Annotated in this window: 49 protein-coding genes, 4 pseudogenes and 1 riboswitch (1 of these 54 running past the window's edge); of the genes and pseudogenes, 17 read left to right on the top strand and 36 right to left on the bottom strand. The window is 71.2% G+C overall.

All coding sequences use genetic code 11. From position 1 onward, the window contains the following. The 8 genes in view from ACZ4MF_RS32470 to ACZ4MF_RS32435 are tightly spaced (each overlapping or abutting the next) and all read right to left on the bottom strand, a layout consistent with a single transcriptional unit that may run on beyond the window. Nucleotides 1-1,942 carry the 5' portion of an NADH-quinone oxidoreductase subunit 5 family protein gene (locus ACZ4MF_RS32470; protein ID WP_467495776.1) on the bottom strand. Its footprint begins 80 nt before the window's first position, so 1,942 of the gene's 2,022 nt are visible here — the first part of the coding sequence; it begins with the start codon at nt 1,940-1,942; its stop codon lies off the left edge, out of view. Continuing rightward, nucleotides 1,939-2,328: an NADH-quinone oxidoreductase subunit NuoK gene (gene nuoK, locus ACZ4MF_RS32465; RefSeq protein ID WP_467495775.1), complete on the bottom strand. Its 390-nt coding sequence runs from the start codon at nt 2,326-2,328 to the stop codon at nt 1,939-1,941. The genes ACZ4MF_RS32470 and nuoK (ACZ4MF_RS32465) overlap by 4 nt, the downstream gene beginning before the upstream one ends. Continuing rightward, nucleotides 2,328-2,996, bottom strand: coding sequence for an NADH-quinone oxidoreductase subunit J family protein (locus ACZ4MF_RS32460; RefSeq protein WP_467495774.1), 669 nt, complete (start codon nt 2,994-2,996; stop codon nt 2,328-2,330). The genes nuoK (ACZ4MF_RS32465) and ACZ4MF_RS32460 overlap by 1 nt, the downstream gene beginning before the upstream one ends. After that, nucleotides 2,993-3,544 carry a NuoI/complex I 23 kDa subunit family protein gene (locus tag ACZ4MF_RS32455; RefSeq protein WP_467495773.1) on the bottom strand — a complete coding sequence of 184 codons (552 nt, stop codon included), beginning with the start codon at nt 3,542-3,544 and terminating at the stop codon, nt 2,993-2,995. The genes ACZ4MF_RS32460 and ACZ4MF_RS32455 overlap by 4 nt, the downstream gene beginning before the upstream one ends. Further along, the gene (locus tag ACZ4MF_RS32450) at nt 3,544-4,512 is read right to left on the bottom strand and encodes a complex I subunit 1/NuoH family protein (protein WP_356027495.1); all 969 of its coding nucleotides are present in this window, start codon (nt 4,510-4,512) and stop codon (nt 3,544-3,546) included. Before ACZ4MF_RS32450 ends, ACZ4MF_RS32455 begins: the two co-directional genes overlap by 1 nt. Next, nucleotides 4,509-5,888 (bottom strand): NADH-quinone oxidoreductase subunit C, encoded by a 1,380-nt coding sequence (locus ACZ4MF_RS32445; RefSeq protein ID WP_467495772.1) that lies wholly within the window; start codon nt 5,886-5,888, stop codon nt 4,509-4,511. Before ACZ4MF_RS32445 ends, ACZ4MF_RS32450 begins: the two co-directional genes overlap by 4 nt. Next, nucleotides 5,888-6,526: an NADH-quinone oxidoreductase subunit B gene (locus ACZ4MF_RS32440; protein ID WP_356027500.1), complete on the bottom strand. Its 639-nt coding sequence runs from the start codon at nt 6,524-6,526 to the stop codon at nt 5,888-5,890. The genes ACZ4MF_RS32445 and ACZ4MF_RS32440 overlap by 1 nt, the downstream gene beginning before the upstream one ends. Next, on the bottom strand, nt 6,517-6,936 hold the full coding sequence (locus ACZ4MF_RS32435; RefSeq protein ID WP_356027503.1) for an NADH-quinone oxidoreductase subunit A: 420 nt from the start codon (nt 6,934-6,936) through the stop codon (nt 6,517-6,519). Before ACZ4MF_RS32435 ends, ACZ4MF_RS32440 begins: the two co-directional genes overlap by 10 nt. Before the next feature lie 243 nt (nt 6,937-7,179). Between ACZ4MF_RS32435 and ACZ4MF_RS32430 the strand changes: the two genes are divergently transcribed. From ACZ4MF_RS32430 to ACZ4MF_RS32410, 5 genes are all read left to right on the top strand, one after another. Next, nucleotides 7,180-8,361, top strand: a complete 1,182-nt coding sequence (locus ACZ4MF_RS32430; protein WP_467495770.1) for a sensor histidine kinase — start codon at nt 7,180-7,182, stop codon at nt 8,359-8,361. Nucleotides 8,362-8,553: 192 nt separating this feature from the next. Then, complete coding sequence (locus ACZ4MF_RS32425) at nt 8,554-9,891, top strand: sensor histidine kinase (RefSeq protein ID WP_467495769.1); 1,338 nt, start codon at nt 8,554-8,556, stop codon at nt 9,889-9,891. Between the two features lie 145 nt (nt 9,892-10,036). Further along, on the top strand, nt 10,037-10,726 hold the full coding sequence (locus ACZ4MF_RS32420; protein ID WP_356027510.1) for a response regulator transcription factor: 690 nt from the start codon (nt 10,037-10,039) through the stop codon (nt 10,724-10,726). A 288-nt stretch (nt 10,727-11,014) separates the two neighbouring features. Further along, nucleotides 11,015-12,943 carry a 2-oxoacid:acceptor oxidoreductase subunit alpha gene (locus tag ACZ4MF_RS32415; protein ID WP_467495768.1) on the top strand — a complete coding sequence of 643 codons (1,929 nt, stop codon included), beginning with the start codon at nt 11,015-11,017 and terminating at the stop codon, nt 12,941-12,943. After that, nucleotides 12,936-13,997, top strand: coding sequence for a 2-oxoacid:ferredoxin oxidoreductase subunit beta (locus tag ACZ4MF_RS32410; RefSeq protein ID WP_467495766.1), 1,062 nt, complete (start codon nt 12,936-12,938; stop codon nt 13,995-13,997). The genes ACZ4MF_RS32415 and ACZ4MF_RS32410 overlap by 8 nt, the downstream gene beginning before the upstream one ends. A 28-nt stretch (nt 13,998-14,025) precedes the next feature. Here ACZ4MF_RS32410 and ACZ4MF_RS32405 read toward each other — a convergent pair whose 3' ends face one another. After that, nucleotides 14,026-14,415, bottom strand: a complete 390-nt coding sequence (locus ACZ4MF_RS32405) for a winged helix-turn-helix transcriptional regulator (protein WP_362822965.1) — start codon at nt 14,413-14,415, stop codon at nt 14,026-14,028. 92 nt (nt 14,416-14,507) lie between these two features. Between ACZ4MF_RS32405 and ACZ4MF_RS32400 the strand changes: the two genes are divergently transcribed. The 3 genes from ACZ4MF_RS32400 to ACZ4MF_RS32390 all read left to right on the top strand — a co-directional run bounded on the left by ACZ4MF_RS32400 (nt 14,508) and on the right by ACZ4MF_RS32390 (nt 17,016). After that, nucleotides 14,508-15,362 carry an SDR family oxidoreductase gene (locus ACZ4MF_RS32400; protein ID WP_467495764.1) on the top strand — a complete coding sequence of 285 codons (855 nt, stop codon included), beginning with the start codon at nt 14,508-14,510 and terminating at the stop codon, nt 15,360-15,362. Nucleotides 15,363-15,502: 140 nt separating this feature from the next. Next, nucleotides 15,503-16,462, top strand: a complete 960-nt coding sequence (rarD, locus tag ACZ4MF_RS32395) for an EamA family transporter RarD (RefSeq protein WP_467495834.1) — start codon at nt 15,503-15,505, stop codon at nt 16,460-16,462. An 86-nt stretch (nt 16,463-16,548) separates the two neighbouring features. Then, nucleotides 16,549-17,016: a VOC family protein gene (locus tag ACZ4MF_RS32390; RefSeq protein WP_467495763.1), complete on the top strand. Its 468-nt coding sequence runs from the start codon at nt 16,549-16,551 to the stop codon at nt 17,014-17,016. Nucleotides 17,017-17,068: 52 nt separating this feature from the next. On the opposite strand, the gene ACZ4MF_RS32385 is transcribed toward ACZ4MF_RS32390, so the two are convergent. The 5 genes from ACZ4MF_RS32385 to ACZ4MF_RS32365 all read right to left on the bottom strand — a co-directional run bounded on the left by ACZ4MF_RS32385 (nt 17,069) and on the right by ACZ4MF_RS32365 (nt 22,928). Further along, the gene (locus tag ACZ4MF_RS32385; protein ID WP_467495762.1) at nt 17,069-18,241 is read right to left on the bottom strand and encodes a hypothetical protein; all 1,173 of its coding nucleotides are present in this window, start codon (nt 18,239-18,241) and stop codon (nt 17,069-17,071) included. 176 nt (nt 18,242-18,417) lie between these two features. Beyond that, nucleotides 18,418-19,335 (bottom strand): ABC transporter permease, encoded by a 918-nt coding sequence (locus ACZ4MF_RS32380; RefSeq protein ID WP_467495761.1) that lies wholly within the window; start codon nt 19,333-19,335, stop codon nt 18,418-18,420. Then, the gene (locus ACZ4MF_RS32375; RefSeq protein WP_362822969.1) at nt 19,322-20,320 is read right to left on the bottom strand and encodes an ABC transporter ATP-binding protein; all 999 of its coding nucleotides are present in this window, start codon (nt 20,318-20,320) and stop codon (nt 19,322-19,324) included. Before ACZ4MF_RS32375 ends, ACZ4MF_RS32380 begins: the two co-directional genes overlap by 14 nt. Before the next feature lie 70 nt (nt 20,321-20,390). Further along, nucleotides 20,391-21,599, bottom strand: a complete 1,209-nt coding sequence (locus ACZ4MF_RS32370) for a LolA family protein (protein ID WP_467495759.1) — start codon at nt 21,597-21,599, stop codon at nt 20,391-20,393. Nucleotides 21,600-21,917: 318 nt separating this feature from the next. Next, nucleotides 21,918-22,928, bottom strand: coding sequence for a polyprenyl synthetase family protein (locus ACZ4MF_RS32365; protein WP_356027538.1), 1,011 nt, complete (start codon nt 22,926-22,928; stop codon nt 21,918-21,920). Between the two features lie 626 nt (nt 22,929-23,554). Continuing rightward, nucleotides 23,555-23,735: riboswitch (cyclic di-AMP (ydaO/yuaA leader) on the top strand. A 4-nt stretch (nt 23,736-23,739) separates the two neighbouring features. On the opposite strand from ACZ4MF_RS32365, the gene ACZ4MF_RS32360 reads away from it, so the two are divergent. Beyond that, a complete protein-coding gene (locus ACZ4MF_RS32360) occupies nt 23,740-24,243 on the top strand; it encodes a transglycosylase SLT domain-containing protein (RefSeq protein ID WP_467495757.1) in 504 nt (167 codons plus the stop codon). A 16-nt stretch (nt 24,244-24,259) separates the two neighbouring features. Here the strand turns inward: ACZ4MF_RS32360 and ACZ4MF_RS32355 are convergent, their stop codons facing one another. The 3 genes and pseudogenes from ACZ4MF_RS32355 to ACZ4MF_RS32345 form a co-directional block, all read right to left on the bottom strand. Beyond that, nucleotides 24,260-25,066: an HAD family hydrolase gene (locus tag ACZ4MF_RS32355; RefSeq protein ID WP_467495756.1), complete on the bottom strand. Its 807-nt coding sequence runs from the start codon at nt 25,064-25,066 to the stop codon at nt 24,260-24,262. Between the two features lie 154 nt (nt 25,067-25,220). Then, nucleotides 25,221-26,457 (bottom strand): annotated as a pseudogene (locus ACZ4MF_RS32350) (FAD-dependent oxidoreductase). 54 nt (nt 26,458-26,511) lie between these two features. Then, nucleotides 26,512-27,756: a carboxylate--amine ligase gene (locus ACZ4MF_RS32345; protein ID WP_467495833.1), complete on the bottom strand. Its 1,245-nt coding sequence runs from the start codon at nt 27,754-27,756 to the stop codon at nt 26,512-26,514. Nucleotides 27,757-28,061: 305 nt separating this feature from the next. Between ACZ4MF_RS32345 and fahA the strand changes: the two genes are divergently transcribed. From fahA to ACZ4MF_RS32325, 4 genes and pseudogenes are all read left to right on the top strand, one after another. Continuing rightward, nucleotides 28,062-29,279 carry a fumarylacetoacetase gene (fahA, locus tag ACZ4MF_RS32340; RefSeq protein WP_467495755.1) on the top strand — a complete coding sequence of 406 codons (1,218 nt, stop codon included), beginning with the start codon at nt 28,062-28,064 and terminating at the stop codon, nt 29,277-29,279. A 689-nt stretch (nt 29,280-29,968) separates the two neighbouring features. Next, on the top strand, nt 29,969-30,907 hold the full coding sequence (locus ACZ4MF_RS32335; RefSeq protein WP_467495754.1) for a M56 family metallopeptidase: 939 nt from the start codon (nt 29,969-29,971) through the stop codon (nt 30,905-30,907). 132 nt (nt 30,908-31,039) lie between these two features. Further along, a pseudogene (locus ACZ4MF_RS32330) lies at nt 31,040-31,449 on the top strand (GntR family transcriptional regulator); the annotation flags it as partial. Then, nucleotides 31,447-31,623, top strand: a pseudogene (locus ACZ4MF_RS32325) (HEAT repeat domain-containing protein); the annotation flags it as partial. The pseudogenes ACZ4MF_RS32330 and ACZ4MF_RS32325, both read left to right, overlap by 3 nt. Before the next feature lie 48 nt (nt 31,624-31,671). On the opposite strand, the gene recQ reads toward ACZ4MF_RS32325, so the two are convergent. The 15 genes from recQ to ACZ4MF_RS32250 all read right to left on the bottom strand — a co-directional run bounded on the left by recQ (nt 31,672) and on the right by ACZ4MF_RS32250 (nt 49,998). After that, nucleotides 31,672-33,687: a DNA helicase RecQ gene (gene recQ / locus ACZ4MF_RS32320; protein ID WP_467495752.1), complete on the bottom strand. Its 2,016-nt coding sequence runs from the start codon at nt 33,685-33,687 to the stop codon at nt 31,672-31,674. Nucleotides 33,688-34,068: 381 nt separating this feature from the next. After that, nucleotides 34,069-35,718, bottom strand: a complete 1,650-nt coding sequence (gene nuoN, locus ACZ4MF_RS32315; protein WP_467495751.1) for an NADH-quinone oxidoreductase subunit NuoN — start codon at nt 35,716-35,718, stop codon at nt 34,069-34,071. Next, the gene (locus ACZ4MF_RS32310; RefSeq protein WP_356027565.1) at nt 35,715-37,286 is read right to left on the bottom strand and encodes an NADH-quinone oxidoreductase subunit M; all 1,572 of its coding nucleotides are present in this window, start codon (nt 37,284-37,286) and stop codon (nt 35,715-35,717) included. The genes nuoN and ACZ4MF_RS32310 overlap by 4 nt, the downstream gene beginning before the upstream one ends. 5 nt (nt 37,287-37,291) lie before the next feature. Further along, nucleotides 37,292-39,187: an NADH-quinone oxidoreductase subunit L gene (gene nuoL / locus ACZ4MF_RS32305; RefSeq protein ID WP_467495750.1), complete on the bottom strand. Its 1,896-nt coding sequence runs from the start codon at nt 39,185-39,187 to the stop codon at nt 37,292-37,294. Nucleotides 39,188-39,202: 15 nt separating this feature from the next. Next, a complete protein-coding gene (gene nuoK, locus ACZ4MF_RS32300; protein ID WP_071384283.1) occupies nt 39,203-39,502 on the bottom strand; it encodes an NADH-quinone oxidoreductase subunit NuoK in 300 nt (99 codons plus the stop codon). Continuing rightward, nucleotides 39,499-40,341 carry an NADH-quinone oxidoreductase subunit J gene (locus tag ACZ4MF_RS32295; protein WP_356027570.1) on the bottom strand — a complete coding sequence of 281 codons (843 nt, stop codon included), beginning with the start codon at nt 40,339-40,341 and terminating at the stop codon, nt 39,499-39,501. The genes nuoK (ACZ4MF_RS32300) and ACZ4MF_RS32295 overlap by 4 nt, the downstream gene beginning before the upstream one ends. Further along, entirely contained in the window at nt 40,338-40,976 is a 639-nt protein-coding gene (gene nuoI / locus ACZ4MF_RS32290) for an NADH-quinone oxidoreductase subunit NuoI (RefSeq protein ID WP_362822980.1), read from the bottom strand. Before nuoI ends, ACZ4MF_RS32295 begins: the two co-directional genes overlap by 4 nt. After that, complete coding sequence (gene nuoH / locus ACZ4MF_RS32285) at nt 40,969-42,333, bottom strand: NADH-quinone oxidoreductase subunit NuoH (protein WP_467495747.1); 1,365 nt, start codon at nt 42,331-42,333, stop codon at nt 40,969-40,971. The genes nuoI and nuoH overlap by 8 nt, the downstream gene beginning before the upstream one ends. Continuing rightward, nucleotides 42,330-44,834 carry an NADH-quinone oxidoreductase subunit G gene (locus ACZ4MF_RS32280; RefSeq protein ID WP_467495745.1) on the bottom strand — a complete coding sequence of 835 codons (2,505 nt, stop codon included), beginning with the start codon at nt 44,832-44,834 and terminating at the stop codon, nt 42,330-42,332. The genes nuoH and ACZ4MF_RS32280 overlap by 4 nt, the downstream gene beginning before the upstream one ends. Next, nucleotides 44,831-46,180 (bottom strand): NADH-quinone oxidoreductase subunit NuoF, encoded by a 1,350-nt coding sequence (gene nuoF, locus ACZ4MF_RS32275; protein WP_467495743.1) that lies wholly within the window; start codon nt 46,178-46,180, stop codon nt 44,831-44,833. Before nuoF ends, ACZ4MF_RS32280 begins: the two co-directional genes overlap by 4 nt. Next, nucleotides 46,177-46,968 carry an NADH-quinone oxidoreductase subunit NuoE gene (gene nuoE / locus ACZ4MF_RS32270; protein ID WP_467495741.1) on the bottom strand — a complete coding sequence of 264 codons (792 nt, stop codon included), beginning with the start codon at nt 46,966-46,968 and terminating at the stop codon, nt 46,177-46,179. The genes nuoF and nuoE overlap by 4 nt, the downstream gene beginning before the upstream one ends. Beyond that, on the bottom strand, nt 46,965-48,305 hold the full coding sequence (locus ACZ4MF_RS32265; protein ID WP_467495739.1) for an NADH-quinone oxidoreductase subunit D: 1,341 nt from the start codon (nt 48,303-48,305) through the stop codon (nt 46,965-46,967). Before ACZ4MF_RS32265 ends, nuoE begins: the two co-directional genes overlap by 4 nt. After that, entirely contained in the window at nt 48,302-49,072 is a 771-nt protein-coding gene (locus ACZ4MF_RS32260) for an NADH-quinone oxidoreductase subunit C (RefSeq protein WP_356027587.1), read from the bottom strand. Before ACZ4MF_RS32260 ends, ACZ4MF_RS32265 begins: the two co-directional genes overlap by 4 nt. After that, nucleotides 49,069-49,623, bottom strand: a complete 555-nt coding sequence (locus ACZ4MF_RS32255; RefSeq protein WP_003998928.1) for a NuoB/complex I 20 kDa subunit family protein — start codon at nt 49,621-49,623, stop codon at nt 49,069-49,071. The genes ACZ4MF_RS32260 and ACZ4MF_RS32255 overlap by 4 nt, the downstream gene beginning before the upstream one ends. A gap of 15 nt (nt 49,624-49,638) precedes the next feature. Next, nucleotides 49,639-49,998, bottom strand: a complete 360-nt coding sequence (locus ACZ4MF_RS32250; RefSeq protein ID WP_003992243.1) for an NADH-quinone oxidoreductase subunit A — start codon at nt 49,996-49,998, stop codon at nt 49,639-49,641. 731 nt (nt 49,999-50,729) lie between these two features. On the opposite strand from ACZ4MF_RS32250, the gene ACZ4MF_RS32245 reads away from it, so the two are divergent. Together ACZ4MF_RS32245 and def are read left to right on the top strand one after the other, a co-directional pair. Continuing rightward, nucleotides 50,730-51,542: a C40 family peptidase gene (locus ACZ4MF_RS32245; protein ID WP_356027590.1), complete on the top strand. Its 813-nt coding sequence runs from the start codon at nt 50,730-50,732 to the stop codon at nt 51,540-51,542. Between the two features lie 149 nt (nt 51,543-51,691). Then, nucleotides 51,692-52,360 carry a peptide deformylase gene (gene def, locus ACZ4MF_RS32240; RefSeq protein WP_467495734.1) on the top strand — a complete coding sequence of 223 codons (669 nt, stop codon included), beginning with the start codon at nt 51,692-51,694 and terminating at the stop codon, nt 52,358-52,360. On the opposite strand, the gene ACZ4MF_RS32235 is transcribed toward def, so the two are convergent. After that, entirely contained in the window at nt 52,326-53,618 is a 1,293-nt protein-coding gene (locus tag ACZ4MF_RS32235) for a geranylgeranyl reductase family protein (RefSeq protein WP_467495732.1), read from the bottom strand. The genes def and ACZ4MF_RS32235 overlap by 35 nt on opposite strands. 97 nt (nt 53,619-53,715) lie before the next feature. Here ACZ4MF_RS32235 and ACZ4MF_RS32230 point away from each other — a divergent pair, with 97 nt between their 5' ends. Both ACZ4MF_RS32230 and ACZ4MF_RS32225 read left to right on the top strand, forming a co-directional pair. Then, nucleotides 53,716-54,294: a GNAT family N-acetyltransferase gene (locus ACZ4MF_RS32230; RefSeq protein WP_467495730.1), complete on the top strand. Its 579-nt coding sequence runs from the start codon at nt 53,716-53,718 to the stop codon at nt 54,292-54,294. A gap of 82 nt (nt 54,295-54,376) precedes the next feature. Then, entirely contained in the window at nt 54,377-54,712 is a 336-nt protein-coding gene (locus ACZ4MF_RS32225) for a PASTA domain-containing protein (protein ID WP_467495728.1), read from the top strand. Between the two features lie 15 nt (nt 54,713-54,727). Here ACZ4MF_RS32225 and ACZ4MF_RS32220 read toward each other — a convergent pair whose 3' ends face one another. The 3 genes and pseudogenes from ACZ4MF_RS32220 to ACZ4MF_RS32210 form a co-directional block, all read right to left on the bottom strand. Next, entirely contained in the window at nt 54,728-55,423 is a 696-nt protein-coding gene (locus tag ACZ4MF_RS32220; protein ID WP_356027602.1) for a demethylmenaquinone methyltransferase, read from the bottom strand. 121 nt (nt 55,424-55,544) lie between these two features. Then, a complete protein-coding gene (locus ACZ4MF_RS32215; RefSeq protein WP_467495725.1) occupies nt 55,545-56,207 on the bottom strand; it encodes an imidazolonepropionase-like domain-containing protein in 663 nt (220 codons plus the stop codon). 7 nt (nt 56,208-56,214) lie between these two features. Further along, nucleotides 56,215-56,558, bottom strand: a pseudogene (locus tag ACZ4MF_RS32210) (dehypoxanthine futalosine cyclase); the annotation flags it as partial.

Here is a 56,558-nt window from a genome sequence, read left to right as displayed (position 1 = left end):
CATTGCCGGTCTGCGCCCGTCGCACGGCGGCCCCGAGCACGCGGGGCAGGGCGGCCGCGCCGCGTACGTAGGTGTCGACGACCTCGCGGTCGAGGAATCGCACGAGGCTCGCCCCGGCCCGGACCGGGCGGACGAACAGGACCGTGTACACGGCGTCCAGGTGGAAGCCGGCGGCCGCGTGCCGGTACAGCGGGCCGAGCAGCAGCTGCCCGGGGTCCGGGGCGTGGGCGAGGTCGCGGTCGGCCGGGCCCTGGCTGGCGAGGGCGTGGGCCTCGACGAGGCTCGCATCGCCCTCCGGATGCGCGGCGGCCTCGCCCTGGAGGTGCTCCCACTCGAAGGAGGGCGCGGGCGCCGCCGGGGTACGGGCGGCGATCGCACTGGTGCGCTGCCAGGCGCCGTAGGTGAGAAGGCCGCCGACCAGGGCGAGGCCGGTGCCGAGGATCGAGGTGAGGAGGGTGGGGGTCAGGTCGCGGCCGTCGAACCAGCCGGGCAGCGCGCGGTAGGCGAGCCCGCCGAAGGCCAGGGACGGCACGGCCAGGACCCACAGCACCGCGTTCATCGTCAGCGGCTGGCGGCCGTGGTCGGGCGCCTCGGTACCCCGGCCGCGGAAGGCCAGCAGCCACAGGCGGGTCGCGTAGGCGGCGGTGAGCAGGGCCGTGAGCAGACCGGCGACGAGGACGATCCAGCCCGCCGCTCCGGGAGCGTGGCCGGTGTTCCCGGTGGCCACGTGCTCGGCGGCGCCGAGCACGGACTCCTTGGAGAAGAAGCCGCTGAACGGCGGGATCGCGGCGAGCGCGAGCAGCGCCACGGTCATCGTCCAGTAGGCGTCCGGGACGCGCTCGCGCAGGCCGTGCATGCGGGACGTGGCCGCCAGCGAGTTGGTGCCGGCGGCGTGGATGATCACGCCGGCCGCGAGGAACAGCAGCGCCTTGAAGGCGCCGTGGGACAGGAGGTGGAAGACGGCGGCACCGCGGTCGCCGACGGCGAGGGCGCCGGTCATGTAGCCGAGCTGGCCGATCGTCGAGTAGGCGAGGACGCGCTTGATGTCGTCCTGGGCGAGCGCGGCGAGCGCCGAGCCGGCCATCGTGACGGCGGCCATGACGGCGAGGACGACCATCGCGGTCCGGGAGGCCTCGAACACCGGGAGGAGACGGGCGATGAAGTAGACACCGGCGGCGACCATCGTCGCGGCGTGGATCAGTGCCGAGACGGGTGTGGGGCCCGCCATCGCGTCCGGGAGCCACGTGTGCAGCGGGAACTGCGCCGACTTGCCGGCCACGCCCGCGAGGAGCAGCAGGGCGGTCACGGTCGGGTGGTCGAGACCGCCGCTCGTCACCGCGCCGAGGATCCGGGTGATGCGGAACGACCCGGCGTCGGTGCCGAGGGCGAACAGGCCGATGAGGAACGGCACGTCGCCGAGCTTGGTGACCAGGAAGGCCTTCAGGGAGGCGGCGCGGGCCTCGGGGGTCTCCCAGTAGTGGCCGACCAGGAAGTAGGAGCAGATGCCCATGACTTCCCAGCCGACCAGCAGCACGATCAGGTCGCCGGAGTAGACGACCAGGAGCATCGCGGAGGTGAACAGGCAGACGAGAGCGGCGTAGGACGGGTAGCGCGGGTCGTCGCGCAGATAGCCGGTCGAGTAGATCTGCACGCAGGACGCGACGAACGCAACCAGGATCGCGACGAGTGCGGCGAAGCCGTCGATGTGCAGGGCCAGCTCGATCGGGACCGAGCCGGTGGGTGTCAGTTCTGTGTGGGCGTCGACGGCCCGGCCGCCGCCCTGGTCGGCGGCGACCAGCGCGGCGAGGACGAGCGAGACCAGCGGCGGCAGCACGGCGAGCGGGCGGACGAACCCGGGTGCGGTGCGGCCGAGCAGCAGGCCGGCCACGGCACCCAGGAACGGCAGGAGGGGGACGAGGACGGCGAGGTGGATCGTGGTCACGCGGTGGCCTCAGCCTTCTCGACCGCGGAGGTGCCGGGGCCCTCGGTGCCGGGGCCGCCGGCCTCGGGGCCCTCGGCGGTGTCGCGGAGCTTGTCGATGTCGGAGGTGCCGCGGTTGCGGTAGACGGCGAGCACGATCGCCAGGCCGATGCCGATCTCGGCGGCGGCGATGGCGATGGTGAACAGGGTCAGCGCCTGGCCGGAGTGCAGGGTGTCCCTGGCGGCCCGGCTGAGCCAGACGTCGAAGGCGACCAGGTTGAGGTTGACGGCGTTGAGCATCAGCTCGACCGACATGAGGACCAGGATCGCGTTGCGGCGGGCCAGGACGCCGTACAGGCCGGTGCAGAACAGGAGGGCGGAGAGGACGGCGGGATAGGCGAGATGCATCAGTGGGCGCCTTCCGGCTCGGCCGGGTGAATTCCGGAATCCGTGCCCGAATCCGTGACGGACGGGGAACTCTCGGTGACCGCTCGGGAGTTCACAGGGGGAGGGCCCGGCTCCGCCTTCGCCTTGCGGGACAGGACGATCGCGCCGACCAGGGCCGCGAGGAGGAGGACGGACAGGGCCTCGAAGGGCAGCACCCAGTGCCGGAACAGGCTCTCGCCGGTGACACGGGTGGTGCCGGCGGCGGGGCCGGTCAGGTCGATCCACGTGGTGCGGAAGGCGTCGACCACCACCCACACCAGAGCCGCGGCGGCGACGGCCGCGACGGCGAGGGCGACCCAGCGGTTGCCGGAGTCGGCGTCCGGGGACCGGCCGATCGGCGCCTTGGTGAGCATCAGACCGAACAGGAGGAGGACGACGACGGAACCGACGTAGATGAGGACCTGCACCCAGGCGATGAACTCGGCGGTGAGCAGGAGGTACTCGACGGCGAGGCCACCGAGCGCGACCACCAGCCACAGGGCGGCGTGCACCAGTTGACGGGTGGTGACCGTGATCAGGGCCGCGCCAAAGGTGGCGAGGCCGACGAGCAGGAAGGCGATCTCGACGCCGGTCGGGGACAGGAACCCGTGCGGGGCTGCCGCCAGGCTCACGGCTGCGGCGGGGCTCACGACTGGCCCTCCCCCGGTTCGTCCTGCGCGGCCGCCAGCTTCTCGGCGGTCTTGCGGGCGGCGGCGATCTCCTTCGGCTCCTCGGCGCAGGGGTCGAGGGCGGGCGGGGCCGGGACGGTCCACATCCACTCGCGGAGCTTGTCCCGCTCGTGGGTGAGGTCGTGGATGTCGGTCTCGGCGTACTCGAACTCCGGGGACCAGAACAGCGCGTCGAAAGGACAGACCTCGATGCAGATGCCGCAGTACATGCACAGGGAGAAGTCGATCGCGAACCGGTCGAGGACGTTGCGGCTGCGCTCGCGGCCGCCGGGCGCGGCGGGCGGGACGGTCTCCTTGTGGGAGTCGATGTAGATGCACCAGTCCGGGCACTCGCGGGCGCAGAGCATGCAGACCGTGCAGTTCTCCTCGAACAGGCCGATCACGCCACGGGTGCGCGGCGGCAGTTCGGGCTGGGCGTCCGGGTACTGCTCGGTGACGGACTTGCGCGTCATCGTGCGGAGGGTGACGGCCAGGCCCTTGGCGAGGCCGCTGCCAGGAATGGGGGCCATCAGCTGATCACCACCTTGACGATGCCGGTGAGGGCGATCTGGGCGAGGGAGAGGGGGACGAGGAGGGTCCAGGAGAGCTTCTGGAGCTGGTCCTCGCGCAGGCGGGGATAGGTGACGCGGAGCCAGATGACGACGAAGGCGAGGATCGCCGTCTTCAACAGGGTCCACAGCCAGCCCAGGCCGGCGGCGCCCCAGGGGCCGTGCCAGCCACCCAGGAAGAGGACGGTGGTCAGACCGCACAGGACGACGATGCCGGCGTACTCGGCGAGGAGGAACAGTGCGAAACGCAGTCCGGTGTACTCGGTGTACGCGCCGAAGATGATCTCCGAGTCGGCGACCGGCATGTCGAACGGCGGGCGTTGCAGCTCGGCGAGGCCGGCCACGAAGAAGACGAGCGCGCCGACGATCTGCCAGGGCACCCACCACCAATGGAAGGCGTGCAGGATGCCGGGCAGGGAGACCGTGCCCGCGGCCATCGCGACCGAGGCGGCGGCCAGGAGCATCGGCAGTTCGTAGGCGAGGAGCTGCGCGGCGGTGCGCAGGCCGCCGAGGAGGGAGAACTTGTTCGCGCTGGCCCAGCCGGCCATCAGCGAGCCGAGCACGCCGACGCCCATCACCGCGAGCACGAAGAAGACGCCCGCGTCGACGACCTGGCCGACCGCGCCCTCGCTCGGGCCGATCGGGACGGCGAGCAGCACCAGGAGGTACGGCAGCAGGGCGACGGCGGGGGCGAGCTGGAAGACGCGGCGGTCGGCGCCGGCCGGGACCACGTCCTCCTTCTGCGCGAACTTCACGCCGTCCGCGATGAGCTGGGCCCAGCCGTGAAAGCCGCCCGCGTACATCGGGCCGAGGCGGCCCTGCATGTGGGCCATCACCTTGTGCTCGGTCTGGCCGACGATCAGCGGGAAGGTGAGGAAGACGACGAACACGACCAGGAGTCGCAGGGCGACGTCCAGCGTGTCGTTCACTGCGGGCCTCCTGTGGGGTCGTCGCCGGGGGTGCGGTCGGGAGTGCTGGGGGGTTCGGGGTGCTCGGGGGGTTCGGCGGTTGCGGAGCCGGCCGGCCGGTCGGCTCGCCCGCTCTCCGGCTCGCGTTCCGGCTCGCTCTCGGGTTCGGTCTCGGGTTCGCGGTCCGGTTCGCGCTCCGGCTCGGGCCGGGACGTCGGCCCGGACGCCGCCTCCGGCTCGTCGAAGGCCGGGCGGGCGTGATGCCAGGGGGCGTCCGAGCTGTGCGGGGCCGTGCTGCGCCGGGCCGGGCGGGACGCGCCCTCCGGTTCCGCCGGTGCCTGCTCCTGGCCCGGAGCCCGGCCTTGCTCCTGCTGCTGCGCCTGCTCCGGCGTCGGTGCGTCGGCCCGCTGGGAGGCGGAGCCCTGGGAAGCGCTGCGCGAGCGGCGTGGGCCGGTCGGTGTCGCAGCAGCCGACGGCTCCGCCGAGGCGGCCTCGCCGGCCCCGGCCTCCGGCACCGGCCGACCCGTCTCGCCTTCGCCCTCGGCCGGGGCCGGCGTCTGGCTCGCCGAGCCCTGGCTCGCGCTCCGTATCCGGCGCGGCCGGGCACCCGCACCGGTATCGGCAGCCGGAGCTCCCTCCACGGTCTCGGCGGCCTCCGTCGCGGCGCCGGAGGTCTGGCTCGCGGAGCCCTGGGCGGCTGTGCGGGTGCGCCGTACCGGGCGGTCCCCGGCGGCGGGCGCGCCCGCGCGGGCCGGGCGGTCGCCCGCCGCGCGGCCTGCCGCCGCGCCGCGTGCCGGGCGGGCCGGAGCCGGGGGGAGCTGGCCCTTCAGCGGGCCCCATTCGTTGGGGTCGGGGACTCCCGGGGGCAGCATCTGGCGGCGCTTGGGCCCGGCGTGTGCCGCACCCGCCGCAGGTTCCCCCGGCTCCTTCGCGCCCGGCCAGGCCTTGGCCACGCGGGCGGCGAGGACGAAGTCCTTGCGCAGGGGGTGGCCCTCGAAGGTCTCGGGGAGGAGGAGGTGGTCGAGCCCCGGGTGACCCGTGAAGCGGACGCCGAACATCTCATGGGTCTCGCGCTCGTGCCAGGCGGCGCCCGCGTACACGCCGACGGCGGTCGGCAGTTCCGGCGCCTCGTGCGGGAGTGTCGTACGGACGAGGAGGCGGCGGACCGGGCCGAGGGCGACGACGTGGGCCGAGACACGGAAACCCGTGCCCGGTTCGTCGACGGCGCTCAGCCAGTCGAAGTAGGTGCAGCCCAGGGTCGTACGGGCCGTCTCCAGGGCGGTGAGCCAGGCGGACGGCGGTACGTCCACGGTCAGGACGTCATACGACTCCTCGGCCGTGGCGTCCGTGCCGAAGAGGTCCTCGACCGGGGCGGGCAGCCAGCCGACCGTGCTCATCACGCGCCCCCCTCGGCAGCGGGCGCCGGCGGCTTCACCAGGTCGCTGGTCAGGGCGGCAACCGACGGCCGGGCGGACCCGGTGCCGTAGCGCTCCTCCAGCGACTCGCGGGCGATCTTCTCCTGGAGCTTGAGGATGCCCTGGAGCAGCGCCTCGGGGCGCGGCGGGCAGCCGGGGACGTAGACATCCACGGGGATGATCTGGTCGACGCCCTTGGTGACGGAGTAGGAGTCCCAGTAGGGGCCGCCGCAGTTGGAGCAGGCGCCGAAGGAGATGACGTACTTCGGCTCGGGCATCTGCTCGTAAAGGCGCTTGACCGCCGGGGCCATCTTGTCCGTGACCGTGCCCGACACCACCATCAGGTCGGCCTGGCGGGGGCCCGGCGCGAAGGGGATGACGCCGAGGCGGATGAAGTCGTGCCGGGCCATCGACGCGGCGATGAACTCGATCGCGCAGCAGGCGAGGCCGAAGTTGAAGACCCACAGCGAGTAGCGGCGGCCCCAGTTCAGGATCACCTTCATCGGCTCGGGGGCCAGCCGGGCCAGCGCGCCCAGACGCTTCGGTTCCGGCAGCAGCACGGGCTCGGAGACGGACTCGGTCGCCGACGGGTTCCCGTCCACCGAGTGGTTCACGTCCATGTCAGGACGCCCTTCTTGTATGCGTACAGCAGGCCCACGGCGAGGAAGCCCAGGAAGACGAACATCTCCACGAGGGTGGTCGCGCCGTAGCCGGGGGCGGCGAAGACCGTCGCCCAGGGGAACAGGAAGATCGAGTCGACCGCGAAGATCACGTACAGGAAAGCGTAGACGTAGTAGCGGACCTGGGTGTGGGCCCAGCCCTCGCCGACGGGATCGACGCCGCACTCGTAGGTCAGGAGCTTCTCGGGGGTGGGGACGACGGGGCGCAGCAGGCGGCCCGCGCCGAAGGCGACGGCGACGAACAGCACGCCGACGAGCGCGAGCAGGCCCACCACCGAGTAGGACCGGAAGTAGCCGGCCGCGATGACGTGCGCCGTGGCGACCCCACCGTCCCCCAACGTCTCCCGCACCGTCCGTCCCTCATTCCCTGACGTCGTGGCCTGCATGACCCGAGTGAATTCGGTGATCCCATGTGATTCGAGGATCTGTACGCACGGGAGTCTAGGCCCTGATAAAGAGACGGTAAGCAGCCCGTCATCGGGTGAGACGGGTGGCGGCGGGCCGGGGTTCGGCGGGGGTGGGGTTTTCCCCCGCGAGCGGAGGGCGGCGTACCGCATGGCGCCGGGGGCGACGCGCACGGCAGGCTGGCTGCTATGACCGCTCCCAGCTCAGCCGCCGACCGGGCCGACGGCATCGACCGCCTGCCGCCGCCGCGGCCGGCCTACGACGCGCACACCTGGAAGGAGATCGCGTATCTCCTGCTGAACCTGCCGCTGGCGGTGTTCGGCTTCGTGTACGCGCTCACCGCGCTGTCCGTCGGCGGGTCGCTCTCGATCACGGTGATCGGCCTGCCGCTGCTGGCGCTGAGCCTGCTGGGTTCCCGGCAGCTGGGGAAGCTGCAGCGGGCCCGCGCCCGCCGGCTGCTCGGGGTGCGGGTGGAGGAGCCGACCCCGCTGCCGCTCGCCAGGGCCGGGAGCCTGACACAGCGGCTGTGGCTGGCGCTGAAGGACCCGGTGGGCTGGCGGACGATGCTGTACGACCTGGTCCGGCTGCCCTGGGGCGTCCTCACCTTCTGCGCCACGCTGATCTCGTTGATCGCGCTGTGGCCGGTGCTGCCGTATGTGGCCCGGGGCCTCGCGAACGTGGACCGGGCGCTGGTGCGCGGGCTGCTGTCGCCCTCGGACGAGCTGGAGCGCCGTATCGCCGAGCTGGAGTCGGACCGGGGGATCGTGGTCGACACGGCCGCCGCCGACCTGCGCCGCATCGAGCGCGACCTGCACGACGGGGCGCAGGCCCGGCTGGTGAACCTGGCCATGGGGCTCGGCCTGGCCAAGGAGAAGCTGCTGGAGGACCCCGACTCGGCGGCGGCGATGGTGGAGGAGGCGCACGGCGAGGTGAAGCTGGCCCTTCAGGAGCTGCGCGACCTCGCCCGCGGCATCCACCCGGCCGTCCTGACCGACCGCGGCCTGGACGCGGCCCTGTCGGCGGTGGCCACGCGCTGCACGGTGCCGGTGAAGGTCACCGTGGACCTGGCCACCCGCCCGGCGCCCGCCATCGAGGGCATCGCCTACTTCACGGTCTCCGAACTGCTCCAGAACATCAGCAAGCACAGCGGCGCCCGGGGCGCCTCCGTCGACGTCTGGCGCGCCGAGGAGCGGCTGCTGATCCAGGTCCGTGACGACGGCCGGGGCGGCGCGCGCCTGGACGGCGGCACGGGGATGCGGGGGCTCGCCGAGCGGCTGGGCGCGGTGGACGGCCTGTTCGTCCTCGACTCCCCGGCCGGCGGTCCGACGGTGGTCACGGCGGAACTGCCCTGGCGGGACCGGACCGAGTAGCCACGCCCACGCCCGTGCGCAGACGCGCCCCCGTGCGGTGCGGGGGTGGGGAAAACCCCCGGGTGGAGACGCCGACGGACTCCATGGCCCGCGGAGCCGCGACGCACGACCGTAGAAGCACAGCCTCACAGGACAGCCGCAGAGGCGCGGCCCGCAGGCACGGCCGACACGACGAGAACGGAACGAGAATCGATGGCCATGGAGTACGGACACGGGTATGAGCGGGGGCGGGGGCGGCCCGCCGGAACCGGCCACCGGCTGCCCGCCGGACTGCGGGCGCCGTTCGAGGCGCGCAGCTGGCGTGAGTTCGCGTACGTCCTGCTGAGCCTGCCGGTCTCGACCGTGCTGTTCGCCTGGACGGTGACGATGGTGTCGCTCGGGGCCGGCCTGCTCGTCACCTTCCTCGGGGTCCCGGTGCTCGCGGCGGCGCTCGCCGGCTGCCGGGGCTTCGGCGCGCTGGAGCGGGCGCGGGCGCGGGCGCTGCTCGGGCTGGAGGTGGCCGCGCCGGAGCCGCTGCGGGTGCGCAAGCCGGGCGTGCCGGCCTGGGTGGGCGCGGTCCTCAAGAGCGGCGCCTCCTGGCGGAGCACGCTGTACGCGCTGGTGCAGTTCCCCTGGGCGGTGTTCTCGTTCGTGGTGGCGGTGACCTTGTGGCCCCTGGGCTGGTCGCTGCTGACCTACCCCCTGTGGTTCTGGGTCTTCCCGGCCTACGTCGGCCAGGGCGGCCTTCAGCTGTACGGCGACGAGCACCACAGCGTGTACCTGGACAACCCGTTCGAGATCACCGTGACCGCGCTGGTCGGGCTGGTGGTCACGCTGGCCACGCCGTGGATCGTGCGGGCCCTGACGACGGTCGACGGGCTGCTGGTGCGCGGGCTGCTGGGGCCGTCGCCGCTGTCGGCGCGCGTGGTGGAGCTGGAGTCGGACCGGGGCGTGGTGGTCGACACGGCCGCCGCCGACCTGCGGCGCATCGAGCGCGACCTGCACGACGGGGCGCAGGCCCGGCTGGTGAGTCTGGCGATGGACCTGGGCCTGGCGAAGGAGAAGCTCCAGGAGGACCCGAAGGCCGCGGCGCAGATGGTGGAGGAGGCGCACGGCGAGGTGAAGACCGCGCTCCAGGAGCTGCGCGACCTCGCCCGCGGCATCCACCCGGCCGTCCTGACCGACCGCGGCCTGGACGCGGCCCTGTCGGCGGTCGCCTCGCGCTGCACGGTGCCGGTGCGGGTCGAGGTCGACCTGCCGGGCCGCCCGGCGGCCGCCATCGAGGGCATCGCCTACTTCACGGTCTCCGAACTGCTCCAGAACGTCAGCAAGCACAGCCGGGCCCGGTCCGCGTCGGTGGACGTGTGGCGGGCGGAGGACCGGCTGATGCTCCAGGTGATCGACGACGGGGTCGGCGGCGCGGACGTCTCGCGCGGCTCGGGTCTGGCCGGCCTCGCCGGACGCCTGGACGCGGTGGACGGCGTCCTCGTGGTGGACTCCCCCGCGGGCGGCCCCACCCGGGTCATCGCGGAACTGCCCTGGCGGGCCTGAGGCACGCCCCCGCCCCGGCCCCGCACTCCCCTGGAACCCCCTTCTCCGAGGGCGGGGTTCCCAGGTGGGGCGGCGGGCCGGGGCGATTGCTGGAATGCTTGACCTCCGTACGGACCGTAGGGACGAACACCGTCGGAGAGCGGGCATGGGGGGCCGGGAGATCGTGGAGAACAGGGTGCGGGTGGTCATCGCCGAGGACTCGGTGCTGCTCAGAGAGGGCCTGACCCGGCTGCTGACCGACCGCGGGCACGATGTCGTGGCCGGTGTCGGGGACGCGGAGGCGCTGGTGAAGACCATCGCCGACCTCGACGGACAGGGCGCGCTGCCCGACGTGGTGGTGGCGGACGTACGGATGCCGCCGACGCACACCGACGAGGGCGTGCGCGCGGCCGTGCGGCTGCGCAAGACGTATCCGCGGCTCGGGGTGCTGGTGCTGTCGCAGTACGTGGAGGAGCGTTACGCCACCGAGCTGCTGGCCGGTTCCAGCCGGGGCGTGGGCTATCTCCTCAAGGACCGGGTCGCCGAGGTGCGCGAGTTCGTGGACGCGGTGGTGCGGGTCGCCGAGGGCGGTACGGCGCTGGACCCGGAGGTGGTCGCGCAGTTGCTCGGCCGCAGCCGCAAGCAGGACGTGCTGGCGGGGCTGACCCCGCGCGAGCGCGAGGTGCTCGGGCTGATGGCCGAGGGCCGTACGAACTCGGCGATCGCCCGGCAGCTGGTGGTCAGCGACGGCGCCGTGGAGAAGCACGTCAGCAACATCTTCCTGAAGCTCGGCCTGGCGCCGAGCGACGGCGACCACCGGCGGGTGCTGGCCGTTCTGACGTATCTGAACTCCTGACGGCCGCCTTCACCGTGCCCGCCCCGTCAGCTCCGCGTCAGACCGTCCGGCTTCTGTGGGAGGCGGGCGGCGAACCGTGGAACGTGCGGGGAGCGCCTTGACCGGTGCTCGAGCACGGCGGGACATCATGGAAGCCAGCTAGCCAAGCCAGCGCGACAGGCCGTCTCGAAATGTCGTCCAATCGGTGGATGGCCTCGGGAAGGCGACCCTAACCGACGTAGGGTTGATCTGGGATGGTCCGTGGGACGGCCAACCCCCGGACAGCCGCCTCGAAGGAGGTCCAGTTCAGTGACCAGCCAGGTCAGCAGCCCAGCGGAGCAGGCCGACGGAAACGTCGTGGGAGAGCAGCGCGATCCGGGCGACGCGAAGGACGTGCGGCGTCTGGACCGGGTGATCATCCGGTTCGCGGGGGACTCGGGTGACGGCATGCAGCTCACCGGTGACCGTTTCACCTCGGAAACCGCTTCCTTCGGCAACGACCTCTCCACCCTCCCCAACTTCCCCGCCGAGATCCGCGCCCCCGCCGGCACCCTGCCCGGCGTCTCCAGCTTCCAGCTGCACTTCGCGGACCACGACATCCTCACCCCGGGGGACGCGCCCAACGTGCTCGTCGCGATGAACCCGGCCGCGCTGAAGGCGAACATCGGCGACCTGCCGCGCGGTGCCGAGGTCATCGTCAACACGGACGAGTTCACCAAGCGCGCCCTGCAGAAGGTCGGCTACGGCGCCTCCCCGCTGGACGACGGCTCGCTGGACGGCTACAACCTGCACCCGGTGCCGCTGACCACGCTCACGGTGGAGGCCCTGAAGGAGTTCGACCTCTCCCGCAAGGAGGCCGAACGCAGCAAGAACATGTTCGCGCTGGGCCTGCTGTCGTGGATGTACCACCGGCCGACCGAGGGCACCGAGAAGTTCCTGAAGTCGAAGTTCGCGAAGAAGCCCGAGATCATGGCGGCGAACATCGCGGCGTTCCGCGCGGGCTGGAACTTCGGCGAGACGACGGAGGACTTCGCGGTCTCCTACGAGGTCGCCCCCGCCGCCAAGGCCTTCCCCGTCGGCACCTACCGCAACATCTCCGGCAACCTCGCCCTCGCCTACGGCCTGATCGCGGCCTCCCGCCAGGCCGACCTGCCGCTGTTCCTGGGCTCGTACCCGATCACCCCGGCCTCCGACATCCTGCACGAACTGTCGAAGCACAAGAACTTCGGCGTACGCACCTTCCAGGCCGAGGACGAGATCGCGGGCATCGGCGCGGCGCTCGGCGCGGCGTTCGGCGGCTCGCTCGCGGTGACCACGACGTCCGGCCCGGGTGTGGCGCTCAAGAGCGAGACGATCGCCCTGGCCGTCTCCCTGGAACTGCCCCTGCTGGTGGTCGACATCCAGCGCGGCGGCCCGTCGACGGGTCTGCCGACCAAGACCGAGCAGGCGGACCTGCTCCAGGCGATGTACGGCCGCAACGGCGAGGCACCGGTGCCGATCGTCGCCCCGAAGACCCCGGCGGACTGCTTCGACGCGGCCCTGGAGGCGGCCCGGATCGCGCTGACGTACCGCACGCCGGTGATGCTGCTCTCCGACGGCTACCTGGCCAACGGCTCGGAACCCTGGCGGATCCCCGACCTGGACGAACTGCCGGACCTCACCGTCCAGTTCGCGCAGGGCCCGAACCACACCCTGGCCGACGGCACCGAGGTCTTCTGGCCCTACAAGCGGGATCCGCACACCCTGGCCCGGCCGTGGGCGATCCCGGGGACGCCGGGTCTGGAGCACCGCATCGGCGGCATCGAGAAGCAGGACGGCACGGGCAACATCTCCTACGACCCGGCCAACCACGACTTCATGGTCCGCACCCGCCAGGCCAAGATCGACGGCATCACCGTGCCGGACATCGAGGTCGACGACCCGGACACCGCGCGGACGCTGGTGCTGGGCTGGGGCTCGACGTACGGACCGATCACGGCGGCGGTACGGCGCCTGCGCCGCTCCGGCGAGTCGATCGCACAGGCGCACCTGCGTCACCTCAACCCCTTCCCGCGGAATCTCGGTGAGGTGCTGCGGCGTTACGACAAGGTGGTGATCCCCGAGATGAACCTCGGGCAGCTCGCCACGCTGATCCGGGCGAAGTACCTGGTCGACGCCCACTCCTACAACCAGGTCAACGGCATGCCGTTCAAGGCGGAACAGCTCGCCACGGCGCTGAAGGAGGCCATCCATGACTGACGCCGGCAACGGGCTGCTCCAGCTGGTCCCCAAGGCCGAGGCCAAGCAGTCGATGAAGGACTTCAAGTCGGACCAGGAGGTGCGCTGGTGCCCGGGCTGCGGTGACTACGCGATCCTGGCCGCCGTCCAGGGCTTCATGCCCGAGCTGGGCCTGGCGAAGGAGAACATCGTCTTCGTCTCCGGCATCGGCTGCTCCTCCCGCTTCCCGTACTACATGAACACCTACGGGATGCACTCCATCCACGGGCGCGCCCCCGCGATCGCGACCGGGCTCGCCACCAGCAGGCGGGACCTGAGCGTGTGGGTGGTCACCGGTGACGGCGACGCGCTGTCCATCGGCGGCAACCACCTGATCCACGCCCTGCGGCGCAACGTGAACCTGAAGATCCTGCTGTTCAACAACCGGATCTACGGCCTGACCAAGGGCCAGTACAGCCCGACCTCCGAGGTCGGCAAGATCACCAAGTCGACCCCGATGGGCTCCCTGGACGCCCCGTTCAACCCGGTGTCGCTGGCCATCGGCGCCGAGGCGTCCTTCGTGGCCCGCACGATCGACTCCGACCGCAAGCACCTGACCGAGGTGCTGCGCCAGGCCGCCGACCACCCGGGCACGGCCCTGATCGAGATCTACCAGAACTGCAACATCTTCAACGACGGCGCCTTCGACGCCCTGAAGGATAAGCAACGGGCCCAGGAAGCACTGATCCGCCTGGAGCACGGGCAGCCGATCCGCTTCGGCGCCGACGGCGCGCGCGGTGTCGTACGCGACCGGGCCACCGGCGACCTCGAAGTCGTCACCGTGACCGCGGAGAACGAGGCCGACATCCTGGTCCACGACGCGCGCTCCGCGTCCCCGACCACCGCCTTCGCCCTCTCCCGCCTCGCCGACCCCGACACCCTGCACCACACCCCGATCGGCGTCTTCCGCAACGTGGAACGCCCGGTCTACGACACCGCGATGGCCGACCAGCTGGACACCGCCGTCGAGCAGAAGGGCAAGGGCGACCTCGCCGCGCTGCTGGCCGGGGGCGACACCTGGACGGTCGTCGGCTGAAGCGTCAGCTCTCGTCTCTCTCGCTCGGCTACGAGGCCCGGGACTGGATTTCCCGGGCCTCGTCGTATGCCCGCCGGGCGCCGAGCACGTCGTCCATGCGCCGCGCGGTCCACTGCGCCAGCGCCCGCACCTGCTCCGCCGCCTCGCGGCCGAGGTCGGTGAGGGAGTAGTCGACACGGGGCGGGATGACGGGCTTGGCGTCCCGGTGGACGAGGCCGTCGCGCTCCAGGGTCTGGAGGGTCTGCGTGAGCATCTTCTCGCTGACCCGGCCGATCGCGCGGCGCAGTTCGCTGAAGCGATACGGGCGGTCGAGCAGCTGGATCAGCACCAGCACACCCCAACGGCTGGTGACATGCTCCAGGACCAGGCGCTGGGGGCACATCGCCTCGCCGCCACCCTTCCACTCACTTACCGACATGCGGGTACCTTACTTCAAAGTGGGTACTTTCCAACAGTTAGCGCCACTCCTAGGGTTAGCGAAGGACGCACCCGAGAAGGAGATCGCACATCATGAGCATCGTCGTCACCGGAGCCACCGGACACCTCGGCCGCCACGTCGTGGAGCAGCTGCTGGAGAAGGTTCCGGCGGAGCAGATCACCGCCGTCGTGCGCGACGAGCAGAAGGCCGCCGACCTCGCGGCCCGCGGCGTACGGCTCGCCGTCGCCGACTACAACGCGCCCGAGACCTTCGGCAGCCTCTTCGCCGCCGGCGACAAGGTCCTGCTGATCTCGGGCAACGAGTTCGACAAGGGCCGGGTGCGGCAGCACCAGGTCGTCATCGACGCCGCCAAGGCCGCGGGCGTCGCGCTGCTCGCCTACACCAGCGCCCCGGGCACCCTGAAGGCCGACCTCGCGGACGACCACCGCGCGACCGAGGAGGTGCTGCTCGCCTCCGGCCTGCCGTACACGCTGCTGCGCAACGGCTGGTACTTCGAGAACTACACCGAGAACCTCGCGCCGGTGCTGGAGCACGGCGCCGTCGTCCAGGCCGCCGGCGCCGGCCGGATCTCCGCCGCCTCCCGCGCCGACTACGCCGCCGCCGCGGTCGCGGTGCTGACCGGCGAGGGCCACGAGAACAAGACCTATGAGCTGGGCGGCGACGAGCCCTTCGGCTTCGCCGAGTACGCGGCCGAGCTGAGCCGGCAGACCGGCAAGGAGATCGCCTACACCCCGGTCACCCCCGAGGTGCTGACCGGCATCCTGACCGGTGCCGGGCTGCCCGGTCCGCTGGCCGAGATCCTGGCCGGCGTGGACGCCTCCATCGAGAAGGGCGAGCTGGTCGTCACCACCGGCGACCTCACCCGTCTGACCGGCCGCCCGGCGCAGTCGCTTGCGGAGGCGGTCACCGCGGCCGTCAAGGGCTGACCCTCCGCCTCCACCGGGTTTCCACCGGCTGTCATGACCGTATACCGATACGGGCATGACAGCCGGGGGTGCTCGGCACTACCTTCGTTCTCGCGCGCGCGTGTGCCGATGCACCACGAGAAGGAGGGGCCGTGAGCGGGATGTCCAAGAACTCCGGGAGCTCCGGGAGCGAGGACCGGATAGGCCTGCTGAACGGCTTCGCCGCCTATGGCATGTGGGGGCTGGTCCCCCTCTTCTGGCCGCTGCTGAAACCCGCCGGCGCGGTGGAGATCCTCGCCCACCGCATGGTCTGGTCCCTGGTCGTCGTCGCCGCCGCGCTGCTGTTCGTGCGGCGCTGGGCCTGGGCCGGCGAGCTGCTGCGCCAGCCGCGCCGGCTCGCGCTCGTCGCCGTGGCCGCGACCGTCATCAGCGTGAACTGGGGCGTCTACATCTGGGCCGTGAACGCCGGCCATGTGGTCGAGGCCTCGCTCGGGTACTTCATCAACCCCCTGGTGACCATCGCGCTGGGCGTGCTGCTGCTCAAGGAACGGCTGCGGCCGGTGCAGTGGGCGGCGGTCGCGACCGGCCTCGCCGCCGTCGTCGTGCTGGCCATCGGCTACGGCCGCCCGCCCTGGATCTCGCTCGTCCTCGCCTTCTCCTTCGGCACCTACGGCCTGGTGAAGAAGAAGGTCGACCTCGGCGGCGTCGAGTCACTGGCCGCCGAGACCGCGATCCAGTTCCTGCCCGCTCTCGGCTATCTCCTCTGGCTCGTCGCCCACGGCGAGTCCAGCTTCGTGAACGACGGCTCCGGGCACGCCGCCCTGCTCGCCTCCACCGGCCTGGTCACCGCGCTGCCGCTGGTCTGCTTCGGCGCGGCGGCGATCCGCGTGCCGCTGTCCACGCTGGGCCTGCTCCAGTACCTCGCCCCCGTCTTCCAGTTCCTGCTCGGCATCCTGTACTTCCACGAGGCCATGCCGATGGAGCGGTGGGCCGGCTTCGCGCTGGTCTGGCTGGCGCTGATCCTGCTCACGGGCGACGCGCTGCGCTCCGCGCGCCGCACGCGGCGGTCGCTGGTGGTGGCGCGCGGCGGCCAGGCCGAGTCCGCCGCGGTGGACGCCTGACGGCCGTTCCACGGCCACGGCCGTCGTGGCGGGACGCTGTCGTGTCCGACGGCCGCTGTCAGTGGCGCGCGCTATAAGTGACAGCCATGTCGACACAGACGCCCGCACCCCTGCACTGGAAGCTCGTCATCGACGCGGCCGACCCGCACGCCCAGGCCGACTTCTGGGCCGCGGCGCTGCACTACACGGCCGAGGACAACAGCGCCCTGATCGAACGGCTGCTGCCCGCCGGCGCGCTGCCCGGCGAGGCCACGGTCGAGTACCACGGCCGGCCCGCCTTCCGCGACCTGATCGCCGTACGGCACCCCGACGACCCGTACGACCCCGCAACCGGCACCGGGCTGGGCCGGCGCCTGCTCTTCCAGCGTGTCCCGGAGCCGAAGACGGCCAAGAACCGGCTCCACCTCGACCTGCACGCCGGCCCGGAGCGGCGCGCGCAGGAGGTGGCCCGGCTGGAGGCGCTGGGCGCGCGCGTGGTGCGCGAGGTGACGGAGCCCGCCGGGCAGTGGGTGGTGCTGACGGACCCCGAGGGCAACGAGTTCTGCGTGCAGTGAGCCGCGGGGCGAGCCCCGTGGGACCTCGCTCACGGCTGTACGGCGGCCGGGCTCACGACTGTGCGGCGCGGGCCGCCCGGTCGGTCAGGCGGCCCATGCGGGCGCGGGCGGACTCCAGGGGGTGCATGTCGTCGGCGGCGGGCCCCGGCTCGGCGCTGAGGTCCGTCCACAGCTCGATCAGGTCGCGGCCCAGCCGCAGGCCCTCCTCGGGGTCACGCACCGCACGCCAGGCGGTCGCCGCGCTGCGGACGTTGCCGTAGGCGGCCTCCGCGTCCCGCGCCTGCCGGCGCAGCCGGGCGAGGTCCAGGGACTGCTCGAAGGCGCGGACCGGTTCGCCGCCCAAGTAGGCGATGTAAGCGGACAGTTCACGCAGGTGCAGCACCTCGGCATGGCCGGGGCCCAGCACGGTGGAGGCCTCGGCGACCGTACGGTCGGTGAGCTCCGCCGCCGCCTCGATCCGGCCCGCGCGCACGGCCTCGTTGATCCGCGTCATCGGCTCGGTCAGCAACTCGGCCCCCTCCGCCGTCTCCGTCAGCGGCCCGTCCCCGAGCACCTCCTCGGCGACGGCGTCGAACCCCCGGGCCGGCGTGTGGGCCGCGACCGGCGCCTCCGGCTCGGCGTACAGGGGGAGAGAAACCGAGAGGGAGGGAGAGAGGGAAGGGGTGGAGGCGGCGGGAGCAGGGATGTGGTCGGGGGCGGGGAGGCGTGCGGCTTCGGGCGCGGGGGCGACGGAAGCGGGAGTGGAGAGGGCGCAGGGAGCGGCGGCCGTGGTGGTGGTTGCGGTGGCGGCGGCCGTCACCGGCGCGTCCATGACCGGCGGGGGGCCGAACTGCCCCGCCGGCACCCGCGCCGTCCCGGCCGGCACGGCCTCCGGCTCCGGGCACGACCCGGCCTGCTCCGCCGGCTGCGCCTTCCCCGCCTCGCGCGGCGGAGCCGTCCGCACCGGCTCCCCCATGACGCGGCTGGAGCCGTCCGCCGAGACCTCCAGGGGAACCATGAGGCCCACCCGGTCGTCCTGGATCGTGGCACGTATCGGGGCGCCGAGGCTGATGGCGAGGCGCTGGAGGCGGTTCAGGACCGTCTGGTGGATCTCCTCGCCCGGCACGGCCGCCACCGACGTCCCGCCCACCGACGCGCCACCCGCGCCGAACACCCGGACCGGCACCACCGCCGGGTGCTCCGCAGGCCGCTGCGCCCGCTTCTTCTCGAAGCTCAGTCGAGACATCGGTTTTCCCTCACTCCCCCGGCGTCGCGATTCCGGTCGTACGCGTCCTGCCCACCAGTGTCTCCGCTCCCCTCGGCTTCCGGGTCACCGCACCGTCACAGCCTCGCACCAGCCGCCTCCCGGGAGCATGCTCAGCGGCGGCGCGAAGACGCTCTTCGCGCGGGCCCGGCGGGGGATCAGGCGCTGATGTCCTTCGTCGTGAACCTCGCCCAGGCCGCCGTGCCGAACACGGCCGCGTACAGCGCCTGGAGGCCGAGGTTCTTCTCCAGTCCGTCCCAGTAGACGGGGTCGCGGATCAGGTCGGCGAAGGACAGCCAGTAGTGCGAGAAGAAGTACGGCTGCAGGGCGTGCAGCTGGGGTATCTGGTCGAGGATCTGGACGGTGATGAGCAGCCCGACGGTGGTCGCCATCGCCGCGATGCCGCTGTTCGTGAGCGTCGAGACGAACAGGCCGACGGCGGCCACACCGATCAGCGAGAGGGCGACGACCAGGGCGATCAGCAGGGCTCGGCCGAGGCCCTCGGCGAAGCTGATCTGCGTGCCGGAAATCGTCGTGAGGTCGCCCAGCGGGAAGAGCAGCACGCCGACGATCAGTGCCGAGACGGCGACGACCAGGGTGGCCAGCAGGCAGAAGGCCATCACCGTCGCGTACTTGGTGAGCAGCAGCCGGCTGCGGCCGGCCGGGGCGACCAGCAGATAGCGCAGGGTGCCCGCGCCCGCCTCGCCCGCTATCGCGTCCCCCGCGACGACGCCGACGGCCATCGGCAGGAAGAACGGCAAGGTCGCGGCGAGTGCCGTGAACACCAGGAACAGGCCGTTGTTGGTGATCTGCGAGATGAACGCCGGGCCCTGGCCGCCGTGGTCCGCCGACCCGCCGCCGCGCGTCTCGATCTTCACCGCGATCCCGACCAGCACCGGCACCGCGGCCAGCACCCCGAGCAGGGCGAGCGTGCGCCAGCGTCGGACGGTCGTGACCAGCTCGCTGCGCAGCAGCCCGAACGTCCACAGCGGGCTCGGCCGGCGCACGGCGGAGACGAGGGCCGCGTCGGACCCGGAAGCCCTCTCGGACAGGGGATCCGTCTCAGCCCGCGACATCGAAGCCCTCCCCCGTCAGTGCCACGAACGCGTCCTCCAGCGAGGCCCGTTCGAGCGCGAGGCCCCGCACCCGCACGCCCGCCATGACCAGCGCGGCGTTCACCTCGGCGAGGTCCCGCGCGGGCGGTTCGCCGGTGACCCGGTCGCCGTCGGCGGTGACGTCCGCGACGCCCTGTTCCTTCAGCACCCGGGCGGCCTCGGCCGGATCCGGGGTGGTGACCACCAGCCGGCCGCGCGCCCCGGCCGCCAGGTCGGCCACCGCGCCCTGCGTGACCAGCCGGCCCTGCGCCATGACCGCCGCGTGCGTGCACACCTGCTCGATCTCGTCGAGGAGGTGGGAGGAGAGGAAGACCGTCGTGCCGTCGGCGGCCAGCTCTCTGATCAGGGTGCGGATCTCCCGCATGCCCTGCGGGTCGAGGCCGTTGGTGGGCTCGTCCAGGACGAGCAGCCGGCGCGGCTGGAGCAGGGCGGCCGCGAGGCCCAGGCGCTGCTTCATGCCCAGCGAGTACGCTCGCGCCTTCTTTCCGGCGGCCGCCGCGAGGCCCACCCGGTCCAGGGCGGCGGCGACGCGGGCGCGCCGGGTGCGCGGGTCGGCGGTCGGGTCGGCGGCGTCGTAACGCAGCAGGTTGTCCCGGCCGGAGAGGAAGCCGTACAGCGCGGGGCCCTCGATGAGCGCGCCGACCTCGGGCAGTACGGAGCGGGCCGCCCGGGGCATCGGGCGGCCCAGTACCCGGGCCGTGCCTGCGGTCGGCTCGATCAGGCCCATCAGCATGCGGATGGTCGTGGTCTTGCCCGAGCCGTTCGGACCGAGGAAGCCGAAGACGCTGCCGGCCGGGACGGTCAGATCCAGACCGTCCACGGCGAGCTGTCCGCCGCGGTAGCGCTTGGTGAGGCCGCGCGTGGCGATGACGCTCGCCTCGGCCTGCCCGGGGGCATGCCGCTCGGCGTCCCCCGCCTCCCGCTCCGTGGCGGACGGTCCGTCCATCGGCTCCCCCTCGGTTCGTGCTTCCGTAAAGGGTCAACGCACGATCACGGTCCGTAGTGCCCGGACAGGGTCACTTTCCTTCGTTCGCCGCCTTCACCAGGGCGTCCTTCGTCACCGCGCCGGCGTAGACCTTGCCGTCGTCGGTCATCAGGACGTTGACCAGGCGGGTGGAGAAGACCGTGCCCTTGCCGAACTTGCCCGAGACCTTGTCGCCGAGCGAGCCGAGGAAGCCGCTGAGGTCGCCGGCCTTGGAACCGCCGCTCGGCAGGCCGCCCTTGGCGCCCGTGTCGAACGTGGCGACGGACGTCCAGCCCTTGCCGATGACGGTGCCCTTGTCGTGGCCCTGGGCGAAGCCCCCGCCGGGCTTGAACCCGTCGTGCTCCCGGGCCGTGGCGCCCTTCTTCTGCTCCGTCACCTTCGCGCCCTTGGGCGGGGTGAAGGTGAACATGGAGGCAGCCGGCCTGGCGAAGGAGACCTCGGTGAAGCCCGCGTCGACGACGGCGGCGCCGCCGCTCTTCGGGGTCAGCGTGAACTTCAGCGGCATGCCCGTCTTCGCGTCGACCGCGATGCTGATCGCGCCGACCGTGGTGCCCGACTGGCGCGGCTTGATCAGCAGCTTGTAGGCAGCGCGGCCGGCGACCTGCTCGGTGCCGTCGACGGTGACGGACGTGGTGCCGTCCACCGCCTTCAGCGCCTGGTCGGCGAAGTCCTTCGGCGTGGCCGGCGGCTGCTCGGCCCTGCGGTCCTTGCCCGTCTCGGGGGAGGTGCTGTGGGAGACGGAGTTGGTCTTGCTGTCGTAGCCCCAGACGTTCGTGCCGTCGTGGATGAGGCTGTACTCGGAGCCGCTCTCCAGCAGCGAGATCTTCTGCTTGTCCGGGCCGTCGGCGGCGACGCGCAGCGTGTGCGTGCCGGAGACCAGCTCGGTGAGCTTGGCCTGCGGGTCGGCGGAGGAGCCGGCGCCGGCGCCCTTGCCGGCTCCGGAGGCCAGGCTGCTCTCCAGGCCGCCGAGGTTCGGCAGGCCGAGGTCGGTGCTGATCTTCACCGTGCCGGACAGCTGCTGCACGTCCGACTTGGCGATCTTGTCGATGAGCTGCTTCGCGGTGATCTTGGGCAGGTCCGGGTCGCCCGAGGCGGCGAGCGCCGGGACCAGCCCGATCGTGGCCGCCGCCACGCCCACCACCGCGACCGGGACCGCGTAACGCGCGGCCTTGCGGCGTCCGGCGTGCGGGTTCTCGTCCCGCGCGACGTCCACCGCGTCGTCGGATTCGTACGGTGCCATGTGTGCCTTACCTCCGTCGTCGGCGGCGGCTTTCCTCACGCTGGTCCACCCTGAGCCGCCATTCTCACCCGAATCGGTGAGGAGTGGTGATGTCCGTGTTCCCCATCTCACCAAATCGGCCATGAGGAAGCGTCAGACCACGGAGCCAACTCCGTGTACGCCTGCGGTATGACACGTAGGGGCGGCGACCGCCGGGACCCCTAGGGGCCGGGCCCGGTCGCACGGACGCCGAAGGGCGCCGTACGACCGTGTGCCAGATCGCGGACACGTCAGCCACTGCCCGCGGGGACGGGCCGGTACGCCGTCGTGGCCCGGGCCTCAGCCCGCGCGGTGCACCACCGCGTCGCACAGCTCCACCAGAGCCGCCTTGGCGTCGCAGTCCCGCAGCGGCGACAGCGCGGCCCGGGCCTCCTCGGCGTAGCGCACGGTGTCGCGGCGGGCCTGCTCCAGCGCGGGGTGCGCGCGCAGCGCGGTCAGGGCCTCGGCGTGCCGGGCGTCGTCGGTGAGGTCGGAGTCCAACAGCTCGCACAGCGCGAGGTCCTCGGGCAGCCCCAGCCGGGCCGCGCGCTCGCGCAGCCGGAGAACGGGCAGCGTCGGGATGCCCTCGCGCAGGTCGGTGCCCGGGGTCTTGCCGGACTCGTGCGAGTCGGAGGCGATGTCCAGGACGTCGTCGGCGAGCTGGAAGGCGACGCCGAGCCGCTCGCCGTACTGGGTGAGGACGTCGACGACCGTCTCGTCGGCGCCCGACATCATCGCGCCGAACCGGCACGAGACCGCCACCAGCGAGCCGGTCTTGCCGCCGAGCACGTCCAGGTAGTGCTCGACCGGGTCGCGGCCGTCCGAGGGGCCCGCGGTCTCCAGGATCTGGCCCGTGACCAGCCGCTCGAACGCGAGGGCCTGCACCCGGACCGCCTCGGGCCCGAGGTCGGCGAGGATCTGGGAGGCACGGGCGAAGAGGAAGTCGCCGGTGAGGACCGCGACGGAGTTGCCCCAGCGGGTGTTGGCGCTGTCCACACCGCGCCGCACGGCCGCCTCGTCCATGACGTCGTCGTGGTACAGCGTGGCGAGGTGGGTCAGCTCCACGACGACGGCCGACGGCACGATGCCCGGCGCGTAGCGGTCGCCGAACTGCGCCGCGAGCATCACGAGCAGCGGCCGGAACCGCTTCCCGCCGGCCCGTACGAGGTGCTGCGCGGCCTCCGTGATGAACGGGACCTCGCTCTTGGTGGCCTCGAGCAAGCCTTCCTCGACAGCCGCCAATCCGGCCTGGACATCGGCTTCGAGAGCCTGGTCCCGCACGCTCAGCCCGAACGGCCCGACGACGGTCACGAGGGGTCTCCTGTCTGCTGGTGTCTGCTGGCGATTACACGGTTTGTCGATAGGTCGCTGCCATCACTCAAGTCAGCGTATCCGGTCCTGTTTCGATCACCGATAGCGCCCACCGGTCCGGCCCGGGCGCTATTGGATCATGGCCGCTTTATTCTCGATCAGATAGTAAGAACGGACATTCATCGACTTAACAGGACACCCTGCGCTTTGTCGCGAACCGAGGGGCGAGCGGAGTAACGGCTCCACCCTCACCCGCGGGCCACCCGCCGGCCATCTCACACCCACCCCTCACCCCATCCCTCACCCCGCCCCCCTTTCCACGTCCCCCTTCATGGCCGGCGCCACTCCGGGCGCGAGTCCCTGAAATCCACTATGTCCCCTTTGTGGCTATTTGATACTTCGTGAGTTGGGTCACGGACGCCCGTGTCCGCACACCGGCCACCGAACCGTCCGCTCCCCTTGCCCGGCGCGCGAGTTGAAGGTTGGCAACCGCAAAGGATCAAGTACCGCATAGGGTGTACTTCAAGGTCAAACAGGACGTTATGTGATTCCGGCACTTGTTCCCGACATGTGCTCTCGCATACGTTCCGGCTCGCTGGGCGGACGCCGAATCCTGCCGCCGCCCGCACAACCATCCGCGAACTCATTCGTACGGCAGGAGCGGGGGACCCAGGTAAGTCGCCGGATCGGTCGGCACACGTCGCACCGGAACGGCTAGGGGTGAAGCCGCGCCTTCTCGCGAAGGCACGGCCGGGCACCTCCCCGCCCGAACCCGACAGCTCACCTCGCAGGCGCCGGAGAGGAACTCCCCATGCCTGCTGCCGCTCAGCACAGCCGTACCCGCACCAGCCGTGTCATGCGCGCCCTCGCCGTCGCCGGCACCGGTGCCGCCGTTCTCGCGATGCCGATCATCGGCGCCACCAGCGCCTCCGCCGCGACCAGCACGCCCTCGACGGCCGCCACGACCACGTCCCTCGTCCACACGTCCGGGTACACGAACACCCTCGACGGCTGGATCCGCAAGTCCCTCTCGATCATGGCCCAGAAGGGCATCCCCGGCTCCTACAACGGCATCTACCGCAACATCATGCGGGAGTCCTCCGGCAACCCGCTGGCCATCAACAACTGGGACTCCAACGCCGCCGCCGGCATCCCGTCCAAGGGCCTGCTCCAGGTCATCGACCCGACCTTCCGCGCCTACCACGTGACCGGCACCGCGCTCGACCCGTACGACCCGGTCGCGAACATCACCGCGGCCTGCAACTACGCCGCCGCGCGCTACGGCTCGATCGACAACGTCCACAGCGCGTACTGAGACACCGGTCAGCCGGTCAGCCGGTCGGAAACAGTCTTTCGAGGACGACGGCGACGCCGTCGTCCTCGTTCGACAGGGTGATCTCGTCGGCCACCGCCTTCAGTTCGGGATGCGCGCCGGCCATGGCGACCCCGTGCCCGGCCCAGTCGAACATCGGGATGTCGTTGGGCATGTCCCCGAAGGCCAGCGCCTGTCGGGCACCGACGCCCAGCCGCTCCGCGGCGAGCGCCAGCCCGGTGGCCTTCGTCACCCCGGACGGCTGGAGCTCCACGGTCCCCGGCCCCGACATGGTGACCGTCGCGAGCGAACCCACCACCGCGCGCGCGACGTCCGCCAACTCGTCGTCGGACAGGGCGGCATGGCGCAGCAGCACCTTGCTGATGGGCTTGTGCCACAGGTCGTCGCGCCGGTCGACCCGCACCGAGGGCAGGGTCGGGTGCGGCATCCGGTAGCCGGGCTCGATGAGCGTGAGCCCGTCGACGCCGTCCTGGTCGACGGCCGCGTAGACCTGCCCCACCTCGGCCTCGATCTTGCCGAGCGCCTCCTCGGCCAGTTCCCGGTGCAGCCGGACCGACCAGAGCAGGCGCCCGCTCCCGGCGTCGTAGACCTGCGCGCCCTGTCCGCACACCGCGAGCCCCGCGCAGCCGAGGCGCGCGAGCAGCGGCCGTACCCGAGGGGCCGGACGGCCCGTCACCACCAGATGCCGGGCACCGGCCCGCGCCGCCCGCGCGAGCGCGGCGAGCGACCGGTCGGAGACCGTGTCGTCGCCCCGCAGCAGCGTGCCGTCCAGGTCAGTGGCGATCAGTGCGTATGCGGCTGCCATGATCAGAGAATACGGACGCGGAGCCTGTCCGACTCACCTCGCCGTACTGCGTACTTACGTGCTCATCACCCCCAAGTGGCGCCCGCCGTCCGCCTGATGACACTGCCGCACGGTCCCCGGTATGCCGTCGCCGTCCCCGGACGCGGCCGCTCCGTCAGCCGTGGGCCGCCGCCAAGTGCTTCGCCAGTCGCGGCGAGGCGAACTCCGTGCCGCACACGAAGCGCATCACCGGGCCGTACGACGCCGCCGCCGGCAGGCCGGTGAAGTACAGGCCGGGGACGGAGGAGACGCAGCCGGGGCCGAGCCTCGGCGCGCCGCGGCTCACGGCCAGCCGGGTGCGCAGGCCGTGGCCGAGGAAGTCGATCGCCGCGATGTCGACGCGGTAGCCGGTGGCCGCGATGACGTGGTCGGCGGCGAGCCGTTCCACACCGTCGGCAGGGGTCTGCCCGCGCGGGCCGGTTCGGGAGCGGGAGAACGTGCGGACGGTGAGGACGGGGCTGCCGTCCGACGCCTCCGCGCGGACGATCCGCTCGACTTCCTGCACCTGTACGGCGCTGTCGAACCGCTCGCGCAGCCACCAGGCGCCGAGCGGTCCGAGGACGCGGCGGACCAGGTGGTGACGGGCGGCCTCGGGCAGGTGGCGGTAGGGGTGCGGGTAGTAGCTGAGCGCCCACAGCGACCAGGCGCGGCCGAAGGGGGATGCGGGGCGCAGTCTCGGCTGCTCCCAGGGCGGGGCGCCGAAGGCGACCCGGCCGCGGCCGCGCGCGACCACGCGCACGCGTGCGCCGGCTTCGGCGGCGAGCGCGGCCGTCTCCAGCGCGGACTGGCCGGCGCCGACGACGATCAGCTCCCGGCCGGCGAACCGGCCGAGGTCGTGGTGCTGGGAGCTGTGCGAGAGCGGTCCGCTCGCGGAAGGCCCGTCGGGTGCCGCGCCCGCGAGTTCCGGCGGAAGGTGGGCGAGGCCGGACAGGCCGGTGGCGACGACGACCGCGCGAGCGGTGCACAACTCTCCCGAATCCAGCTTGAGTTCGAAGCCGCCGCGCGCGTCACGGTCGACGGACACGACCCGCAGCCGCTCCAGGCCGGGCAGCAGCTTCTGCTGGAACCACTCGCCGTAGGCGACGAAGGTCTCCACCGGGATGATGTCCTCGTCGGCCACCAGGCGGCGGATGCCGGCCGCGTCGCAGTAGTCGGCGAGGGTGTGGCCGGGCTGCGGGCAGTCCAGGCGACGCGGCGGGTGTCGACTTCAGGAGCATGCCCTCGGGCATGTGGGCGCGCCAGCTGACCATGGGGTCGCCGAAAACGCGGACAGGGATGCCGCGCGCGTGGAGATGGGCGGCGGTGGACAGGCCGAACGGCCCGGCCCCGATGACTGCAACCGGTCGAGTCACGAAGTCCCTCCCCAGGACACGGTGCGCCACTCTTGATCGTCTTGGTGGCTTGGCCTACTTCGTGGAGGTGTTGCCGCCGCGGCGGTTGGTCCGCCACAGCTGATACAGGTGCTTCGCGCCCGGGCGCACGAAGCGGGCGAGCATCGTGAGGAACGGCAGCGGGTCGTCACCCGCGAACCAGGCCAGCTCCGTCCCGCTCGCCTTCGCCGGGGCGTGCGGCGTCGTGTAGCCGCTGCGGCGGTAGGCGAGGAGGGCGGGCAGGTCGATGTTCTCCACGACGTAGCGGTGGCCGGCGCGCTGTTCCCCCTCCGGTACGGCGCGGCCGGTCAGGTGCAGGTGCAGGGCGCGGACCACGTCCACCCCCGACTCGTTCTCGAAGAGCCGGAACTGGGCGCCCATGCGGGGGTTGAAGTCCAGGAGTTTGTACTGTCCGTCGCGCCGGTCGAAGCGCAGGTCGAGGTCGATGATGCCGCTGAAGCCGATCTGCTTGATGAAACGCGCGGCGAGGTCGGCGAGTTCCGGGTTGTCGACGACGTAGGCGTTCGCCGTCATCCCGGCGTGCGGCGGCCACGAGCGGACCTTGACTCCGGTGAACAGCGTGAGCGGGGTGGAGTCGGGGCCGAAGCAGGCGTGCACGATCCAGTCCTCGGCCTCCTCGCGCGGGAGGTACTCCTGGAGGATCACGCCCGGCTCGGCGCCCCAGTCGCGGGCCAGGGCGAGCAGGCCCTCCCGGGTGGCGATCCGCGTGGTGCCGTTCACGGCGGGCCGACGGCGCCGTACGAACGCCTCGCGGTTCTTGGCCACCACCGGGAAGCAGGCCGTGTCCGCGAAGGCGACGATGTCGTCGTACGACTCCGGGAACGCGGCCGACGGGCTGGCGATGCCGTGCTCGACGCACAGTTCGTGCAGTCCCTGTTTGCTGGCGAGCCGGCGCGGCAGCCCCGGCTCGACCCTTGGGAAGAGAAAAGATCCGGCCAGCTCGTCCTGGTGCTCGGCGATCAGGACGGCGGCCTCTTCGTCGGTCGGTATCAGGACGGTCGGGCGGCCGATGCGACGGCCGACGCGCAGCAGCCCCTCGACCAGGTGGCCCGGGTCCTCCGCGCCGGTCGTCGGCCACACGAACGCCTTCTTCAGATAGCGCGAGGAGGCCGCCGGCGTGTACGGATCCTCGGTGATGGCGTACATGGGCACGCCGAGGCGGCCCAGACTGCGAATGGCGCCGACACCGCCGTGGTGCAGCGGATAATCGCCGAACTTGACGATCAGCCCCGGCACGTCACGGTCGGCCTCGAACGGCACACTGACGGCGTCTCCGGCCACGGGTCCCCCCACGTGTCCCCCCAAACGGAACGGATCCGGCCCGTCCGTGTCCCCAAAGGACGCTAAGCCGGAATTGCCCACTCCGACAAGGCCTATTCGGAGCCTATTCGGACATTGCGAACCCTTTAGGTATCGTGCGGGCAACCTTCGGGGCACCTGGCGGGACGCGCACCGGGGCACACCTCGGGGCTCTGCCCAAGACATGCGTCACAGCCGTAACGTGTGGCGCGACCACATGGAACGCATCGCCATGCATGGCCCGGATGAGAGTGAGGCAGCACCCCATGCCCCCCTTCGACGTCCCCGAGGGCGACCCCTTCGGCCCGCACAACCTTCCCTATGGCGTGTTCTCGCCCTCCGGCAGCACGGAGCGGAGGGTCGGCGTCCGGCTCGGGGACCACGTCCTCGACGCGGGCGCGGCAGCCGCCGCCCTCGGCTCGCCGCACCAGGCACTGCTCGCCCGCCCCACTCTCAACGCCCTCCTGGGCGCCGGCCGCGCGACGTGGTCGGAGGTACGGGACGCCGTCACGGCCTGGGTCACGGACCCCGCGCACCGCGAGGCCGTGGAACCGCTGTTCCGCCCCTTGTCCGAGGTGACCTTGCACCTGCCCTTCGAGGTCGCGGACTACGTCGACTTCTACGCCTCGGAGAACCACGCGAGGAACGTCGGCCAGATCTTCCGCCCGGACGCCGCGGACTCCCTCACTCCCAACTGGAAGCATCTGCCGATCGGTTACCACGGCCGCTCCGGCACGGTCGTCGTCTCGGGCACGGACGTCGTACGGCCCTCGGGGCAGCGCAAGGGTCCGGACGACCCGGTGCCCGTGTTCGGCCCGTCGGTCCGGCTGGACATCGAGGCCGAGGTCGGCTTCGTCGTGGGCGTCCCGTCCGCACTGGGCAGCCCGGTCGCACTCGGCGACTTCCGGGAGCACGTCTTCGGCCTCTGCCTGCTGAACGACTGGTCCGCGCGGGACATCCAGGCCTGGGAGTACGTCCCCCTCGGCCCGTTCCTCGGCAAGTCCTTCGCCACCTCGGTGTCCGCATGGATCACCCCGCTGGACGCGCTGGAGCACGCGCGCGTGGCCGCACCGGAGCGCACGCACCCCCTGCTGCCCTATCTGGACGACGCGGCGCCGGGCATCGAGCCGGGAGGCTACGACCTGCGGATCTCCGTCGCGATCAACGGCCATGTGGTCTCCGAGCCGCCGTTCTCGACCATGTACTGGACCGCTGCCCAGCAACTCGCCCACATGACGGTGAACGGCGCCTCGCTGCGCACCGGCGACCTGTACGGCTCGGGCACGGTGAGCGGCCCCGAGGAACGCCAGCGCGGCTCCCTCCTGGAGCTGACCTGGAACGGCCGCGAGCCCCTCGAACTCCCCGACGGCAAGCGGGCCTTCCTGGAGGACGGCGACGTGGTGACACTGTCCGCGTGGGCCCCCGGCCCGGACGGACGCCGGGTCGGGCTGGGAGAGGTCAGCGGCCGCGTCGTATCGGCGTGAGCCACGCCGTCGCCACGCGCGCGCGTGCGTAGCCGGCGTGTGCCGGCGACGTCCGGCGCGGCGGCCCCACCGGACGACCTGGACCGGCCGCCAACTGACCCTGGCCTGCGACGGGACCGCGGGCACCGTGTCCACCGCGGTCCCGGTGCCGCTGTCCCCGGTCGCGCTGGTGGCCTCGGACGGATCCGCGCCCGGCTCGCCGCCCGGATCGGCAGCGGGCGACCGCTGGAGGGCGAACGACTGCCGACGCTACGGCAGCGGGCCCCATGGCGCGCGTGCCGCGAGCCGGAGGCGGCGTCGCCGGTACGCACCCGGCGCGGTGCGGGGACGCGGGTCGCTCTGCTGCCGCCGGGCGCCCGACACCGCGAGACGGCGGAACTCACCGACGGCACGAGGAACTTCGCGGCCTGGACGCCCGCGCCGGGATTCGCGCCGGACGACGTGCTGGAGGCGGTGCGGCGGGCCGTGCGGGAGCGGGAGACGCGGGGCTTCCGCCCCCGGAGGCCGGCCGAGCCGGACGTGACGGAACGAGGCGGCCAGAGCGCGGGACGGATCACTGCCGAGACCTGCCTCTCACCGCTCCTCCCCGGCATACTGGGCGGACAACGCACCATGCGACGCGCCCCCGGCCCATCGCCCCGCACCACCCGCACCCGAGCCCCTCTCCGACCAGGAACCGGAGCCCCGGCATGACCGTCTGCCTGCTCCTGCTGAGCGTCGTCGCCCTGACGTCCGCGCTGCCGGCACCGCGCGCGCTGACGCGTGCCGCCTGGCCCGAGCGGGAACCCGTGGTCGCGCTGTGGGTGTGGCAGTGCCTGGTCGCCACCGTCCTGCTGTGCTGTCTGGCCGCGCTGGTCCTGGGCACGGCGGCCGTCTTCCACACCGTCCGCGACCGCGTGTTCGCCCCCGCGCCGCCCTCCGTCACCGCCGCGTACGACCTGTCCGCCACACCGGTGTGGGCCACCGCCCTCACCCTGCTGCTGGCCTGCGGGGCCGCGTGGACGACAGCGATGGTGGCCCGGGAGATCGTCGAGGCCCGCCGCAGCCGCGGCCAGGCTCGCGCGCAACTGCGCGAACGAGCCCCCGACCTGCCGGCCGGGCTGCCTGCGGCGCGGGGCCCGATGCTCGTGCTGGAGGACGAGTACCCGGACGCCTGGTGGATGCCGGGCCACCCGCCACAGCTGGTCGTCACCACGGGCGCGCTGCAACGCCTCACCGACCATCAGCTGGACGCCGTCCTCACACACGAACGCGGGCACGCGCGTGCCCACCACGACTGGCTGCTGCACCTGTCCACCGCGCTCGCCACGGGCTTCCCGCGCGTGCCGCTCTTCGCCCACTTCTGCGACCAGACGCACCGCCTGGTCGAGCTGGCCGCCGACGACACGGCGTCCCGCCGCTGCGGACACCTCACCACGGCCCTCGCACTGATCGAGCTGAACCAGCACCGGGGTGTCCTCTCCTGCGACTCCAGCCGACGCCTGCTGGGCGAGCGCGTGGACCGCCTCCTGGAGCCCCCGCCGCGGCTGCTGCGCCGGCACCGGGCCCTGACGACGACGGTGGCCGCCCTGGTGCCGCTGCTGCCCCTGCTGATCACATTCGCCCCGGGGCTGACGGCGCTGTCCTGACAGGCCCACCGGTGGCAGATCTTCCCGCCCGCTAGGCGAGAACCGCAGCTCAGCGGTGTATCCAACATCCCCTCACCTGGCGCAACACTGCGGCAACACGCGTTTCCCCACCACATCGGTATGGTTCCAGCCATGCCACCCACCGACCGCCCCGCGACCATGCCGGTCAGGGCGCCGCGACCACCGTCGCAGCCCACCGCGCACGTCGCCGGCTGCGTGCGGACCGGGCCCGGCAGCTCGCCGACCTGCTGCGCCACCAGCTCCTCACCGGCGCCTTCCAGGACGGCTCCCTCCCCCACGAGTCGATCCTCGCCGCCGACTACCGCGCCTCCCGCAACACCGTCCGCCAAGGCCTGGACCTGCTCCGGGCCGAAGGGCTGGTGGAGCGGCAGCCGGGGGTCGGCACCGTGGTCGTCGCCCGGAAGTACCCGCACGGGCTCGACCGTCTGCTGGGCCTTGCGGAAACCCTCCGCGAACACGGCCGCGTCACCAACGAGGTCCGCACCATGGGCCCCGCTCCCGCACCCGCCCCGGTGGCCGACGCCGCCGTACCCGCGCTGGCCAAGGCCCTGGGCGACGCCGACGCCGGCGTGCGCAAGGCGGCCGTCCTGGCCCTGACGCGGCATCGGGGCACGGCACAGGCCCGCGTGGCTCTCGCCACGGCCGCGACCGACTCGGACGCTGACGTCAGGGCCTACGCGGCGCGGGGGCTGTGACAATCCCCCGCGTCCCCTCAGGCCGACTTGCTCGGCCCGCTCGGCCCGCTATATCCAGTCGTCGGGCTCCGGCTCCTCGTCGTGCTCCGGCCAGTCGGCGTCCTGCGCGGCGCCGACGGCCGGAGCCGAGCCCACCGCGCCCGTCGGGCCCGCCGACCCCGCCGGATCGTCCAGGGGGGCCAGCACCGCCAGTACGCCCTCCCCGTACGTGGCCAGCTTCTTCTCGCCGACGCCGCTCACCGTGCCCAGCTCGCGTACCGAGGTGGGGTTCAGGGTGACGATGGCGCGCAGGGTGGCGTCGTTGAAGACGATGTACGGCGGGACACCCTGCTCGCGGGCCTGTTCGGTGCGCCAGGCGCGCAGGGCCTCGAAGGCGGGCAGCAGCTCGTCGGGCAGTTCGGCCGCGGCGGCCTTGGTCTTGCTGCCGCCGGACGCGCCCGCCGACCGCGACCGGGCCACGGCCGGCTTCTTCGGCTCCTTGCGCAGCGGCACCTCCCGCTCCTGCCGCAGCACCGAGCCGCTCTCCTCGGTGAGCACCAGCGTGCCGTACTCCCCCTCGACCGCGAGCAGTCCCTGGGCCAGCAGTTGGCGGATGGCGCCCCGCCACTCGGCCTCTGTGAGATCCGTACCGATACCGAAGACGGACAGCTGGTCGTGGTCGAACTGGATGACCTTGCCGGTGCGCTTGCCGAGCAGGATGTCGACGATCTGCACGGCGCCGAACTTCTGGCCGCGCTCGCGCTGGAGCCGTACCACGGTCGACAGCACCTTCTGCGCGGCGATCGTGCCGTCCCAGGTCTCCGGCGGGGTCAGGCAGGTGTCGCAGTTGCCGCAGCCCGCCGGATCGGGGTCCTGGCCGAAGTAGGCGAGCAGCTGGCCACGGCGGCACTGGGCCGTCTCGCACAGCGCGAGCATCGCGTCGAGGTGGGCGGAGGCACGGCGGCGGAAGGCGTCGTCGCCCTCGCCGGACTGGATCAGCTTGCGCTGCTGTATGACGTCGTTCAGGCCGTACGCCATCCACGCCGTGGACGGTTGTCCGTCGCGGCCCGCGCGGCCCGTCTCCTGGTAGTAGCCCTCGATCGACTTGGGCAGGTCCAGGTGGGCGACGAACCGTACGTCCGGCTTGTCGATGCCCATGCCGAAGGCGATGGTCGCCACGACGACCAGGCCGTCCTCGCGCAGGAACCGGGACTGGTGGGTGGCGCGCACGCCCGCGTCCAGGCCCGCGTGGTAGGGCACCGCCTCGATGCCGTTGGCGGCCAGGAACTCCGCCGTCCGCTCCACCGAGTTGCGTGACAGGCAGTACACGATGCCCGCGTCGCCCGTGTGCTCCTGCCGAAGGAAGGCGAGCAGCTGCTTCTTGGGGTCGGCCTTGGGCACGATCCGGTACTGGATGTTGGGCCGGTCGAAACTGGCGACGAAGTGCCGGGCCGACGGCAGGTTCAGCCGCTGGGTGATCTCCTGGTGGGTGGCGCGGGTCGCCGTCGCGGTCAGGGCGATCCGCGGGACGTCCGGCCAGCGCTCGCCGAGGAGGGACAGCGCGAGGTAGTCGGGACGGAAGTCGTGGCCCCACTGGGACACGCAGTGCGCCTCGTCGATCGCGAAGACGGAGATCTTGCCGCGCGAGAGGAGGTCGAGCGTGGTGTCCAGACGCAGCCGCTCCGGGGCCAGGTAGAGCAGGTCCAGCTCGCCGGAGAGGAACTCGGCCTCGACCAGGCGGCGCTCGTCGAAATCCTGCGTGGAGTTCATGAAGCCGGCGCGCACACCGAGGGCGCGCAGGGCGTCGACCTGGTCCTGCATCAGGGCGATCAGTGGGGAGATCACCACGCCTGTACCGGGTCTGACCAGGGCGGGGATCTGGTAGCAGAGCGACTTGCCGCCGCCGGTCGGCATGAGGACGAGGGCGTCGCCGCCGGCCACCACATGCTCGATGATCGCTTCCTGCTCGCCCCGGAAAGCCTCGTATCCGAAGACCCGGTGCAGCGTGGCCAGCGCCTCGCTGTCGGCCGCGCCCGGCCCCTCGGTCACCTGTGGCATCTCGCTGATCCCGCCCGTCGCTTTCATGGTCCTGTCCCCCGCCGGTCCCCCGTGTGTCGTATCCCGACCGCTGCCTCCACGATAGGGGGCCGCACCGACAGCCACGGAGTTATCCACAGGCTCACGCCATTCTCCTGCGTGATCGGCCGCTGACCTGACGCAACCATCCGGTCTCCGCCCGGCAGCACACATGAACGTTGCCGTCGAGACTTCGGCACCCCCGGCGGGTTCCTCCCGAAGGCGGATGGACGGCCGACGATCCCCCACTACTGGCGGTTCGAGAACGAGGACGGCCGGGCCGCTGTACACGTCTTCGAACGGAAACCGACGACCGGCGCCTGCACCGGCACCGCGGCCCGGCACCCACCTCATGAGGGGTGCCGGGCCGCGGCATGTACGAGCAGAGCGTCAGCGCACGAAGACTCCCGCCTGGCTCGCCAGGTGCAGGAAGTACTGCGGGGCCACGCCGAGCACCAGGGTCACCGCCACGCCCAGGCCGATCGCGGCCATGGTGAGCGGGGACGGGACGGCCACCGTCGGGCCGTCCGGGCGCGGTTCGCTGAAGAACATCAGGACGATCACGCGGATGTAGAAGAACGCGGCGATCGCCGAGGAGATCACACCGATGACGACCAGCGGGGCCGCGCCGCCGGCCGCCGCCGCCTTGAACACGGCGAACTTTCCGGCGAAGCCGGAGGTCAGCGGGATGCCGGCGAAGGCGAGGAGGAAGACCGCGAAGACGGCTGCCACGAGGGGGGAGCGGCGGCCCAGCCCCGCCCACTTGGACAGGTGGGTGGCCTCGCCGCCCGCGTCGCGCACCAGCGTGACCACCGCGAAGGCGCCGATCGTCACGAAGGAGTAGCCGGCCAGGTAGAAGAGGACGGACGAGACGCCGTCCTTCGAGGTGGCGATGACACCCGCGAGGATGAATCCGGCGTGTGCGATCGAGGAGTACGCCAGGAGGCGTTTGATGTCGGTCTGGGTGATCGCGACGATCGCACCGCCCAGCATGGTGACGATCGCCACCGCCCACATGACCGGCCGCCAGTCCCAGCGCATGCCCGGCAGGACGACGTACAGCAGGCGCAGCAGCGCGCCGAACGCGGCCACCTTCGTCGCCGCCGCCATGAAGCCCGTCACCGGGGTCGGCGCGCCCTGGTAGACGTCGGGCGTCCACATGTGGAACGGCACCGCGCCCACCTTGAACAGCAGACCCATCACGATCATGGCACCGCCCATGAGCAGCAGGGCATCGTTGCCCATGGTGTTGGCGAGTGCCGGGTCGACGTTGGTGACCGTGCCGTCGACGACCTGCGCGATGCGCGCGTACGACACCGAGCCTGCGTAGCCGTAGAGCAGGGCGATGCCGAACAGGGTGAACGCCGAGGCGAACGCGCCGAGCAGGAAGTACTTGACCGCGGCTTCCTGCGACATCAGCCGCTTGCGGCGGGCCAGTGCGCACAGCAGGTACAGCGGCAGGGAGAAGACCTCCAGGGCCACGAACAGCGTCAGCAGGTCGTTGGCCGAGGGGAAGACCAGCATGCCCGCGATGGCGAACAGCAACAGCGGGAAGACCTCTGTCGTGGTGAAGCCCGCCTTCACCGCCGCCTTCTCGCCGTCGCTGCCCGGCACCGAGGCGGCCTGTGCGGCGAAGGAGTCGACGCGGCTGCCGTGCGCGGCCGGGTCCAGGCGGCGCTCGGCAAAGGTGAACAGGGCGACCAGTCCGGCCAGCAGGATCGTGCCCTGGAGGAACAGGGCCGGTCCGTCGACGGCGATCGCGCCCATGGCCGCGATGTGCGCCTTGGTGGTGCCGTAGCCGTCGGCCGCGAGCCCGACCACCGCGGCGAACGCGGCACACAGGGCGACGACGGACACGAACACCTGGGCGTAGTAGCGGGACTTGCGCGGGACGAACGCCTCGATCAGCACGCCGACCAGCGCGGCACCGACGACGATCAGTGTCGGCGACAATTGTCCGTATTCGATCTTCGGCGTCGGGATCTTCGCGATCGGGTCGGCCGCGGTTGTCCACAGGCTGTGGACGGCTGCTGTGCTCACTTGGCCGCCTCCACCGAGGGCTTGGGGTCGGTCTTGTGTACGTCGGACATGGTCTGCTTGACCGCCGGGTTGACGATGTCCGTGACGGGCTTCGGGTAGACGCCCAGGAAGATCAGCAGCACGATCAGCGGGGCGACCACCATCAGCTCGCGCGCGCGGAGGTCTGGCATCGCCGAGACCGCGGGCTTCACCGGGCCCGTCATCGTCCGCTGGTACAGCACGAGGGTGTAGAGCGCGGCGAGGACGATGCCGAAGGTGGCGATGACACCGATCGCCGGGTAGCGCGTGAACGTGCCGACCAGGACGAGGAATTCGCTCACGAACGGCGCGAGGCCGGGCAGGGAGAGAGTGGCCAGGCTGCCGATCAGGAACGTGCCGGCGAGTACCGGGGCGACCTTCTGCACCCCGCCGTAGTCGGCGATGAGCCGCGAGCCGCGCCGGGAGATGAGGAACCCGGCGACCAGCATCAACGCGGCTGTGGAGATGCCGTGGTTGACCATGTAGAGCGTGGCGCCGGACTGGCCCTGGCTGGTCATCGCGAAGATGCCCATGATGATGAAGCCGAAGTGCGAGATCGACGCGTACGCCACCAGGCGCTTGATGTCCCGCTGCCCGACGGCGAGCAGTGCGCCGTAGACGATGCTGATCAGGGACAGGACGAGGATGACGGGCGTCGCCCACTTCGACGCCTCCGGGAACAGCTGGAGGCAGAAGCGGAGCATCGCGAAGGTGCCCACCTTGTCGACGACCGCGGTGATCAGGACGGCGACCGGGGCGGTGGCCTCCTGCATGGCGTTGGGCAGCCAGGTGTGCAGCGGCCACAGCGGCGCCTTCACCGCGAAGGCGAAGAAGAAGCCGAGGAACAGCCAGCGTTCGGTGCTGGTCGCCATGTGCAGCGAGCCCGTCGCGCGCGCGTGCGCGATGTCCGCGAGGCTGAAGCTCCCGGCGACGACGTAGAGGCCGATCACCGCGGCGAGCATGATCAGGCCGCCGACGAGGTTGTAGAGGAGGAACTTCACGGCCGCGTACGACCGTTGCGTCGAAGCCGCCGCCTCGCCCTGTGCGTGGGCGCGGTCGCCGAAGCCGCCGATGAGGAAGTACATCGGGATGAGCATGGCTTCGAAGAAGATGTAGAAGACGAAGACGTCGGTGGCCTCGAACGAGATGATCACCATCGCCTCGACTGCCAGGATCAGCGCGAAGAAGCCCTGTGTGGGCCGCCAGCGCCGGCTGCCCGTCTCCAGCGGGTCGGCGTCGTTCCAGCCGGCGAGGACGATGAACGGGATCAACAGGGCGGTCAGCGCGACCAGCGCCACCGCGATGCCGTCCACGCCCAGCTCGTACCGCACCCCGAAGTCCGCGATCCAGGCGTGGGACTCGGTGAGCTGGTAGCGGGCGCCGCCCGGGTCGAAGCGGACCAGGATCGTGATCGCCAGGGCGAGTGTGGCGAGCGAGACGAGCAGCGCCAGCCACTTGGCGGCGGTACGCCGCGCGGCCGGTACGGCGGCCGTGGCGACGGCTCCCACGGCCGGGAGCGCCGCCGTCGCTGTCAGCAGAGGAAAGGACATCGGTATCAGACCGCCCTCATCAGCAGGGTCGCGGCGACGATGAGTGCCGCGCCGCCGAACATCGAGACCGCGTAGGAGCGGGCGAAGCCGTTCTGGAGCCGGCGCAGCCGCCCGGACAGGCCGCCGAAGCCGGCCGCCGTGCCGTTGACGACACCGTCGACCAGGGTGTGGTCGACGTACACCAGGGAGCGCGTCAGGTGCTCGCCGCCACGGACCAGGACCACGTGGTTGAAGTCGTCCTGGAGCAGGTCGCGGCGGGCCGCGCGGGTGAGCAGCGAGCCGCGCGGGGCGACGGCCGGGACGGGCCTGCGGCCGTACTGCGCCCAGGCGATGCCGACGCCGATGACCAGGCAGACCATGGTCGCCCCGGTGACCGTCCAGGCGCTGACCGGGGAATGGCCCTCGCTGTGTCCGGTGACCGGCTCCAGCCAGTGCAGGAAGCGGTCGCCGATGCTGAAGAAGGCGCCGCCGAAGACCGAGCCGACGGCGAGCACGATCATCGGGATCGTCATGACCCTCGGGGACTCGTGCGGGTGCGGCTCGTTGCCGTTCGCGTCGGGCTGCCAGCGCTTCTCGCCGAAGAACGTCATCAGCATCACGCGCGTCATGTAGAAGGCGGTGATGGCCGCGCCCAGCAGGGCCGCGCCGCCGAGGATCCAGCCCTCGGTGCCGCCCTTCGCGAAGGCCGCCTCGATGATCTTGTCCTTGGAGAAGAAGCCGGACAGGCCCGGGAAGCCGATGATGGCGAGGTAGCCGAGGCCGAAGGTGACGAAGGTGACCGGCATGTACGTCCTGAGGCCGCCGTACCTGCGCATGTCGACCTCGTCGTTCATGCCGTGCATGACCGAACCGGCGCCGAGGAACAGCCCGGCCTTGAAGAAGCCGTGCGTCACCAGGTGCATGATCGCGAAGACGTAGCCGATGGGGCCGAGGCCCGCGGCGAGGATCATGTAGCCGATCTGCGACATGGTCGAGCCGGCCAGCGCCTTCTTGATGTCGTCCTTGGCGCAACCGACGATCGCACCGAACAGGAGCGTGACCGCGCCGACGACGGTGACCGCCAGCTGCGCGTCGGGAGCGGCGTTGAAGACGGCTCCGGAGCGGACGATCAGGTACACCCCCGCGGTCACCATCGTCGCCGCGTGGATCAGGGCCGAGACCGGGGTCGGGCCCTCCATGGCGTCCCCGAGCCAGGACTGCAGCGGCACCTGGGCCGACTTGCCGCAGGCGGCGAGCAGCAACATCAGGCCGATCGCGGTGAGCCTGCCCTGGGAGGCGTCGGTCGCGTGGCCGAGGACCGGCCCGAAGGCGAACGTCCCGTACGTCGCGAACATCAGCATGATCGCGATCGACAGGCCCATGTCGCCGACGCGGTTGACCAGGAAGGCCTTCTTCGCGGCTGTCGCGGCGCTGGGCTTGTGCTGCCAGAAACCGATCAGCAGGTACGACGCGAGACCGACGCCCTCCCAGCCGACGTACAGCAGCAGGTAGTTGTCGGCGAGGACGAGCAGCAGCATCGCCGCGAGGAACAGGTTGAGGTAGCCGAAGAAGCGGCGGCGCCGCTCGTCGTGCTCCATGTACCCGACCGAGTACAGGTGGATCAGCGAGCCGACGCCCGTGATGAGCAGGACGAACGTCATCGACAGCTGGTCGAGGCGGAGGGTGGCGTCCGCCTGGAAGCCGGCCACCGGGACCCAGCTGAACAGGTGCTTGATCAGGGTGCGGTGTTCGGCGTTCTTGCCGAGCAGGTCGGCGAAGAGGATCAGGCCGAACACGAAGGAGGCGGCCGACAGGAGCGTGCCGATCCAGTGGCCGACGCGGTCCAGGCGCCGGCCGCCGGTCAGCAGGACGGCCGCTCCGAGCAGGGGCGCCGCGATGAGCAGCGCGATCAGGTTCTCCACGATTCTTCCGACCCCTTACAGCTTCATCAGGCTGGCGTCGTCGACCGAGGCCGAGTGGCGGGTACGGAACAGCGACACGATGATCGCGAGGCCCACCACGACCTCCGCGGCGGCGACGACCATCGTGAAGAACGCGATGATCTGGCCGTCGAGGTTGCCGTGCATCCGGGAGAAGGTGACGAACGCGAGGTTGCAGGCGTTCAGCATCAGCTCGATGCACATGAAGACCACGATGGCGTTGCGCCGGATCAGGACGCCGGTCGCGCCGATCGTGAACAACAGGGCCGAGAGATACAGGTAGTTGACCGGGTTCACTTCGACGCCTCCTCGGACCGCTTGAACGTCGTCGGTTCGATCGCCGTACGCTCCAGGCGCTCCTGCGAACGCTGCTCCAGCGCCCGCAGGTCGCCGAGGGCCTCCGCCGAGACGTCGCGGATCTGGCCGCGTTCGCGCAGCGTCTTGCTGACGGTCAGCTCGGACGGGGTGCCGTCGGGCAGCAGGCCGGCGATGTCCACGGCGTTGTGCCGGGCGTAGACACCGGGGGCGGGCAGCGGCGGGACGTGCTTGCCCTCGCGGATGCGCTGTTCGGACAGCTCGCGCTGGGTCTTGGCGCGCTCGGTGCGCTCCCGGTGCGTGAGCACCATGGCGCCGACGGCGGCCGTGATCAGCAGGGCGCCGGTGATTTCGAAGGCGAAGACGTACTTGGTGAAGATGAGGGAGGCGAGGCCTTCCACGTTGCCGTTCGCGTTCGCCCGGCCGGTGCCGTTGAACTCCTTCAGCGAGGCGTTGCCGATGCCGGCGAACAGCAGCACGCCGAAGCCGACCCCGCACGCGAGGGCCAGCCAGCGCTGGCCCTTGATGGTCTCCTTCAGCGAGTCCGCGGCCGTCACGCCGACGAGCATCACCACGAACAGGAACAGCATCATGATCGCGCCGGTGTAGACGACGATCTGCACGATGCCGAGGAAGTAGGCGCCGTTGGCGAGGTAGAACACCGCCAGGACGATCATGGTCCCGGCGAGGGAGAGGGCGCTGTGCACGGACTTCTTCATGAAAACGGTGCACAGGGCGCCGATCACCGCGACGGTGGCGAGCACCCAGAACTGGAAGGCCTCGCCGGTGGAGGTGGTGTAGGCGGCGAGCTGCGCGCTCATGCGTCCACCTCCCGCTCCTGGCCCTGGCCCTGGTCCTGGTCCTGCTGCCGGTCCTCGGGGGACTCGCCCTTGGAGACGGCGACCTGCCGTACGGTGCCGGGCGCGGCCTGGGTCACCAGGCCGCGGTAGTAGTCCTGTTCGTCGGTGCCCGGGAAGATCGCGTGGGGCGTGTCGACCATGCCGTCCTCAAGGCCGGCGAGCAGCTGCTCCTTGGTGTAGATGAGGTTGGCGCGGCTGGAGTCGGCCAGCTCGAACTCGTTGGTCATCGTGAGCGCGCGCGTGGGGCACGCCTCGATGCACAGGCCGCACAGGATGCAGCGGGCGTAGTTGATCTGGTAGACGCGGCCGTACCGCTCACCCGGCGAGTAGCGCTCCTCGTCGGTGTTGTCGGCGCCCTCGACGTAGATCGCGTCGGCGGGGCAGGCCCAGGCGCACAGCTCGCAGCCGACGCACTTCTCCAGGCCGTCCGGATGGCGGTTGAGCTGGTGCCGTCCGTGGAACCGCGGGGCCGTGGTCTTCTTCTGCTCGGGGTACTGCTCGGTCAGCCGCTTCTTGAACATGGCCTTGAAGGTCACGCCGAAGCCGGCCACGGGGTTCAGGAAACCGGGCTTGGTCTCCTTGGGCTCCTCAGCCATCGGACGCCTCCTTTCCATCCGAAGATCCGTCACTGACAGTGTCCGACCCACCACTGACAATCAGCTCCCGCTCGCGGCGGGGGCGGCGCCTCGGCACCGGCGGGAGCTCCTGTCCGGGCAGCGGCGGGACCGGGAATCCGCCCGCCATCGGGTCGAAACCGGCCTCCTGCGCGGCCGGCTGCTCGGTCTCCTTCGTCTTCTCGCGGAACATGTCGGCGACGAAGGAGAGCAGCAGCAGGGCGAGGACTCCGCCGCCGACGTAGAGGGCGATGTCGGCGAAGTCGTAGTGCTCGTTGCGCAGGGCCCGTACCGTCGCCACCAGCATCAGCCAGGTCACCGAGACCGGGATGAGGACCTTCCAGCCGAGCTTCATCAACTGGTCGTAGCGCACGCGCGGGAGCGTGCCGCGCAGCCAGATGAAGAAGAACAGCAGCAACTGGACCTTGATCACGAACCAGAGCAGCGGCCACCAGCCGTGGTTGGCGCCCTGCCAGAAGGCGCTGATCGGCCAGGGGGCGCGCCAGCCGCCGAGGAAGAGCGTGGTCGACACGGCCGAGACCGTCACCATGTTCACGTACTCGGCGAGCATGAACATCGCGAACTTGATGGACGAGTACTCGGTGTTGAAGCCTCCGACCAGGTCGCCCTCGGACTCCGGCATGTCGAAGGGGGCGCGGTTGGTCTCGCCGACCATCGTGACGATGTAGAGGATGAAGGAGACCGGCAGCAGCAGGATGTACCAGCGGTCGTGCTGCTGCTCCACGATCGTGGACGTCGACATCGACCCCGAGTAGAGGAACACGGAGGCGAACGCGGCGCCCATGGCGATCTCGTAGGAGATCATCTGTGCGCAGGAGCGCAGGCCGCCGAGCAGCGGGTAGGTGGATCCGGAACTCCAGCCCGCCAGCACGATGCCGTAGATGCCGACGGAGGCGACCGCGAGGATGTAGAGCATCGCGATCGGCAGGTCGGTGAGCTGCATCGTGGTGCGGTGGCCGAAGATCGAGATCTCGTTGTCGGCCGGGCCGAAGGGGATCACCGCGATCGCCATGAAGGCCGGGATGGCCGCGACGATCGGCGCGAGGACGTAGACCACCTTGTCCGCGCGCTTGACGATGAGGTCTTCCTTGAGCATCAGCTTCACGCCGTCGGCGAGCGACTGGAGCATGCCCCAGGGGCCGTGCCGGTTGGGGCCGATGCGCAGTTGCATCCAGGCGACGACCTTGCGCTCCCAGACGATGGAGAACAGCACGGTCACCATCAGGAAGGCGAAGCAGAACACCGCCTTGACGACGACCAGCCACCAGGGGTCGCGGCCGAACATCGAGAGGTCTTCAGCGGCGAGGAACGGGCTCATGCCTCCACCTCCTTGGGGGCCCCTTCGGCGACTGCCGACGGGCCGATACGGACGAGGGAGCCGGGCTGTGCCCCGGTGTCGGAGGCGACGCCGGCACCGGCGGAGTTCAGCGGGAGCCAGACCACGCGGTCGGGCATCTCGGTGACCTGGAGCGGGAGTTCGGTGGTGCCGGCCGGGCCGGTGACGGCGAGGAGTTCGCCGTCCCGCACGCCCGCCTCGGCGGCCGTGGCCGCCGACAGGCGCGCGCGTGCGGCGTGCCGGGTGCCGGCGAGCGCGTCGTCGCCCTGCTGGAGGACGCCCTGGTCGAGCAGTAGCCGGTGCCCGGCGAGCACGGCCTCGCCGACGGCCGGACGCGGCAGCACGCCCGAGGACTCCTGGGGCTCGGTGGCGTGCGGGCCGTCCCAGGAACCGAGCCGGTCGATCTCCGCGCGCGTGGTGCGCAGATCCGGCAGACCGAGGTGGACGTCCATGGCGTCGGCGAGCATCTGGAGCACGCGGGCGTCGGTCGGCGCGAGACGGCGGGTCATCTGGTCGGGCTTGAGGGCGGCGTCGAAGAGCCGCACCCTGCCTTCCCAGTTGAGGAAGGTGCCCGCCTTCTCGGCGGCCGCGGCGACCGGCAGGACGACGTCGGCGTGCTGCGTGACCTCGCCGGGCCGCAGCTCCAGCGAGACCAGGAAGCCGACGCTGTCCAGTGCCTCACGCGCGCGTGCCGGGTCGGGCAGGTCGGCGACCTCCACGCCGGCGACGACGAGCGCGGACAGTTCGCCCGTGGCGGCGGCCTCCAGGATGTGGTGCGTGTCGCGGCCGTAACGCAACGGGAGTTCGGCCAGCCCCCAGGCGGCGGCGACCTCCTCCCGCGCGCGCGGGTCGGTCGCCGGGCGGCCGCCCGGCAGCAGCGACGGCAGCGCGCCGACCTCGACGGCGCCACGTTCACCGGCCCGGCGCGGGATCCACACCAGCCGCGCGCCGGTCGCGGTGGCAGCGCGGACGGCGGCGGTGAGGCCGCCCGCGACCGAGGCGAGCCGTTCGCCGACGACGATGACCGCGCCGTCGCCGCGCAAGGCCTCCGCCGCGCGCGTGCCGGGCTCCTCCAGGCCGACACCGCTCGCGAGGGCGTCCAGCCACTCGGTCTCGGTGCCCGGCGCGGCCGGCAGCAGCGTGCCGCCCGCCTTCTCAAGGCCCCGCGTCGCGTGCGTGGCCACCGCGAAGACCTGCTGCTTGTGCCTGCGCCAGGCCTTGCGCAGCCGCAGGAAGACGCCGGGCGCCTCCTCCTCGGACTCGAAGCCGACCAGCAGGACGGCGGGCGCCTTCTCCAGGGAGGTGTACGTGACACCCGTACCGTCCAGGTCACAGCCGCGGCCGGCCACCTGGGACGCCAGGAAGTCGGCCTCCTCGCCGCTGTGCACGCGCGCGCGGAAGTCGATGTCGTTGGTGTCGAGCGCCACGCGCGCGAACTTGCTGTACGCGTAGGCGTCCTCGACGGTGAGCCGGCCGCCGATGAGGACGCCGGCCCGGGAGCGGGCGGCGCTCAGCCCGCGCGCGGCCGCGTCCAGCGCCTGCGGCCAGGAGGCGGGCTCCAGGACGCCGTCGGCATTGCGGACCAGCGGGGTGTCGAGGCGGTCCTTCGCCTGCGCGTACCGGAACGCGAAGCGTCCCTTGTCGCAGATCCACTCCTCGTTGACCTCGGGGTCGTTCTCGGCGAGCCGCCGCATGACCTTGCCGCGCCGGTGGTCGGTGCGGGTGGCGCAGCCGCCGGAGCAGTGCTCGCACACCGAGGGCGAGGAGATGAGGTCGAAGGGGCGGGAGCGGAAGCGGTAGGCGGCCGAGGTCAGGGCGCCGACCGGGCAGATCTGGATGGTGTTGCCGGAGAAGTACGACTCGAACGGGTCGCCCTCGCCGGTGCCGACCTGCTGGAGCGCGCCCCGCTCCAGCAGCTCGATCATCGGGTCGCCCGCGATCTGGTTGGAGAACCGGGTGCAGCGGGCGCACAGCACGCACCGCTCACGGTCGAGCAGTACCTGGGTGGAGATCGGTACGGGCTTCTCGTAGGTGCGCTTCTTCCCGTCGAAGCGGGACTCGGCGTTGCCGTGCGACATGGCCTGGTTCTGGAGCGGGCACTCGCCGCCCTTGTCGCAGACCGGGCAGTCCAGCGGGTGGTTGATGAGCAGCAGCTCCATCACGCCGTGCTGGGCCTTCTCGGCGACCGGCGAGGTGAGCTGGGTCTTCACCACCATGCCGTCGGTGCACGTGATGGTGCAGGACGCCATCGGCTTGCGCTGGCCCTCGACCTCGACGATGCACTGGCGACAGGCGCCGACGGGGGCGAGGAGGGGGTGGTCGCAGAACCGGGGGATCTCGACGCCGACCTGCTCGGCGGCCCGGATGACCAGGGTGCCCTTGGGCACGCTGATCTCGATGCCGTCGATCGTCAGCGTGACGAGGTCCTCCGGCGGGACCGCCGCCTGCCCCCCTCCGGTGGGGGCGCTGGTGGTCACGGTCATGCGTTCACCTCCGGGCGGTCCGCCCAGGCCGTCGACTTGGCCGGGTCGAAGGGGCAGCCCCGGCCCGTGATGTGCTGCTCGTACTCCTCGCGGAAGTACTTCAGCGAGGAGAAGATCGGGGACGCGGCGCCGTCGCCGAGGGCGCAGAACGACTTGCCGTTGATGTTGTCGGCGATGTCGGCGAGCTTGTCGAGGTCGGGCATGACGCCCTTGCCCGCTTCGATGTCCCGCAGCAACTGCACCAGCCAGTACGTCCCTTCGCGGCAGGGCGTGCACTTGCCGCAGGACTCGTGCGCGTAGAACTCGGTCCAGCGGGTCACCGCCCGCACCACGCAGGTCGTCTCGTCGAAGCACTGGAGCGCCTTGGTGCCGAGCATGGAACCAGCGGCGCCCACTCCTTCGTAGTCGAGGGGAACGTCGAGGTGTTCGTCGGTGAACATCGGCGTCGAGGAGCCGCCGGGCGTCCAGAACTTGAGGCGGTGGCCGGGCCGCATCCCACCGCTCATGTCGAGGAGCTGGCGGAGCGTGATGCCGAGCGGGGCCTCGTACTGGCCGGGGCTCGCGACGTGGCCGCTGAGCGAGTAGAGCGTGAAGCCCGGGGACTTCTCGCTGCCCATCGACCTGAACCAGTCTTTCCCGTTTTTCAGGATGGCGGGAACCGACGCGATCGACTCGACGTTGTTCACAACAGTCGGGCAGGCATAGAGCCCTTCGACAGCAGGGAAGGGAGGACGCAGCCGCGGTTGACCACGGCGGCCTTCGAGCGAGTCCAGCAGTGCGGTCTCCTCACCGCAGATGTACGCGCCCGCGCCCGCGTGCACGGTGAGCTGGAGGTCGAGCCCGCTGCCCAGGATGTTCTCGCCGAGGTATCCCGCCGCGCGGGCCTCGCGCACGGCCTCGTGCAACCGCCGCAGAACGGGGACGACTTCACCACGCAGATAGATGAAGGCATGCGACGACCTGATGGCGTAACACGCGATCACAATGCCCTCGATGAGGCTGTGCGGGTTCGCGAAGAGGAGCGGGATGTCCTTGCAGGTCCCGGGCTCCGACTCGTCGGCGTTGACAACTAGATAGTGCGGTTTTCCATCACCTTGCGGAATGAACTGCCACTTCATTCCGGTCGGGAACCCCGCGCCACCGCGGCCGCGCAGACCGGAGTCCTTGACGTACGCGATCAGGTCGTCCGGCGACATGGCGAGTGCCTTGCGCAGCCCCTCGTACCCCTCGTGCCTCCGGTAGACGTCCAGCGTCCAGGACCGGTCCTCGTCCCAGAAGGCAGACAGCACGGGTGCGAGCAGCTTCTCGGGGCTGGTGTCCTTGAGTTCGGCTGCCACGGTCATCACTCCCCCTCCTCTGCGTCCTGGTCGGCGGACGGCGTGTCCTGGGGTTCCTCGTGCGGACCTCCGCGCGGATGGACCACGCGCGCGGGTGCGGCCTCTCCCCTTGCCAGGCGAAGGCCCACCAGCGACGCGGGTCCCGCACTGCCACCCTCCTCGACGGCCCCGGGCCGCTCGTCGGGGAAGCCGGCCAGCATCCGCGCGGTCTCCTTGAAGGTGCACATCCGCGCCCCGCGCGTGGGCTGCACGGGCCGCCCCGCGCGCAGGTCGTCGACCAGGCGCTTGGCGCTGCCGGGCGTCTGGTTGTCGAAGAACTCCCAGTTGACCATCACGACCGGCGCGAAGTCGCAGGCCGCGTTGCACTCGATGTGCTCCAGGGTGACCTTGCCGTCGCCGGTGGTCTCGCCGTTGCCGACGCCCAGGTGCTCCTGGAGGGTCTCGAAGATCTCGTCACCGCCCATCACCGCGCACAGCGTGTTGGTGCACACGCCGACCTGGTAGTCGCCGGACGCCTTGCGCCGGTACATGGTGTAGAAGGTGGCGACGGCGCTGACCTCGGCCGTGGTCAGGTCCAGCACGTCCGCGCAGAACCGCATTCCGGCGCGCGTGACGTGGCCCTCCTCCGACTGCACGAGGTGGAGCAGCGGCAGCAGGGCGGAGCGGGAGTCCGGGTAGCGCGCGACGATCTCGCGCGCGTCCGCCTCCAGCCGGGCCCGGACGTCGTCCGGGTACGCGGGCGCGGGCAGTTCGGGCATGCCCAGGCTGACGCCCCGCTCCGAAGAAGAGGTGGTCACCGGTCGACGCCTCCCATCACGGGGTCGATGGACGCGACGGCGACGATCACGTCGGCGACCTGGCCGCCTTCGCACATCGCCGCCATGGCCTGCAGGTTGGTGAAGGACGGGTCCCGGAAGTGGACCCGGTAGGGGCGGGTGCCGCCGTCGGAGACGGCGTGCACGCCGAGTTCGCCCTTGGGGGACTCGACGGCCGCGTAGGCCTGTCCCGGCGGGACGCGGAAGCCCTCGGTGACGAGCTTGAAGTGGTGGATCAGGGCCTCCATCGAGGTGCCCATGATCTTCTTGATGTGGTCGAGGGAGTTGCCGAGTCCGTCCGGTCCCAGGGCGAGCTGGGCGGGCCAGGCGATCTTCTTGTCGGCGACCATGACCGGTCCGGGCTGGAGCCGGTCCAGACACTGCTCGACGATCCCGAGCGACTGGCGCATCTCCTCCAGGCGGACCAGGAAGCGGCCGTAGGCGTCGCAGGTGTCGGCGGTCGGGATCTCGAAGTCGTACGTCTCGTAGCCGCAGTACGGCTGGGCCTTGCGCAGGTCGTGCGGCAGGCCGGCGGAGCGCAGGATCGGGCCGGTGGCGCCGAGGGCCATGCAGCCGGCCAGGTCGAGGTAGCCGATGTCCTGCATGCGGGCCTTGAAGATGGGGTTCCCGGTGGCGAGCTTGTCGTACTCCGGGAGGTTCTTCTTCATCTTCTTCACGAACGCGCGGATCTGGTCCACCGCGCCGGGCGGCAGGTCCTGGGCGAGTCCGCCGGGCCGGATGTACGCGTGGTTCATGCGCAGGCCCGTGATGAGCTCGTAGAGGTCGAGAATCATTTCACGATCGCGGAATCCGTAGATCATGATCGTGGTGGCGCCCAGCTCCATGCCGCCGGTGGCGATGCACACCAGGTGGGAGGAGAGCCGGTTCAGCTCCATCAGGAGCACCCGGGTGATCTTGGCGCGCTCGGTGATCTCGTCCTCGATGCCGAGGAGTTTCTCGACGGCGAGACAGTAGGCGGTCTCGTTGAAGAAGGACGTGAGGTAGTCCATGCGCGTGACGAAGGTGGTGCCCTGCGTCCACGTGCGGAATTCGAGGTTCTTCTCGATGCCGGTGTGCAGATAGCCGATGCCGCAGCGGGCCTCGGTGACGGTCTCGCCCTCGATCTCCAGGATCAGGCGAAGCACCCCATGGGTGGACGGGTGCTGCGGACCCATGTTGACGACGATGCGTTCGTCGTCGGCGCGGGTCGCGGACTGGACGATCTCGTCCCAGTCGCCACCGGTGACCGTATATACGGTGCCCTCGGTGGTCTCTCGCGCCGATGCGGCGTCGGCCGCGGATGCTGACTGCGTGCTCACGAGTACGACCTCCGCTGGTCCGGAGCCGGGATCTGGGCGCCCTTGTACTCGACGGGGATGCCGCCGAGGGGGTAGTCCTTGCGCTGCGGGTGGCCCTGCCAGTCGTCCGGCATCATGATCCGCGTCAGGGCCGGGTGACCGTCGAAGACGATCCCGAAGAAGTCGTAGGTCTCGCGCTCGTGCCAGTCGTTCGTCGGATAGACGGGGACCAGGGACGGGATGCGCGGGTCGCTGTCGGGTGCGCTGACTTCGAGGCGGATCAGCCGGTTGTGGGTGATCGAGCGCAGGTGGTACACGGCGTGCAGCTCGCGGCCCTTGTCGTTCGGGTAGTGGACGCCGCTGACGCCGGTGCACAGCTCGAAGCGCAGGGCCGGGTCGTCGCGCAGGGTGCGGGCGACACGGACCAGGTGCTCGCGTTCGATGTGGAAGGTCAGCTCGGCGCGGTCGACGACCGTCTTCTCGATGGCGTTCTCCGGGAGGAGTCCCTGTTCCTCCAGGGCGCCTTCGAGTTCGTCGGCGACCTCGTCGAACCAGCCGCCGTAGGGCCTGCTCGCGGGACCCGGGAGGCGGACCGAGCGGACCAGTCCGCCGTAGCCGGAGGTGTCGCCGCCGTTGTTGGCGCCGAACATGCCGCGCTGGACGCGGATCTCCTCGCCGCCCTGGCCGCGCTGGCCGGGGAGGTTGGAGGCGGACAGGTCCTTCTCGGGGTTGACGCCGTTCGCGGATCCGTTCGCGCCGCCCGTGCCGTTGCCGTTCGCGTCGCTCACCGCAGCAGCCCCTTCATCTCGATCGTGGGCAGGGCCTTGAGAGCCGCCTCCTCCGCCTCGCGGGCGGCTTCCTCGGCATTCACGCCGAGCTTGGAGGTCTGGATCTTCTGATGGAGCTTGAGGATCGCGTCCATCAGCATCTCGGGGCGGGGCGGGCAGCCCGGCAGGTAGATGTCGACCGGGACGATGTGGTCGACGCCCTGGACGATCGCGTAGTTGTTGAACATGCCGCCCGAGGAGGCGCAGACGCCCATGGAGATCACCCACTTGGGGTTGGGCATCTGGTCGTAGACCTGCCGGAGCACCGGCGCCATCTTCTGGCTGACCCGGCCGGCGACGATCATCAGGTCGGCCTGGCGCGGCGAGCCGCGGAAGACCTCCATGCCGAAGCGCGCCAGGTCGTAACGGCCCGCGCCGGTCGTCATCATCTCGATGGCGCAGCAGGCGAGGCCGAAGGTGGCCGGGAAGACGGACGCCTTGCGCACCCAGCCCGCGGCCTGCTCGACGGTCGTGAGCAGGAAACCGCTCGGCAGCTTTTCTTCGAGTCCCATGTCGTTAAAGGCCCCTCAGTCCCATTCCAGGCCGCCGCGCCGCCATACGTACGCGTACGCGACGAAGACGGTGAGCACGAAGAGCAGCATCTCCACGAGCCCGAAGATCCCCAGGGCGTCGAAGGTGACGGCCCAGGGGTAGAGGAAGACGATCTCGATGTCGAAGACGATGAAGAGCATCGCCGTCAGGTAGTACTTGATGGGGAAGCGCCCGCCGCCGGCCGGCGTGGGGGTCGGCTCGATACCGCATTCATAGGCCTCGAGCTTCGCGCGGTTGTACCGCTTCGGCCCGATCAGCGTGGCCATGACCACGGAGAAGATCGCAAAGCCTGCCCCGAGGGCTCCCAGTACGAGGATGGGCGCATACGCGTTCACCGCTCCTCGCTCCTCTCAGTCGGCGCTGACTGCTGGCGGTTCACAGGGCCCACACCCGCCTCACCGGTCCCACGCGCCCCGCTCGTCCCGGGCGAAGATCGAGAACATGTGAAGCAGGTCACAAGCCCAACTGCCTCGCATCTTATGCCCGCCGCTCTGTGATCTGCGACACGGGGTATTCCACAAGCTTTGTGATCTCCACCACCTGACGAAGGATCATGAAGTCGGATGATGGGTGATCTTCATACGCGAAGCGTTCAGTTGATCACCAGAAGTGACATTCCGGCTTGTCGTCGCAGGCCGGAGGGGGCGTCTCAATATCAAGAGACTTCGCTTGCATGCAAATTGGTGCTGGACGCGACTGCCTGATAAAGGGCCGCGTTCACACATCAGGGGGAGCGCGAAGCGCGATGTGGACGCGTACACGCGTTCACGAGCTCCGCGCACACGGGACGCCGCCCTTCCGGTAACCGTTCCGTGACCTCCGCCACATCGATGAGAGGGTCGCGAGAACCGGGGTTGGCCAACCATCCCAACCGGTGGTAGGTGCGGGGCAATTCGGACGTAATGATCAAAGACCGTGATCAAGGGCTTGATCGTCAACGTCCGCTATGTCCGTTACGGCGTCAATAAAGAGCGACACACCCGGGATTCAGGGTCTCGATTGAGCAACTGTGGCGCAGCACACGTTTCTTGAAGATATGAAGGAGCCCCTGGTACCCGTTGTCCTCATGTCCCACACCGCTCACATACGCAGCCACCGGAAGCCCCGCCGCAGCGCGTCGACCTTCGCGATGCGGGCCGGAGTTGCCGGTGGCGTCCTCGGCACCCTGGCAGTCGCCGGGGCGTCCGGCTCGGCGAACGCGGCCGAGCCGGTGACGCAGACCCTCGAACTGCCCACCCTGACGGCCGACCTGGCCGCCCAGGCCGCCCAGTCCGCGGACGCCACGCAGCAGGCCGCCGCGAACTACCAGCTCCAGGCGGAGCGCGACGCGGCCGCCGCGAATGCCGCGAAGCAGGCCAAGGCGGACCTCGCCGAGGCCCAGCAGAAGGCCGCGGCGGCCAAGAAGAAGGCCGAGGAGCAGGCCCGCATCGAGGCCGCCGCCCGTGCCTCGCGCAACGCGGAGCGCACCACGCTCTCCGCCTCGTCGAGCACCGGCACCTCCTCCACCGACACCGGCTCCGCGACCGGTTCGGCCGCCACGGTCATCGCCTTCGTGAAGGCGCAGATCGGCAAGTCCTACGTCCTGGGCGCCTCCGGCCCGAGCGCCTACGACTGCTCCGGCCTGGTGCAGTCCGCCTTCAAGCAGATCGGCGTCGACCTGCCGCGCGTCTCCCAGGACCAGTCCACCCAGGGCACCCAGGTCTCGCTGAGCAACCTCCAGCCGGGCGACATCCTCTACTGGGGCGGCGCGGGCAGCGCGTACCACGTGGCGGTGTACGTCGGCGACGGTATGTTTGTCGGCGCGCAGAACCCGTCCACCGGCATCGTCGAGAGGCCGCTGTCGTACGACCCGCCGACCGGCGCCGTGCGGGTGCTCTGAGGGCACCGGCACCACTCAACGCGCGTAGGGCCGCAGCCGCTCGGGGGCAGCGGCCCTTGCGCCGTACCGGCGTGCGGGCCGGTCTTTCCTGACATGCTCGGTCCGGGCCGTCGTACGGCGGTCCGGTCACGAGCGAAGGAGACCGCGCGATGCCACGCGTGTTCGTACAGGGAAGTCCCGCCGACCACTACCCGCGCTACGCCCCCGAGTCCGGGCGTGGCGCGGTGCGCCGGGTCACCGAGGTCGGCGAGGAGGTCCTGCACAAGCCGTGCCGGGACGTCACGGAGTTCGGGCCCGACCTCGCCGCGCTCATCGACGACATGTTCCTCACCATGTACGTCGCCGAGGGAGCCGGCCTCGCGGCCAATCAAGTGGGCGTCGATCTGCGTCTGTTCGTGTACGACTGCCCCGACGACGATGGTGTCCGACATGTCGGGCACATCGTCAATCCGGTACTGGAGTCCGCCCCGGCCGGGCGTCGGCTGATCGACGAGGGCGAGGGCTGTCTGTCGGTGCCGGGCGCCGTGATGCCCGTACCGCGGCCGGAGCGCGCCGTCGTGCGCGGGCAGGACAGGGACGGCCGTCCGCTCGTCATCGAGGGCACGGGATATTTCGCCCGCTGTCTGGCCCACGAGACCGACCACACCCACGGGTACGTCTACCTGGACCGGCTCTCCACGCGCGAGAAGAAGGACGCGCTGCGGCAGATGGCGGACCGGCGGGACGAGGTCTTCGCCCGCCGGGCCGCCCGCGCCGGGGAACTGAGCCGGCCTCGGCGGAGCCTCACGCCTTCGGGGCCACCCGGCTCAGACCGTTGATCACGCGGTCCATCGCGTCGCCGCCCGTGGGGTCGGTGAGGTTCGCGAGGAGCTTGAGGGTGAACTTCATCAGCATCGGGTGTGTGAGGCCGCGCTGGGTGGCGATCTGCATGACCTTCGGGTTGCCGATGAGCTTCACGAAGGCGCGGCCGAGCGTGTAGTAGCCGCCGTAGGTGTCCTTGAGGACGCGCGGGTACCGCTGGAGGGCGATCTCGCGCTGGGCGGGCGTGGCCCGCGCGTGGGCCTGGACGATGACGTCGGCGGCGATCTGGCCGGACTCCATGGCGTAGGCGATGCCCTCGCCGTTGAAGGGGTTCACCAGGCCGCCGGCGTCACCGACGAGCAGCAGCCCGCGCGTGTAGTGCGGCTGGCGGTTGAAGGCCATGGGCAGGGCGGCGCCGCGGATCGGACCGGTCATGTTCTCGGGGGTGTAGCCCCAGTCCTCGGGCATGGAGGCGCACCAGGCCTTGAGGACCTCGCGCCAGTCCAGCTCCTTGAAGGAGGCGGAGGTGTTCAGCACGCCGAGGCCCACGTTCGACGTGCCGTCGCCCATGCCGAAGATCCAGCCGTAGCCGGGCAGCAGGCGGTCCTGGGCGCCACGGCGGTCCCACAGTTCCAGCCAGGACTCCAGGTAGTCGTCTTCGTGGCGGGGCGAGGTGAAGTAGGTGCGCACGGCGACGCCCATCGGGCGGTCCTCGCGGCGGTGCAGGCCCATCGCGAGGGACAGCCGGGTGGAGTTGCCGTCGGCGGCGACGACCAGCGGCGCGTGGAAGGTGACCTCGCGCTTCTCCTCGCCGAGCTTGGCGGTCACACCGGTGATGCGGCCCGTGCGGTCGTCGATGACCGGGGCGCCCACGTTGCAGCGCTCGTACAGCCGCGCCCCCGCCTTCTGCGCGTTGCGGGCGAGCTGCTCGTCGAAGTCGTCGCGCTTGCGGACGAGTCCGTAGTTCGGGTAGGCGGCGAGATCCGGCCAGTCCAGCTGGAGGCGGGAGCCGCCCCCGATGATGCGCAGGCCCTTGTTGCGCAGCCAGCCGGCCTCCTCGGAGATGTCGATGCCCATGGCGACGAGCTGCTTCACCGCGCGCGGGGTGAGGCCGTCGCCGCACACCTTCTCGCGCGGGAACGCGGTCTTCTCCAGGAGCAGGACGTCGAGACCGGCCTTGGCGAGGTGGTAGGCGGTCGTGGAGCCGGCCGGCCCCGCGCCGACGACGATCACGTCGGCGGTGTTCTCGGAGAGGGGCTCCTTCACGACGGTCACGGCGGGATCTCCCCAAGTTCGAAATCTGCGTGCCGACCGGCACTGGACATGGGCAGTCTATGCAGCAGAATTGATCACCCGGATGAAGGGCTGCCCTGTGAACCGACCCCTCCCCGCGGTACGACTGCGCGTCCCTACGCACGAGGACGCCGTCGCCTGGCACCGGCTCTTCGGAGATCCCGAGGTCATGGAGTTCTACGGCGGCAGGCCGGCGGCCCTTTCCGTCTACGAGGAACTCACCGCGCGCCAGCGGCGGCACGACGCGGAGCTCGGCTTCTGCCTGTGGACGATGCTGGACGGGACCGGCGAGGTCATCGGGTTCACCGGCGCCCAGCCCTGGCGGCCCGCCTGGGGTCCGGTCGGCGAGACGGAGATCGGCTGGCGCCTCGGTCGCGCGCACTGGGGCAAGGGGTACGTCACGGCGGCCGCGCGCGAGACGCTGGAGCGGGTGCGGGCGGCCGGAGTGAAGGAGGTCGTGGCGATGGTCCGGCCCGGCAACGAGCGGTCGATCGCGGTGACCCGGCGGCTCGGCATGCGGCCGGCGGAGACCTATCCGCACCCGACCCTGGGCGAGCGGGCCCTCTGCTTCCGGCTCGCCCTCGACTCCCCCGCCGCCCCCGTCGTCAGGGGCGACAACGGCGGCGACGGCGGCGACCGCCTCGATAACGCAGAGTAGTTGCCTGTTACAGAAAGACACCGGATCCTTCCGGCCGGGAGGCGCGGGAGTTACCCTTCCAGTACCGCTGGGGGTGACATCTGTGCACATAACACCCAAAACACCCGAAGTACGTGTGCCACGGCTGGTCGGACTGATGGCCGTGGACGCGCGCGAAACGGCCCGGGCGCGGGGCCTGTTCCTCAACGCGCCGGACCGCCCGGACTTCCACCACACCGTCGTCGACTACGTCGTACGCCAGTATCCGCAGCCCGGCGCCGAGGTGCCGCCGGACTCGATGGTGTACGTGTGGTTCGACTTCGGGGAGGGCGAGGGCGGCGGAGGCGTGCGCGAGCCGCGCATCCCGCGCCCGCCGAGCGGTGGGATGCAACGCGAACTCGGCGAACCAGGCGACGCCTTCGAGATGATCAACCGGTGAGGCGCCGGCGGGGGTTCAGCTCTCCTTGAAGCCCCGGTGCAGCGCGACCACACCGCCGGTGAGGTTGCGCCACGCCACCTTCGTCCAGCCCGCCTTGCGCAGCCGTTCGGCGAGGGCGGGCTGGTCGGGCCAGGCACGGATGGACTCGGCGAGGTAGACGTAGGCGTCCGGGTTCGAGGAGACCGCGCGCGCGACCGGCGGCAGGGCCCGCATCAGGTACTCGGTGTACACGGTGCGGAAGGGCGCCCAGGTCGGCGTCGAGAACTCGCAGATCACCACGCGGCCGCCGGGGCGGGTCACCCGGTGCATCTCCCGCAGGGCCGCGTCGAAGTCCTGGACGTTGCGCAGTCCGAAGGAGATCGTCACGGCGTCGAAGGTGTCGTCCCTGAACGGCAGTCGCGTCGCGTCCCCGGCCGTGAACGGCAGCCAGGTGTGCTTCCGCTTGCCGACCCGGAGCATCCCGACCGAGAAGTCGCAGGGGACGACATACGCGCCCGTCCGCGCGAAGGGCAGCGAGGAGGTGGCCGTACCGGCCGCGAGGTCGAGGATCTTCTGCGCGGGGCGCGCGTCGACCGCCTTCGACACCTCCTTGCGCCAGCGCCGGTCCTGGCCGAGCGACAGCACGTCGTTGGTCAGGTCGTACCGTTCCGCCACGTCGTCGAACATCGAGGCGACTTCGTGCGGCTGCTTGTTCAGGGAGGCGCGGGTCACCCGCCCATTGTTGCAGCCCGGCCTCCGGGGACGAGGGCGGGCTTCCTGACGCATCGGCGGCAGCCCGAACCGCAGGTACGTGCGCAGGTACCAGAGTCCGGCCGTGGACGGCCGAGCCCGGTCAGCGGCCCCGGTACACCAGCCGACCGCCCAGCACGGTCGCCACGCAGGTCACCGCGCCGCGCTCGCTCAGGGCCGGCTCGTCGGGGACGTCGAACACGGCGAGGTCGGCCCGGCCGCCGACGGTCAGGGGGCCGTGGACCGTGCCGGCGAGGTCGTACCCCTCGGCGAACGGGTCGAGGTCGGGACACTCGCCCAGCAGCATGCCGGGGGCGCCCTGGACACCCACGACCGTCAGCCCGGACCGGGCGACGGCCGTGGCCACCAGCGGATCGCCGAAGCGTGCCCCCGGGGACGCGACCGCCGTCGTGCCGTACCGCAGCATCCGCTGCACACCCCGCCGGACACTGCCCGACCAGCGGCTCTCGGTGAGGTCGCCCAGGGCGGCCAACCGCTCGCCCCACAGCGGCAGTTCGCCCAGCTCGTCGGCTTCGCGCGGGTCGGGGTGGTAGCAGCGGCGCAGCAGCCACAGCGGGTGCCACTGGCGCAGCCCAGGGGTGAGCACGCCCGGCCAGCGCCGCACCCGCGCGCCCGGCGCCGCGGCGACGGCCTCCTCGTACGGCCCGACGGTCGTGATCCGGTCGCCGTCCACCACCACGGCCCCGTCCGCGACGGGTGCCGCGCCCACCGGCAGGACCAGCGGGGCGGCGTGGATCGTCAGCACGGCGGCGTCAGTTGGAGGTCAGCAGCTTCAGCTCGGGGTGGGCCGTGCCGCCCTCGATGGCCGTGGACGAGATGTGCGAGACCACGCGGTCGTCGACGGGGTCGTCGGCCGGGTCGTCGTGCACGACCAGGTGCTCGTACGTCGTCGCGCGCTGCGCCGGGACGCGGCCCGCCTTGCGGATCAGGTCGATGATCTCCATCCGGTTCGAGCGGTGCTTGGCACCGGCCGAGGAGACCACGTTCTCCTCCAGCATGATCGAGCCGAGGTCGTCGGCGCCGTAGTGGAGCGAGAGCTGGCCGACCTCCTTGCCGGTGGTGAGCCAGGAGCCCTGGATGTGCTGGACGTTGTCGA

This window comes from Streptomyces sp. NPDC025793 (genome assembly GCF_055558375.1).
This window is presented reverse-complemented; position numbering and strand designations above follow the sequence as displayed.

Excerpts from the sequence above, each read along its gene's own strand:
- nuoK (WP_467495775.1), bottom strand. The coding sequence starts at position 2,328 with ATGCATCTCGCCTATCCCGCCGTCCTCTCCGCCCTCCTGTTCTGCACC.
- ACZ4MF_RS32455 (WP_467495773.1), bottom strand. The coding sequence starts at position 3,544 with ATGGCCCCCATTCCTGGCAGCGGCCTCGCCAAGGGCCTGGCCGTCACC.
- ACZ4MF_RS32445 (WP_467495772.1), bottom strand. The coding sequence starts at position 5,888 with ATGAGCACGGTCGGCTGGCTGCCCGCCCCGGTCGAGGACCTCTTCGGC.
- ACZ4MF_RS32440 (WP_356027500.1), bottom strand. The coding sequence starts at position 6,526 with ATGGACGTGAACCACTCGGTGGACGGGAACCCGTCGGCGACCGAGTCC.
- ACZ4MF_RS32430 (WP_467495770.1), top strand. The coding sequence starts at position 7,180 with ATGACCGCTCCCAGCTCAGCCGCCGACCGGGCCGACGGCATCGACCGC.
- ACZ4MF_RS32425 (WP_467495769.1), top strand. The coding sequence starts at position 8,554 with ATGGCCATGGAGTACGGACACGGGTATGAGCGGGGGCGGGGGCGGCCC.
- ACZ4MF_RS32420 (WP_356027510.1), top strand. The coding sequence starts at position 10,037 with ATGGGGGGCCGGGAGATCGTGGAGAACAGGGTGCGGGTGGTCATCGCC.
- ACZ4MF_RS32410 (WP_467495766.1), top strand. The coding sequence starts at position 12,936 with ATGACTGACGCCGGCAACGGGCTGCTCCAGCTGGTCCCCAAGGCCGAG.
- ACZ4MF_RS32405 (WP_362822965.1), bottom strand. The coding sequence starts at position 14,415 with ATGTCGGTAAGTGAGTGGAAGGGTGGCGGCGAGGCGATGTGCCCCCAG.
- ACZ4MF_RS32400 (WP_467495764.1), top strand. The coding sequence starts at position 14,508 with ATGAGCATCGTCGTCACCGGAGCCACCGGACACCTCGGCCGCCACGTC.
- rarD (WP_467495834.1), top strand. The coding sequence starts at position 15,503 with ATGTCCAAGAACTCCGGGAGCTCCGGGAGCGAGGACCGGATAGGCCTG.
- ACZ4MF_RS32390 (WP_467495763.1), top strand. The coding sequence starts at position 16,549 with ATGTCGACACAGACGCCCGCACCCCTGCACTGGAAGCTCGTCATCGAC.
- ACZ4MF_RS32385 (WP_467495762.1), bottom strand. The coding sequence starts at position 18,241 with ATGTCTCGACTGAGCTTCGAGAAGAAGCGGGCGCAGCGGCCTGCGGAG.
- ACZ4MF_RS32380 (WP_467495761.1), bottom strand. The coding sequence starts at position 19,335 with ATGTCGCGGGCTGAGACGGATCCCCTGTCCGAGAGGGCTTCCGGGTCC.
- ACZ4MF_RS32375 (WP_362822969.1), bottom strand. The coding sequence starts at position 20,320 with ATGGACGGACCGTCCGCCACGGAGCGGGAGGCGGGGGACGCCGAGCGG.
- ACZ4MF_RS32370 (WP_467495759.1), bottom strand. The coding sequence starts at position 21,599 with ATGGCACCGTACGAATCCGACGACGCGGTGGACGTCGCGCGGGACGAG.
- ACZ4MF_RS32360 (WP_467495757.1), top strand. The coding sequence starts at position 23,740 with ATGCCTGCTGCCGCTCAGCACAGCCGTACCCGCACCAGCCGTGTCATG.
- ACZ4MF_RS32355 (WP_467495756.1), bottom strand. The coding sequence starts at position 25,066 with ATGGCAGCCGCATACGCACTGATCGCCACTGACCTGGACGGCACGCTG.
- fahA (WP_467495755.1), top strand. The coding sequence starts at position 28,062 with ATGCCCCCCTTCGACGTCCCCGAGGGCGACCCCTTCGGCCCGCACAAC.
- ACZ4MF_RS32335 (WP_467495754.1), top strand. The coding sequence starts at position 29,969 with ATGACCGTCTGCCTGCTCCTGCTGAGCGTCGTCGCCCTGACGTCCGCG.
- recQ (WP_467495752.1), bottom strand. The coding sequence starts at position 33,687 with ATGAAAGCGACGGGCGGGATCAGCGAGATGCCACAGGTGACCGAGGGG.
- ACZ4MF_RS32310 (WP_356027565.1), bottom strand. The coding sequence starts at position 37,286 with ATGTCCTTTCCTCTGCTGACAGCGACGGCGGCGCTCCCGGCCGTGGGA.
- ACZ4MF_RS32295 (WP_356027570.1), bottom strand. The coding sequence starts at position 40,341 with ATGAGCGCGCAGCTCGCCGCCTACACCACCTCCACCGGCGAGGCCTTC.
- nuoI (WP_362822980.1), bottom strand. The coding sequence starts at position 40,976 with ATGGCTGAGGAGCCCAAGGAGACCAAGCCCGGTTTCCTGAACCCCGTG.
- nuoH (WP_467495747.1), bottom strand. The coding sequence starts at position 42,333 with ATGAGCCCGTTCCTCGCCGCTGAAGACCTCTCGATGTTCGGCCGCGAC.
- ACZ4MF_RS32280 (WP_467495745.1), bottom strand. The coding sequence starts at position 44,834 with ATGACCGTGACCACCAGCGCCCCCACCGGAGGGGGGCAGGCGGCGGTC.
- ACZ4MF_RS32255 (WP_003998928.1), bottom strand. The coding sequence starts at position 49,623 with ATGGGACTCGAAGAAAAGCTGCCGAGCGGTTTCCTGCTCACGACCGTC.
- ACZ4MF_RS32245 (WP_356027590.1), top strand. The coding sequence starts at position 50,730 with ATGTCCCACACCGCTCACATACGCAGCCACCGGAAGCCCCGCCGCAGC.
- def (WP_467495734.1), top strand. The coding sequence starts at position 51,692 with ATGCCACGCGTGTTCGTACAGGGAAGTCCCGCCGACCACTACCCGCGC.